The following is a 55718-nucleotide window of genomic DNA, read 5'->3' as shown; positions in this document are numbered from 1 at the left end:
CATCGTATACGCGTAGTCGACGCCCAACCCGTACGCGCCCGAATGCTCGCGGACGATATCCATCACGGCGTCGTAGGTCTCGCGCCGCGCCCAGTCGCGTTGCCATTCGAGCAGCACCTGCTGCCAGGTCACGGGCACGACGCCCGCCTGGATCATCCGCTGCATCGCATAGTCGTGCGCTTCCTTCGACGTGCCGCCCGACGCGTCCGCGACCATGTAGATCTCGTATTCGCCTTCGTCCATCGCGCACAACGCGAACGTGTCGTTGCAGACCTCCGTCCACAGACCGGACACGACCACTTTCTTGCGGCCGTTCTTGGCGAGCGCGTCGCGCACCTTCTGGTCGTCCCACGAGTTCATCGACGAACGCTCGAGCACGGGGTGATTCGGAAACACGTCGAGGAGCTCCGGAAACGCGTAGCCGGAGAAGCTCTCCGTTTCGACCGTGGTGAGGGTGGTGGGGATGTTGAATACCTTCGCGGCCTTCGCGAGCCCGACGACGTTGTTCTTCAGCGTCTGGCGGTCGATCGATTGCACGCCGAACGCCATCTGCGGCTGCTGATCGATGAAAATCATTTGACTGTTGTGGGGTGTCAGAACCTCGAGTTTCGGATTACCCATGACTGGATCTCACTATTCGACGAGAAAGCTGAATCGGAAGCTGCCGGCGCCCGGATCGGCGCGCCGCGCAGTGCTCGGCGGACAGGATTCTCGTGACACGTGCGTCCACCGTCACGACGAGTCTAGGCGATTCGATTAGGTATGCAGAAATGAATTGTTCTGAATTCAGCCATGCGGCGCGGCCAGTGTTCGCGTCGGCGTCAAAGCGGATTGCCGAGCCCGAAACCCGCAGCCAGCTGCGGACCTTTCTCGAGCAGCGACGTCACGTCCGCGCGGCGTTCCGCCGACCATCGTGCGAGCCGCTCGATGACGTCGGTTGCGTCCACGGGCAGCGATTCCGCGAGCGACACCGCGTCGCGCGCAGCCTTCGACGTGCCGGACGCCGTATGCGGCCGCACGGTGCAGGCGGCGTCGCCGACCAGCGCCACGCGGCCATCGACGAAGCCGGGGCTCAGCGCATCGAAGATCGCCTGAATGAACGGCGCGCGCGTCGCGAGAACGAGCTGGGAGAGCAAGGCCGGCAGCCGTTCGCGTGCAAGCGCCATCAGCGTCGCGACGGAGTCGTCCGGCAGCTGGCCGGGGTGAATCGACGCGTGATGGACGTGCCCCGCGCGATCGGTCAGACGGCGGCGCAACGCGGCAGGGTCCGTTTCGTTGCGATACCAGAGCCAGTTGAAGCGCCGCGCGCCCGGTTCGAGCGACCCGTCGAGCGCGGGAATCAGGAAGGCCATGAACAGTTCGCCCGGTGCCTTGTGCAGCGTCATGTTCTCGACCAGCGCTGCAATTGCCCCGGCATCGAAATCGGCTTCGTCGACGATGCCGCGCCACGCAATATAGCCGGCGAACGACGGCGCATAGCCGGGAAAGAGCCGTGTGCGCAGGCTCGAGCCACTGCCGTCCGCTGCAATCAGCACGTCGGCGCGAATCCGGCGATCGTCGAGTTGCACGTCGACGCCGTCGGCATCCTGTTCGAAGCCCGTCACCGCGTGCCCGTAATGGATCCGCCCCGGCGGCAGCGTGCCGCATAGCGAACGGTAGACCGCATCCCACGACGAGAACGGCAGCATCTCCGGTTCGTCACGCGTGACGGTGCCGTCACGGTCGATCCAGCGCCGCCGATGCGTCGGCACGCTGATCATGTCGCGGCAGTGATGCCCGTGCTGTTCGAGAAACGCCATCATGCGCCGCAGCACGGCGACGCCGCCGCCCTGGCCGCGCAGCGGGGTTGGCGAGCGTTCGTAGATTTCCACGTCGTGCCCGATGCAATCGAGCGTCAGCGCGGCCGCGAGGCCAGCGATCGAGCCGCCGGCAATGACTATCTTCATCGTCGCTTACTCCTGGGCGCGGCTGGCGTGACGCCGCGTGGCATGAATGACGGTCCCGGCGGCGGAGGCGCGGCCGGATCGCCGATCGAATCATGCCACTTTCGATCCGGCGCTGCTCGCACGGTGCATGGGGGGAGACGCGACTCGACAGTCGCGCCCGGCGATGACCGCGCCGGCCAGCGCGGTGAACGTGCCGAGCAGGCGCCGGCGGGCAGGCGACGCGCAACAGGTGCAATGCATGGTGGTGTCTCCGGTTTGTTGCAGAACGCTTGTGTCGGGCGGATCAGCCGCCGTGTTGAGTGATGCCCATCTCGCATTCGACGAGCTGCGCGTCGAACAGCGCGCGCTCGCGCGTCGCGCGGGCCGACCTGTCGGTGACGGAAACGACGACGATCCCGACGAACGCGACGGCCATCGAGAACAGCGCCGGATACTCGTACGGATAGAGCGCGTGCGGATGGCCGAGCACCTGCACCCAGACGGTCGGGCTCAACACGGTCAGCGTCACGGCGGTGACGAGCCCGAGCATGCCGCCGGCGACCGCGCCGCGCGTCGTCATCCCGCGCCAGTAGACCGACAGCAGCAGCACCGGGAAGTTGGAGCTGGCCGCGATCGAGAACGTGAGGCTGACGATGAACGCGATGTTCTGCTTCTCGAACGCGATGCCGAGCAGCACCGCCAGCACGCCGAGCACGAGCGTGGTCACGCGCGCGACGCGCATTTCCTCGCGATCGGACGCGTTGCCGCCGCGCACGACGTTCGCGTAGAGGTCGTGCGAGATCGCCGACGAGCCGGCCAGCGTCAGGCCGGCCACCACCGCGAGAATGGTCGAGAACGCGACCGCGCAGATGAAGCCGAGGAACACGTTGCCGCCGACCGCGTGCGCGAGGTGGATCGCGACCATGTTCACGCCGCCGATCACGGCGCCCGACGCGGTGTGATACTGCGGATCCGACGCGACCAGCGCGATGGTCCCGAAGCCGATGATGATGATCAGCACGTAGCCGATGCCGACGATCCCCGTCGCATAGAGGATGCTCTTGCGCGCGGCCTTCACGTCCCCGACCGTGAAGAATCGCATCAGGATGTGCGGCAGGCCGGCGGTGCCGAAGATCAGCGCGAGACCGAGCGAGACGGCCGACACCGGATCCGACACGAGTCCGCCCGGGCTCATGATCGCGATGTGCTTCGGATGCACGAGAATCGCCTGCGCGAACAGCGCATTCAGGCTGAAGCCGAAGCGGCTCAGCACCATCACCGCCATGAACGCCGCGCCGGCGAGCAGCAGCACGGCCTTGATGATCTGGATCCAGGTTGTCGCGAGCATGCCGCCGAAGAACACGTAGACGACCATCAGCACGCCGACGACCAGCACCGCGGCGGTGTAGTTCAGGCCGAACAGCAGCTCGACCAGCTTGCCCGCGCCGACCATCTGCGACACGAGGTACAGCAGCACGATGACGATCGAGCTCGACGCCGCGAACGCGCGGATCGGCTTCTGCTGAAGACGGTACGACACCACGTCCGCGAGCGTGTATTTGCCGAGGTTGCGCAGCGGCTCGGCGATCAGGAACAGGATGATCGGCCAGCTCGCGAGAAAGCCGATCGAATAGATCAGGCCGTCGTAACCGCTCGTGAACACGAGCGCCGAGATGCCGAGCAGCGACGCCGCCGACATGTAGTCGCCCGCAATCGCCCAGCCGTTCTGGAATGCGGTGATCTTGCCGCCGGCCGCATAGTGGTCGGCCACGCTGTGATTCTTGCGTGCCGCCCAGCGCGTGATGACGAGCGTCGACGCGACGAACAGCAGGAACATGCCGATCGCAACCGGGTTGTGTCCGTGTGCGACCGACGCGGGTTCGGCCGCGAAAGCAGGCCATGTGCCGAGTGCGGCGAGTGACGCGATGAGCAGGCGTTTCATTTCGCGTCTCCGTGGCGGATGGATGCGACGATCGTGTCGTGAACGGAATTGGCCCGGAACACGTACACGGCAACCAGCGCGAACGTCACGGCGAACATGCCGAAGCCGACCGGGATGCCCCACGTGGCCGGCTGGCCCTCGACGATCGGCTGCCCGAGCAGCCGGGGCGAGAAAGCGAGCGTGAGGATGAACGTGAAATAGATCGCCAGCATCGCGATCGTCAGCGACCACGCGAGCGTCCGGCGTCTTCTGACCAGATCGCGAAAGCGCGGGTTGCTCAGCAGCGGATGCGTCGCGGGGGCGAACGCGTCCATGTCGAGGGTGGCGCCTGCGGCGGCCGGGATGGGGTGGTCCACGATGTCTCCTTCGTGTCGAATGCGTTGCAGCGGGTGGGTGGCGGGAGCGGCAGGCACGCCGGCGTGCGCATGCCCCCGCCCGTGATCAGAACTGCGGCGGAACGGCGGTTTCCCGCATGACGGCTTCCGGCGTCCGGTAGCGCTCCGCCATCTCGCGTTCGGTTTCGTTCTGGAGCTGGGCCTGCATGTACGCGCCGAGATGGCGCGCATGCTGCACGATCGCGATGCCGAACTGCGTGCGCACGTCGCTGTATTCCGCCAGCGCATCGAGCGTGTCGCCGCGCGTGGCGAGCGCCGCGACGAGCGCCATCGCGTCGCCGGCCGCCTTGGTGACGCCCATCCCGCAATGCGGCCGCGCGACGAATGCGGCGTCGCCGAGCAGCGCGATCCGGCCGAATGCCATCTGCGGCACTTCGAGATCGAAGATCGGCTGGAACAGCGGCTGGGTGGCGCGCGATACGACCTCCGCGAACTGCGGTGCGAGCAGCGTGTGCGCGGCCTCCTCGACGTCGGCGAGCACTTCGCGGCGGATCAGCGTCGGCGGAATGCCGCCGGACCACAGCTTGCCGGTCTCGTCGGTCAGCAGGTTCGGCAGGTCCTTGTCTTCGCTGGTCGCCCGGTACCAGACGAAGTTGTAGCGCCGCTCGCCGGGCTTCGTGCTGTTGCCCTGGCCGGCGACCGGATAGCCGAGGATCTGTTCGCGGGGCGGCAGGCCGAACGCGAAATTCCCGAAGAGTGCTGCGCGGGTGGCGTCCGACAGTGCGAGTTCGTCGACGAGGCCGCGCCACGCGACGTAGCCGGCGTACTGGAGCCGGGCGTCCGGCAGGAAGCGTTCGCGCACGGCGGAGCGGAAGCCGTCCGCCGCGACGACGAGGTCCGCATGCACGACCGAGCCGTCGGACAGCGTGACGGTGGCGCGGTCCGGCCCGTCGGCCACGCCGGTCACGCTGGCGCCCGCGTGGTAGTGCTGGTCCGGCAATGCCGCGCGCAGCACGTGATACATCTTGCTCCACGCGGTGAGCGTCTGCGGCAGCCGGCGCTCGGACACGATCGACCCGTCCTGCGCAAGCGTGATGCGCGATTCCACCTTCACGCCGATCGATTCGTCGACGCGAACGCCGGCGGCGAGCATCGCGTCGAACAGTTCGGGATGGGTGACGATGCCGGCGCCGCGCCCGGACAGTTCTTCCGGCACGCGCTCGAACACGTCGACGTCCCAGCCGTTGCGCAGCAGGAGGTTCGCGGTGAAGAGTCCGCCCAGCGAGCCGCCGATGATGGCCGCCTTCCGGTTCGTCATGGTGCTGTTGTTCATGTCAGTCTCCTTGGGTTCCCGTGTGCTGTGCCGCCGGTTCCGGGATGCTCAGTTGAGCGACTTCGGCAGCGGGGTAGTTGAGTTCGATCGTGACGCCCGACGGATCCTCGATGAAGACCTGATGCAGGCCGAGGCTCGGCACCGTGCGGTCGCGCCACGCGATTCCCTCGGCGCGCAGCGTGTCCCACATCGCTTCGACGCCCGTGGCCAGAAACGCGATGTGGTCGACGGTGCCGGTGCCGGTCGCGGACACGTCCTTGTCGCCGAGATAGGCGACCAGGCCGCCCGGGCTGTCCGGATCGACGCCGATGATGTGGACCGTCCCGTAGTCGCCTTCGTCGCCGCCCTTGTAGAGCCAGGCGCCGGGAAAGTCGAACGGCGGGCGGTAGCCGCGCTTGAAGCCGAGCACGCGTTCATAGAAGCGGCACGATTTCTCGAGATCGAGCGTGCGGATCGAGTAGTGCGCAAGTTTGGTTACGGACATGGAGTACCTCGCTATTTATCGAGAGATAACTTATCGTGCGATAAACTATAGTCGAAAAAACCGGCGTGACAAAGCCGGGAAGCAGCGGTGTTAACCCTTGGTGGGGGAAGGGGCGGAATGAGGGGCCGCGCGGGGGCATTCGCTTACGGGTCGATCTCGCCGGCGATGGTTTCGTCCGCGTAGCACCATACCCAGCGCTCGCCCGGTTCGATCGAGCGGACCAGGTGATGGCCGGTCTCCTGGTAATGCCTGCTCGCATCACGGTTCGGAGACGAATCGCAGCAGCCGACTTGCCCGCACGTCAGGCACATGCGCAGATGGACCCAGCGCCCGCCGGACTTCACGCAGGCTTCGCAGTAGTCCTTGTCGGTGCGCAGGATGCGCGCGTCACCGAGATGGGTGCAGGTCGTGGCCATCGTCAACTCCGTGGTTGAGTCCGCGCATTGCGTGCGGGACTGCATTCCATTCTGTACGGTCGTTTCGTTGGCGAGGCTGAATTGTTATTAAGGGTATCAACACGATCGGTGCGATTGCATCGATCCGTCGTCCCGGCCGGCATCGTGACTCATGCGGCAGCTCCTGCATCGGCGACCGACGTGCGCCGATGCGCGATGCGCGAGACCGCCGCAGCATCCGCGACCGGGGCTTGCGCATGGCCGGTGCACACGCCGCCGCGAAACGCGTCGACGAGATGCCCGGTTAGCATCATGATGCGCGCGGGCAGGTTCCGGCTATACGGATTGGCGTCGAATCCAATCTATGTGACGCAATGGGCCGGGGCAACATAATAATATTTAGACAACCTGAAGGATTGCGCGAAAGAACGAATGAGCCGGCTGAATGAACGGCCGGCTCCGTCGTCGTCTTCGTTCAGGATCGTTCAGTGTCGGACGCCTCGGGTTATTGACCGGAAACCGGCAAATCTTGCGAATACGTTGCCGCGACTGCCGTCCGTCCTGCTTGCGCGACCGGCGCAGCGTTGCTGCCGATGCCGCTCGGATCCTGCGCGCTGACGCGCGCTTCGGCGGCGTCGAGTTCTGCCGGGTAAGGCTCCTCGGCGGACGGGCGATAGCCGGCCTGTTCGAGCCGGTACAGTTCAGCGCGCACCTGCGCACGTGTCACCGGAGCGTCGGTCTGCGCGAACGACGCAACGGAAACGGACAGCGCCGCAGCCGCGGCAACGAGATGGATCAGCGACTTCATGGCGGCCTCCTGCGAAGCGGGTTTCTGGATCGGCGCGGCATCGCGCCCGATGAAACGCATCTTAGGCAGGTTCGCACGCAAGAAAAATCACGTTCGGGCTCACAGACATTTGTCGTGACGAGCACAATCGCCACGGCGGGCGGTCCTGCAGGCGGATTCGCCGATCCGCCCGTGCGCCGGCAGCGCCGCCCGGCGCATGAAGCCGCGACGTTACGCCTTCAGGAACGCGAGCAGCTCCGTGTTGATCTGGTCCGCGTTGACGACGCACATCCCGTGCGAGCCGCCCGGGATCACCTTGAGCTGCGCATTCTTCACGATCTTCGCCGACAGGCGTCCGGAGTCGTCGATCGGCACGATCTGGTCGTCGTCGCCGTGCAGCACGAGCGTCGGCACGTCGATCTTCTTCAGGTCCTCGGTGTAGTCGACTTCCGAGAATTCCCTGACGCACAAATACTGGCCGTACACGCCGCCCATCATGCCCTGCGACCAGAATGCGTCGATCGTGCCTTGCGACACCTTCGCGTTCGGCCGGTTGAAGCCGAAGAACGGCGTCGCGAGGTCCTTGTAGAACTGCGAACGGTTCTCGGCGACGTTCTTGCGGATCCCGTCGAACACCTCCATCGGCAGGCCGCCCGGATTGGTGGCCGACTTAACCATCTGCGGCGGCACGGCGCCGATCAGCACTGCCTTCGCGACCCGCTTCGTGCCATGCCGGCCGATGTAGCGCGCGACTTCGCCGCCGCCCGTCGAATGGCCGACGAGCGTCGCCTCGCGCAGGTCGAGCGCGTCGATCAGCGTGGCCAGGTCGTCCGCGTAGGTATCCATGTCGTTGCCGTGCGACGGCTGGCCCGAGCGGCCGTGGCCGCGGCGGTCATGCGCGATCACGCGATAGCCGTGCTGCACGAGGAACAGCATCTGCGCGTCCCACGCGTCGGCGCACAGCGGCCAGCCGTGGGAGAAGACGACCGGACGGCCCGAGCCCCAGTCCTTGTAGTAGATCTGAGTACCGTCTTTCGTCGTGATCGTGTTCATCGCATTAGCTCCGTGATGGGCAGTAGAAGTACCGGCATGTTTTGGCGCGCCGGCCGCAGCGGCCGCCGCGGGCAGCGCGGCGGCGGCAACGGCGGTGGCGCCGGCGAGCAGCATGTCGCGGCGCCGGGTCGAGGGAACGGCGTCGGTGTGCGTAGGACGCATGGGGCTCCTTGAGCGTGCGGCTGGATGACGCCGCGTCGAACGGATTGGTATGTCTGGCCGGCGCGAGGCGGCGTTGCCCGGCGACCGGCAGGCGTGCGACGCCGCGCATCGAACACGCGCGACGGCAGCAAGCGCAGGTCGGAGCCTATATCCGGGCGGGGCCGGATGTACTGAAATTCCGCTTAAATATCTTGAATGCCGGGGGTGCATGCGGACCGCAAACCGCAAGAAAATTTAAGCGCGGAAAAAGGACACTTCAGCGCGCGTGCACTATCGTGATATTCGGGTCGCCCCCGGCACGAATCGTTGCCGGTTCCTGTCGCGGGGCGACGATCGCAGCGAGGCGGACGCAGATGCTGACGCCGACGCAGACGCCCCGGAGCTCGCGCCATTTGCCAGGAAACGCCCTCATGAACGCCTTCAATCGTTGGGAGCGCATGGTCACCGACCTCTGCCCGCCGCCGGATGCGGCGCGCCGGATGTCGCCGCACGGCCGCGACGCGAGCAGTTCCCGTGCCAGCCGCGCCGCCGCTCCGGCGCCGTCGAGCGGCCGCTCGCACAGTCGAACCTCGATCGTCGCCGTCGAGCGGCAGACCGATTCGTCGGTACTCGTGTCGTGGAGCGATCCGACGCGCTGCCGCTACGACGAGCAACGCTGGATCAGCGCGAAGTCCCGCCTGCGCGGCTGCTGTGCGCTGAGCGGGCAGGTGATTCATGCCGGCGACGCGATCTACAAGCCGCAATGGCGCGGCGGGAAGCGCCCGGCGAATTGCACGGAGATGATCCTTGCGACCGAACTGAACCGGCTCGTCGTCCGCCTGACCTCACCCTGATCCGGTTGCGCCTGTCGTGGCGCAACCCGCCGGACGCGGGTCGGAACCGCGCTTCTCCAATCGCCAGGAAAACCGTCATGCGCACGTCGACGAGCCGCGACGGCGTTGCGATCCACGACAGGGATCAGGGCGCCGGACGGCCGATCATCCTGGTGCGGGTATGCGGCGGCGCGTCGTGGCCGGCGCGCCGCCGCATACAGGTCAATGCAGGTCAGTGACCTTCGCTCGCGCCGAACATCGTCTTCGCGTAGATGATGCCGAGGCCGTATGCGCCGCCGTGCTGCGCAGCCGTCGTCGTGGTCTGCACGTAGGTCTCCGTGCGTGCCCAGTCGCGCTGCAGTTCGAGCAGGTACTGCAGCGACGTCATCGGGCGTGCGCCGGCCTGGATCATGCGCTGCAGCGCGCGCTCGTGCGCTTCGTCAGACACGTCGCCGCACGCGTCGGCGATCACGTAGACCTCGAAGCCCTGGTCAATGGCGGACAGCGCCGGGCCGACGATGCAGACCGACGTCCACAGGCCGGCCAGCACGATGCGGTCCTTGCCGATCGCGTTGACGCGCTCGGCGATGCGCGGATCTTCCCAGGTGTTCATCGACGTGCGGTCGATCAGTTTCTCTTCCGGAAAGACCGACGTGATTTCCTCGAACATCGGGCCCGAGAAGCTCTTCTCGGCGACGGTCGTGAGGATCGTCGGCACGTTGAATTCCTTCGCGGCCTTGGTGACGAGCGCGGCGTTGTTGCGCAGCGAGACGGCGTCGATCGACTTGGTCGCGAACGACATCTGCGACTGGAAGTCGATCATGATCAGCGTGTGATTGGTCGGGTCGAGCAGCGTCTTGCCGGGTTGGGCTTTAGCGGTGGGCATCGTGAATCTCCATTGCTGGTTGGGTGAAAAAAACGGTGTTCCCGGAACGGATGCGCATGCGGGCGCTTGTCCGAAGCGGGGTGTGTACGGGAATCGAAGCGCGGGATCGAAGCAGCGCATCAAAGCAGAATCGCGCGGTTCAATCCTTCCAGTTCGAGCCGAGCACCAGGCCGCAGAAATTCGTGCGGCGGTAATTCGGATCGCAGCGCTCGAGCACGTCCGCGCAGACGCTGCCGAACGCGGTTGCGGGACGGTTCGCCATCCCGTCGGCGAAGGCTTCGAGGATCAGCTCCTTGAAGCCCGCGCCGCGTGGCCATGCCTGCAGCACGGCGTCGCGCTCGGCGCGGCTCACTTCGTCGAAATGCAGCGCGAGCAGGTCGGTTTCGACGCCCGCACCCAGCAGAGCCGTCAGCGGCGTCATGTACGCGTGGATGCCGAACGTCGTGTGCAGCGCGATCGCGCGCCACGCGTCGGCCGCGGCTTCGGCCGGCACGCCGTGGCTTTCGAGGAACGCATGGGCGGCATTCGCGCCGTCCACCTCGAAGCGCTTGCGCGAATGCCGGTAACGCTCGGTCAGGCCCATGTCATGAAACAGCGCAGCGACAAACAGCAGCTCCGGGTCGACCGCGAGCCCGCGCCGCCGGCCGATGATCGACGCGAACAGGAACACGCGCATCGCGTGCCGGAACAGGATCTCGGGTTCGCTGGCGAGCACCGTCGCGGCGGCGGCCTGTGCGATCGGGCTGTCGGGAATCCGGATGCCGGCAATGCGCTCGTCCATGGTCGTCTTCCTCACGCCGCGCGGACGATGGCCACGCAGGCGCGCGTGGCGTGCTGCGTCGCGATGGTCGGGCAGTGGAGGGGCGTGCCGGCGGTCGACGCGTCGTTCGTATGGGCAGTCATGGACGATTCTCGCGAAAGCGCACCGGCGGTCCGGCGCGAACGGAAGGCGCAAAGGGCGCGGAAAGCATCAGGGCGCCGTCAGTGGGATGCATCGTCGCGCAGCGCTCCGCTGAATGTCCTGAGACGAATCTGAAACGTTCTGAAAGGGGATGAGCGGACGCTTCGATCCCGCCGATCGACCAGACAGAATCGGCCGGCCCGGCATGATTTCCGGCCGCGATGTCCGGAATTCGAATGCCGCGAATGCCGGTTATCCGAATCATTCATGTGAATTAAACAGGTGATGAAATAAATGCCGATGACAGAATGACTGCCGGCACAAAATCCGCTTTATGGATGAACAATCATTTTGTATTTCGCGACGTGTAACAACACGCGCCAATCCATTGCTGCGCCAAGCACACGGACTGAATGCAGACGGTGCCGCATCGATTAAGATTGCATTGCTTCAAAAAATTCGGTCATTCAGTTCGGATTATTCAAATCATCGAATGACGCAAATGACGTAGCATGAGGACCCAAATCGGTGTCATGTCATTACGGACACCGTTGACCGCCTTCGGTAAAACACTTCACATGATCCGGATTGGAACGCTTCACGTCTTCCTCGACAAACGTGAAATTCGCTCGAACGGCAAGCCGGTGCGCATCGGCAGCCGCGCATTCGAGATTCTCGAGCTGCTGATCCGGGCGGGCGGCGCGCTGGTGTCGAAAGACGAAATCATGCAGCGCGTCTGGCCGCAGACGATCGTCGAGGAAAACAACCTGCAGGTGCACATCGCCGCGCTGCGCAAGGCGCTCGCCGGCGACCGGGATCTGATCGTGACCGTGCCGGGCCGCGGCTATCGGCTGGTCGGCAGTCACGACGACGATGCGCCGCCGTTGCCCGCCGAGACATCCCAGACGCCCCGGAAACCCGCGCCGCGATGCCTGCAGGACGAACGGCCGGTGGCATGGCGATTCTCTGCCGCGTCGAACGCCCTCGTCGGCCGCGAGCATACGGTTGCCGACGTGCTCGCCGCCCTCGACGGCGCGCGTGTCGTGACGCTCGTCGGCGCGGGCGGCATCGGCAAGACCCGCGTGGCGATCGAAGCGGCGATGCAAGCGGCGGCCCGCTTCCCGGACGGTATCGCGTTCGTGTCGCTGGCTGCGGTATCGTGCCCTCAGTTTGTGCCCGACGCACTGGCAAGCGCGTTCGGCATCGCGCAGGCGGCCGGCGCACCGACACTCGAAGGCGTCATCGCGGGCGTCGCGGGCCGCCGGATGCTGCTCGTGCTCGACAACTGCGAACACCTGATCGATGCGGCCGCGCAGATCGCCGGCGCGCTCACCGATGCGCACGCGGGCCTGTGCGTGCTGGCGACCAGCCGCGAGGCGCTGCGCATCCACGGCGAGCGGCTGCGCCCGATTCCGCCGCTCGACGTGCCGGGCGAGGACGGCGACTGCGGCGAGATCATGGACTCGAGCGCGGTGCAGCTGTTCGTCGCCCGCGCCCGCGCCGCCGATCCGCGCTTTCCGCTGGATGCGCGCAGCCTGACGCTGACGGCGGCGGTCTGCCGTCACCTCGACGGGTTGCCGCTTGCGATCGAGCTGGCCGCGGCCCGTGCTGCGGTGCTCGGCGTCGAAGTGCTCGCCGCGCATCTCGACGACCATTTCCGCTTGCTGACAGGCGGCTTTCGCACCGCGCTGCCGCGCCACCAGACGCTGCAGGCGATGTACGACTGGAGCTATCGGCTGCTTTGCGACGCCGAGCGCCTGCTGCTGCGCTCGCTCGGCGTGTTCCGGGACGGCTTCTCGCTCGACGCGGTGCGCTACGTCGTCGAAGGGCGGGGGCTGTCCGGCACGGATCTGCTCGACGCGATCGGCGGCCTCGTGTCGAAATCGCTGGTGATCCTCGAGAACGTGCGCGGGGCGCCGCGCTACCGGCTGCTCGCGACCACGCGCGCGTACGCGCTGCAGCAGCTCGAGAACAACGGCGAATGCACGGCCGCGGCACTGGCCCATGCGAACTACTTTCACGCGTTGTTCGGGAAGGCGCCGCCAGGCAGTGACGACGCGCGATGCGCCACACGGCTGGAGGTGGTGCGGCGCGAGCTTGGCAACCTGCGTGCGGCGCTCGACTGGGCGTTCTCGTCCGGCGGCGACGGGCGGGTCGGCATCGCACTCGCAGCCGTCGCGGTGCCGTGCCTGTTCGACCTGTCGCTCGTAGGCGAATGCCGCGAGCGCGCGCGCACCGCGCTGGACGCGATGCAGGATCCGGAGAACGCGCCGGTGTCCGCGGACACGCGGGTGCGGCTGCTCGCCGCTTATGCGGCTGCGCTCGCCCACTCGGCGGGCCCGATGCAGGCAATGCACGACGCATGGGCGGAAGTGCATGCGCTCGGCTTCGAAGCAGGGGAAGGCGAGGTCCCGCCGCGCGGGCAGTAGTGCGTTGCAGAACGCGGGCCGGCGTGCCGTCGCACGCGACGGCACGTACCGCATTTGCCGGATGAGCCGCGCCCCGTCGCCGCTCCGTCTGCCGCTCCGATTGCCGCTCCGATTGCCGGGCCGCGGATCGCCACCGCGAATTTCAGAACATTTCAGCTTGAAGACAGGACATTGGGCGCCCGCGTGCGTACAGTCGCTTCATGGACGATCGCATGAGGTCCGGCCGATCGCGATGCCGACGCCGGGCGCCATTGGCTGCCGGCCGTCGTCCGCCGGAACCGCCAGGTGAAACCCGATGCGGCTATGTCTGCAGCGCAATCACAGTGGTGCGGCACGCGAACCGCACGGGCCGCGGCGCTTGCATTGGGACGCCGCCGCCGATCGCAACCCGTGCCCGAATTCCGATCCGACATGCTGAATCTCTCTCACGCGGTCGCCTATGGTGCGCCCATCGTTATCGCCGATATCGCCGTGTGGCGTGTGCTGGGCCGTGGCCATTCCGTCGCGAGGAAAATCTGGCGGTGCGCGGCATTCGCGGCGCTGACCTATGTGCTGTTCGCGTACGGCGTCAACCCGCTCATGGTGCCCGCGGTGCCCGGCTGGCTCGATCGCCTCGCGATCCAGGCGATCTGCGTCGCGTGGTGGCTGCAGTGCGCAATCGTCTTCATCCTGGTGCTCGATCACTTGCTGTTGCCGCGATCATGGCGCGCGCAGCGGCTCTTCCATGACATCGCGGCGGGCGCCGTCTTCGGCGCGGCCACGATCGCCGCGCTGGGCTACGTGCTCGGCCTGCCGCTGAGCGGCCTCGTCGCGACGTCCGGCGCCATGGCGGTGATTCTCGGCCTCGCGATCCAGAACACGCTGAACGACGTGTTTTCCGGGCTGGTGCTGAACACCACGCAGCCGTTCCGCCTGAACGATACGGTCGCCATCGGCGAGCTCGAAGGCCGGATCGTCGAGAGCAACTGGCGCGCGACGAAACTGATCAACGGCCTCGGCAACCTGGTTGTCGTGCCGAACAGCGTCGCGGCCAAGGCGACGATCGTCAACCTGAGCGAGCCCGCGAGTACGCACGGCGTGACGCTCACGCTCGAGATCGATCCCGAAGTGAGGCCGGCCGTCGTGCTCGAAGCCCTCGAGCGCGCCGCCGCGAGCTTGCAGGACGTGCTGGCCAGCCCCGCGCCGATCGCCACCGTCAAGGCGTTCCGCACCAATTCGGTCGAATACGGGCTCGTCTGCTACGTCGATTCGCTGCAAAAGATGTCCAGCGTGCGCAACCGGCTCTACGACCTCGTGCACCGGCATCTGTCGGCCGCGGGCGTGCTGCTGCGGCCGCTGACGTTTCCGCCTGCCGGGAGCCCGTCGATGTCGCATCGGCTGCGCCTGCTGCGCGCGGTCGAGTTGTTCAGGCATCTCGACGAAGCTGATCTGACCACGCTCGCCGACGCATTGACGCCGCGCCGGTTCCACAAGGGGGACGTCATCTACGCGTCGGATTCCGATACCCGCATGCTGACGATTCTCGAATCCGGCGTGGCCTCGGTGGTCGTGCCGGGCGCGTCCGGCAACGTCGAGGTCAGGCGCATGGCGCCCGGCGATGCGATCGGCCAGTCCGTGGTGCTGGCCGGCACGAAGCTGCACGCGACGGTCTACGCGGTCACGCCGGTGATGGTCTACCAGTTGCGCAGCGACGACCTGTCGCCGCTGATCGGCAAAAAGCCCGAACTTGGCAGGCTGATGTGCCAGTCGCTCACCGAGCATATTGCGACGGAGGAAAAGGTGATGATGCCTCCCGCCGAACAGGAAAACCCGTCGTTCAGTCTGCTCGGATGGCTCGAAAAGGAGATGAAGCGCATTCATCACGCGATCGGCTGATGGGGCGGTGGATTTCACGGCAAGCAACGCCGTAGCGAGACTTGGCGTGCCGGGTATGCCCGTTGCAGCGAAAGGCGTCGCGCCCGCGGGGCAGTGACGCGCGGGGCCCGCCGGCGTCGCGAAGTGAAATCGTTTCCGTGCGCGGCAACACCTGCTGGCCGCCGAGCGGCGCATGCAGATCCACCTGCCTGCACGGTGCGCCAATGCAAGCCCGATCGCATGGACATGTGCAGTGCGAAGCAAATGGAACGCGTCGAATCCGGCAATCGGTGCATGTAAAAAAGCCCCGGCCACGGAAAACCGTGGCCGGAGTGAGAATGCATCCGATCTCTGGCACGAGGAGGGATGTGCGCCAAGTGTAGGTTGCCTCGATTGAATCGCAAATAGAGTCAATCGAGAATATTGCCGCTCATTGAATGCTTGTAGGTGATGGTGAAGGGCGATCGCATCGCGAGACCCGGGTGTACATCAGCGCGTCCGCATCGTTGAACCGGACCGGCGTCGGGTGGCCGTAGCCTGCCTTTTCGGCTAGCCGGCGCGATGCGGCATTGTCGGGCGAGATCAGGCAGACGCTGCGCTCGAACCGGCGCTGCGCGTCGAGCCATGCAAGCGCGTGCGACAGCGCTTCGGTGGCGTATCCCTTTCCGTGCGCCCACGACGCCAGCGCCCATCCCGCTTCGGGCACGCCGCGGATCGACGGCTCCAGCGCCCGATGGAAATCCGCGAAGCCGAGATCGCCGACGTAACGCCCGCTGGCCTTCTCACGAATCGCCCAATACCCGTAGCCGATCAGCGGCCACAGCCCGCGATACGCGAGCATGCGCATCCACGATTCCCGTGGCGTCGACGGTGCGCCGGTTCCGATGCGCGCGACGACCGCGGGGTCGGCCCACATCGCGGCGAGCGCGTCGAAGTCGGCGGGCGCATGGCCTTCCAGCACGAGGCGTGGCGTGTCGAGAGCGGGGGCGGTGCAAACGGGAGGCGGGAGATTCGGCGTCATCGGGGCGTCCAGGGTGGCGGGGGAATGCGGCGGCACGGCGGAAGGCCGCGGGCAAGTGACGCTACGATACAGGAAGAGACCGAGGACAATTTCATGCAACAGACCCGCCGCGCTGCGTCGCGGCCCTATTCGAGGAGAAGCGCGTCATGCTGCAGGCGTTCGCGGTATTGCTGACCTTCCAGTGTCTGGGGGAAGGCGTGTCGTACCTGTTCGGGCTGCCGGTGCCGGGCCCCGTGATCGGCATGCTGCTGCTGTTCGGCTTCGTGATGCTGCGGCCGCAGGTCGCCGATGCGATCGAGCCGACCGCGCTCGAGCTGCTGCGCCACCTGTCGCTGCTGTTCGTGCCGGCGGGCGTCGGCATCATGGTGTCGGCAGAGAAGGTCCGCGGCGATGCGCTTGCGGTCGTCGTGGCGCTGGCCGTCAGCACGACGCTCGCGATCGCCGTCACCGCGCTCGTCACACGCGCGCTGCTCAGGCGCCAGCGCCGCGCGCAAGCGCCCGGGGAGGGCACGCGATGACCGCTTTCCCGAAGCTCGGCGCGATCTGGGTCTACCTCGCCGCGAGCCCGCTGCTGGGCCTGACCATCACGCTGCTCGCGTACCTGTTCGCACAGGCCGTGTATGCGAAGGCACGCTTCAATCCGCTTGCGAACCCCGTGCTGATTTCGGTCGCGGTGATCGTCTCGCTGCTGACGCTCACGCGCACACCGTATCCAACCTATTTCGAGGGCGCGCAATTCGTCCATTTCCTGCTTGGGCCGGCGACGGTCGCGCTCGCGCTGCCGCTTTACCGCCAGTGGTCCAAGCTGCGGCGCACCGCGCTGCCGCTGCTCGTCGGCCTGCTCGCGGGGTCGCTGACGGCGATCGTGTCCGCGGTCGGCGTCGCCGCGCTGTTCGGGGCGTCGCACCAGACGGTCGCGTCGCTTGCACCGAAATCCGCGACGACGCCGATCGCGATGGCGGTGGCGGCGGAGATCGGCGGGATTCCGTCGCTGACGGCCGTGCTCGTGATCTCGACGGGGATTTTCGGCGCGGTGTTCGCGCGCGGAATCCTGAACGCGCTGCGTATCGCCGAACCCGAGGTGCGCGGCTTCGCGCTCGGCGTCGCGTCGCACGGCATCGGCACCGCGCGCGCGTTCCAGGTCAGCGAGGAGATGGGCGCGTTCGCCGGGCTCGGGATGGGGCTGAACGGCGTGCTGACCGCATTCGTCGTACCGATCCTGCTGCCGATCGCGTCGCGCTGGCTGTGACGCACGCGTTCGCGTCGGCTACCTATCGCGGAAGTTATCCGTAAGATCAGGCCTGGCGTCAGGACATTTGGATTGTGTTCGGCTAACGTTGCGTGGACGCCGTGGGCGCACGCTGCCACCGGCAGCCCGCCCGCCGGCGCACGATTCACAATCAACAATCGACAAGGAGATCCTGCAATGAAGAAGCTTCGTATGGTGACGTTGGCAGTAGCAGCGTCGGTGGGTCTGGCGCTGGCGCACGCGCCGGCCGTGTTCGCGCAGGATACGGCGTCGGGCGCGGCACCCGGCGCGACGTCGGCTTCGACCGCTGCGCCGACCCAGAAGCAGCTCGACAAGGCGAAGCGCAAGGCCGAGCGCAAGGCGAAGCGCGCCAAGCATGCCGAGGACCTGCGCAAGATCGAGCACAGCGGCTATTCGCTGACGGGCGACAAGTCGGCCACTGGCAAGACGCCTGCCGGCGCGGCGTCGGCGCCCGGCCAGTAACGGTCCTTAACGGTCCTTAACGGTCCTTATCGGGTCCTTATCGGGTCCTTATCGGGGGCCGTAGCGGGCCCGGGCCCGCGCGCGGCGGCGCGTTCAGTGCCGCCGCGCTTTGTCTGCTTACGACGCGAGCTTCTTCGCGAGTTCCGCGACGTGCTTGCCCTGGTAGCGCGCGATGTCGAGCTCGTTCGCGCTCGGCTGGCGGCTGCCGTCCGCGCCGGCGAGCGTCGTCGCGCCATACGGCGTGCCGCCGGTGATTTCGTTCATGTTGACGAGGCCGCTGCACGCATACGGCACGCCGACGATCACCATCCCTTGATGGAGCAGCGTCGTATGGAACGACGTGATCGTCGTTTCCTGCCCGCCGTGCTGCGTGCCGGTCGACGCGAACACGCTGCCGATCTTGCCGACGAGCGCGCCTTTCATCCACAGCCCGCCCGTCTGGTCGAGGAACGTGCGCATCTGGCCGGCCATGTTGCCAAAACGGGTCGGCGTGCCGAAGATGATCGCATCGTAGTCGGCGAGTTCGTCCGGCGTAGCGACCGGTGCTGCCTGGTCCAGCTTGATGCCGATCGACTGCGCCGCGTCGGCGGGGATCGTTTCGGGCACGCGCTTGAGCGTCACTTCGACGCCCGGAACCGATTGCGCGCCTTCGACGACATGTTTGGCCATCGTCTCGATGTGCCCGTACGACGAGTAGTAAAGAACCAGAACCTTGGCCATGTTGCGATTTCTCCGTTGAAAAAGGGCCCCGCATCGCTGCGGGGCCCGGTCATATCCGAGTCGGGCGTTATGCCCACTCGGCCGTTACTTCGATCGGACGCAGGTCGAACACCAGTACTTCGGCATCCTTGCCATCTGCGAGCGTCAGTGCCTGCTCGCCGCGCACACGTGCGCCGTCGCCTTCACCGAGCGTCGTGCCGTTGACCGTCACGCTGCCGCGTGCGACGTGCACGTACGCATAGCGGTCCGGCGCCAGTTCGAGCGTCGCGCTTTCGTTGCCGTCGAACAGGCCCGCGTAGATCCGCGTGTCCTGACGGATCTTCAGCGAGCCGTCGGCGCCGTCCGGCGACACGACGAGCATCAGCTTGCCGCGCTTGTCCGCTGCCGGGATGTTGGCTTGCTGATAGCGCGGCTCGGCGCCTTTCTCCGACGGCCCGACCCAGATCTGCAGGAAGTGCACGGATGCGTCATGCGAGTGGTTGAACTCGCTGTGCCGCACGCCGGTGCCCGCGCTCATCAACTGCACGTCGCCAGGCACGATCACCGACCCCGTGCCCATCGAGTCCTTGTGTTCGAGCGCGCCTTCGAGCACGTACGACAGGATCTCCATGTCGCGGTGCGGGTGCGTGCCGAAGCCGCGGCCCGGCATCACGCGGTCGTCGTTGATCACGAGCAGGTCCGAGAAGCCGACCTGCTTCGGGTCGTAGTAGTTCGCGAACGAGAACGTATGACGGGAACTGAGCCAGCCGTGCTCGGCACGGCCGCGTTGGTTTGCTGCACGGATCTCAATCATTTTGGTATGTCCTTGAAGTGGCCGAACCGCGGAAGTGGGCTCGGCCGATCGTTGAGATGAAGCTTAGGTCAATCGATTTGACAAATAAACCGTTCTGCGGATAATCACTGTCACATTCGGGTGGACAATATGGAACTTGGCGATCTCAGGATCTTTGTCGCGACGGTCGATGCGGGCAGCTTCACGGCGGCCGCCGACCAGTTGATGCTGTCGAAGCAATTCGTCAGCCGGCGGACGATGGCGCTCGAGGCGGCGCTGGGCGTGCGCCTGCTGCTGCGCAACACCCGCAACCTGGCCGTGACCGAATCGGGGCAGGAGTTCTATGGGCGTGCGCAGCGGATCCTCGCCGAGGTGGCCGATGCCGAGCAGGCGATGTCGGTGCGCAGCACCGAGCTGCACGGGTCGCTGAAGATCAGCGCGCCGCTGTCGTTCGGGATCACGCATCTGTCGCCGCTGATCGCCGAGTTTCTTGCCGCGCATCCGGCCGTGCGGCTCAATCTCGACCTGACGGACCGGCGCGTCGACCTGATCGGCGAGGGCTTCGACTTCGCGCTGCGGTTCGGCCCGCTCGAGGATTCGACGCTGGTCGCCCGTCCGCTTGGGGCATGGCGGATGATGGCGTGCTGCAGTCCCGCCTATTTGCGCGTGCACGGCACGCCGGCGTCGCCGGCGGACCTCGCCGGACACACGTGCCTGTTGTACGGCCACGAGCGGCGGGTGGGCTGGGAGTTCCGGATCGACGGCGCGCCGCGCACCTTCGACGTGCAGGGGCCGCTCGTCGCGAACAACGGCGAGGTCGTGCGCGACGCCGCGATCGCCGGGCTCGGTATCGCGCGGCTGCCGCACTTCATCGTCGGCGCGGCGCTCGATAGCGGCGCGCTCGTGCCCGTGCTCGACGCGTACGAGCCGGCGCCGCTGGCGCTGAATGCGGTGTTTCCGCAGCACCGGGAAGGGTTCGTGACGCTGCGTACGTTCATCGGGTTCCTGTCGGAGCGGCTGGGGCAGGGGGCGTCGAATGCGCAGGGTGCATCGAACGCGCGGGCCTAGCTGCTCGTGGGCGTGGCGGCAGGCAACGTAGACAGGCAAGGCGGCGTGCGGCGAATGACCGGCTATTCACCGCAAAATATGCGGTGAATAGCCGCCGGTGCGGCGAATGCGTGGCCTGATCTCCGCATCATGTGCGGCGATTGGACATACAGCCGGGAAGCCCAGCGGTTGGCCCGCGTGGCACGGTCGAGCCGATCAGATGCTGATCAGTCTCCCTTGAACGTCGAGGGTGACGCTTCGGCGCCGCCCGGTTTCGACGCTGGCTCCGAGGGCGCCGCCGCCACACCGCTGGCTGCGTCTGTTGTGCGTCCGACACCTGGCACGCCCGACGCACCGGAAGTCGACTTCATGTACTCCGGCGCACCAGTCGCCTTCTTTCGTACGCCCGGCGCCGGCGCGGTCGGCCGCTTTTCCATGTCGGCCAGCATCTGTTGGCACGGCAATGGCCGGTTGCGGCTCGGTTGAAGCAGCGCAAGCAGCGATGCGACCGGATTGAGCAACCCCAGGCCGACCGCTGCCCCGCCGCGCGCAATCAGCGCGCCCGGCTGAACGCCGACATGCGGCTGCTTGAAGGTCCCGCGCACATACAACGGCGAACGCAGCGAAACCACGCGGAAGCCTTTGGTATGCGGGTGTATCCGCAGATCCATCGACTCGTCGCGCATATCGATGCTGCCGTCCATGTCGATCACGGCGTCGTCGGTATCGATGGCGAATACGCGCGATTCGAACACGCCATTGGTCGCAACCAGATCGGCCGCCGCGCAATTGATCTTCACGTCCCGGTTGCCGAACAGCTTCTCGTACACCACATTCGCGACATTCAGTCCCGCCGCCTCCATCAGCAGCCGGCTGACTGCGCCGTCAGTGACCAGCGTCTTCACCTCGCCGTTCGAGCTCGCCGCAAGTGCCGACGGCGAATTGCCTGTCGCCGACAGCGCCACGTCGCCGTTGATCTCGCCCAGGCTCGTCTGCATCACCGCGAAGGTCGGAAAGAGCTGTTTGAGCCGCAGGTGCCGCACTTGCATCGAAACGCGCGCCTTCAGCGGCATGGCATTGCCGTCCAGATGCATCGTCGAGGCCAGCGTGCCGCCGGCGACGCCAAACTTCAGCGGATCCAGTGCCAGCACGCCATCGCGCAGGACGACATGCGTGTCCAGCGCCGTGACGGGCAGGTTGGCGTTCTTGATGATGCGCCGGCCGGTGAACGCGACGTCCGCGTCGATCGCTTTCCACCGCTCGGTGCGGAACGCCTCGACCGGCAACGCCTTGTTGGCGGGCTGGTTCGCGGCCACACCGCGGCGTGCCTTGTTCGCGTTCGAGTCCGCGCCGATGATCGGCGCGAGATCGGTGAACTGAAGCAGATTCGACGCGACCTTCCCGGACAACACCGGTCTCGGTTTGCGCGCCTCGTAGGTCAACGAGCCGTTCAGGTCGCTGTCGCCCACGCGACCGGTGAAATTCTCGTACTTGAAGACGTTGCCCGCGTCACGAAACTGGCCGACCAGCTGGCCCTCGGTCGCAAACGGGCGCGTTTCCGGCAACGTGACGCCGCTGATCTCGTAGAGATGCGCCATGCTGACTCCCGCCAGCCACAGGCGCAAGTCGAGCGCCGCCAGGTGCGCCGGATCGGTCAGCGTGCCGACCAGCGCGATACGCGTGTCGCCGATGCGCATATTCGCCTGTACCGGGAATGGCCGCCGCGCGTCCTGCAACGCAAGCACACCGCCAACCTTCCCGTTGCCGCTCACCGCCATCTTTCTGTACGTGCCATTGACGGTCCAGCCAATCGCATAAGTCGCGATCGAGCGTCGAGCCGATGACGAGCCCGCACGGCTCGCGCCGGATGCCGCGGCAGCGCCGGAGGTTTCGGCAGCCGCCGAGGTCGCGGCTGCAGCAGCCGGGGGTGACGGCGTGACCGACGATGCGCCGGCAGTAGCGGCAGCGCCTGATGCGTTCGACGCGCCAGGCGCGCGCTTGGCCCGCACTTGCGCGTTGAGCTTCGTCGCGTTCGCGCTACCGACCACGCCTGCCGATTCCTTGCGCGACATGTTCTCCTGCTGCCTGAGCACGTCGCCGAACGGAATCGGCTGGCCGAGCGTATCGATCGCCACCTTCAGGTCGGCACGCTTGAACTCGTCGTAATAGGCGACACTTCCCTTCATGAAGGCAATGTCATGCAGGTCGAGCGTCCACGTGCGCGGTTGGCCGGACGATTTCAGCTTGAACGTCCAGTTGTCGCGCCCGTCCTTCAGGCGTTCGAGGTCGACCGACGGATTGGCGAATTCGATCGACGGAATGACGATGTGCCTGTCGATCAGCGGTAGGGCGGCCACGTCGAAGCTGATGGCGTCGAGCGTCGCGAAGTCCTTCGTGCGGGTCCAGTCGGGATTCGCGATCACGATGTTGCGCGCGGTAAACCTCGGCCAGGGCACCCATGCACGCCAACCGTGCTCGAACGGTGGCTGGTGCCAGTCCACGCGCAGATCGCCATTGATCGAAAACTGCCGCCCGATCGCTTCGGATACCTTGTCATCGATCCACGGGCGGGCGTGGTTCCAGTCGAACGTCTCGACAAAGACCGCCAGCGCGCCGGCCACCACCGCGACGGTCACGGCAAGCGATGCCACGGTCTTGCCGAACGTGCGTGCGATGTGCATTGTCCACTCCGGGTTGTCCACGATGGAGACGTGTTCAGCAAGCCGTATTCCCGCACCTGCTTCGAGCCGCACGCGGCACGCGAATTGCGCGCGCCTGTTGCCTCCCCGGGCCGGGCTGGCATGCAGCAGTTCGCGGTGGAGCCGATCAAGGAGAGATGCGATGCGAAGACGATATCCCGCGCGGCAAATGGACCGCCGCGGCCCGCCGAACTGGCAGGAGCGCAACGAACGCGCGTTCTGGGGCGCCGACGAGCGCGATGCGCCGAACTACGACGAATCGCTGTTGCCGGACGACGAATACGAGTCCGAATATTGCTTCGAATCCGAAGGGTCGGGCCCGGAGGACTGGGGCAGCGAATGGGGCGACTGGGCGGATCGCGCATCGCTTGCCTTTGGCCGGCGCGGTGATGACGACGGTCGCCGCCACATGACCTGGTCGGAGCACGGCGGCCAGCGCGCCTACGGCGTGCCGCGCAGTTACGGCAATCCCGGCCGCCATGCGGAACAGGGCGGTTACCGGGGAGAAACCCCGGCGTTGCGCAGACATCATCGTATGGACCGCCATGTCGGGTATGACGACACCCGCTACGGCGGCGGCCAATACGGCGGCGCGGCGAGATGGTTCGACGACGCGCGGATTGACGGCGGTGCGCCGGGGCTGCCGCATTTCGGCGGCCCTGGTACCGAACGCCGCGCCCCGCGCCGGCGTCAGGGGCCGAAAGGCTATACGCGCTCGGACGAGCGTATTCGCGAGGACGTTTGCGAACGGCTCGCCGACGCCCTCGACATCGACGTGAGCGACGTCAGCGTCCAGGTGCAGGATGGTCGGGTCGAGCTTGAAGGCAGCGTGCCCGTGCGCTGGATGAAGCACGGCATCGAGGATATCGCCGACAGTTGCATGGGCGTGCGCGACGTCGACAATCGGGTGAAAGTGCATCGCGACGAGATCGACACCCCGGCCCCGGCGCAAGTGTTGCGTCCGGACCAACGGACCGTCACGGCGACACCGCATCCCGTCCGGCAGGAACCCGACGGCGGCGCGTCCGGACGCAAGCCGCGCCGCTGACATTCCGCCCGATCACGCGCGATTGCGGCCGATTGCGGCTGATTGCGGCCGTCGCTCGCGCTGCCGCGCCTGTCCGCCGCACCGATGCGACACCTGACGCGCGCGTGCATCGAGCACCGACCGGTCGAAATTACAGCGCGGTTATAAAAACGCCGCGCGCGCCCGGTGATCGCGACGCAACGTCCATGCCGACGCGGGGCCGGGCGCGGCGATGGACTGGCATGGAAATCGCTGAATCTGGTGCGGCGACGCTTGCCTCGACAAACGCCGCCTGTCGCGATTCTTCAACAGAGGTGCATCTCCACCCGCATTGCGCTTTCGGCGCGTGCGCGGGGCGCTGCATCTCAGGGTGCGGTTCTTATGACATACGATCCCCCGTTGCCGGACTCCATCGGCCGGCCCCGCATCGCCGTGTTCCGGGCGCTGCAGCTCGGCGACATGCTCTGCGCGGTACCGGCGCTGCGCGCGTTGCGGCGCGGTGAACCGAACGCGCGCATCACGCTGATCGGCTTGCCGTGGGCGCGCGAATTCGCGTCACGATTCGGCGAATATATCGACGATTACATCCGGTTCCCCGGTGGGCCGGGCCTCATCGAGCAGGCCGAGCCTGACGCCGCGGACGCAGACGTGTTTCGCTCGACCTGTTGCGCGCGCGGGTTCGATCTCGCGCTGCAGCTACACGGCAGCGGCGAGCACGCGAATGCCGTCGTCGCATCGCTCGGCGCGGCGCGTACCGCGGGTTTCGTGCCGGCCAGCGGCCACGCCGCGGCGCTCGACCACGCAATTCCATGGCCTGCCGACGAGCCGGAGATCACGCGGTATCTGCAACTGATGCGCAGTCTCGGCTACGACGACTGGGGCGACTATCTGGAATTTCCGCTCGGCGGCCTCGACTATGCGATCTGGCAGGTGCTCGGCGAGAAGTACGGGCTGACGCCCGGCCGCTATGTCGTCGTCCATCCGGGTGCGCGGATGCCGTCGCGGCGCTGGCCGGTCGAGCGTTTTGCCGGGGTCGCGCGCTGGCTCGCAGAGCATGGCCTGCAGATCGTGCTGACCGGCACGCGCGGCGAAGCGGATCTCGCGGACGCGTTCGTCGCGGGCCTCGGGCAGCCCTGCATCAATCTGTGCGGCGGCACGCCGCTTGGCGCGCTCGCGGCGCTGATCGGCCGCTCGCGGCTGCTCGTCAGCAACGACACGGGCGTGTCCTGCATCGCGGCGGCGCTCGGCACGCCGAGCATCGTCATTGCCTGCGGCAGCGACGCGGTCCGCTGGGCGCCGTTCGATCGCGAGCGGCATCGCGTGCTCGCGGTCTATCCCGCCTGCCGGCCGTGCACGTTCGATACGTGTCCGTATGAGCACGTGTGCGCGACGGCGATCGGCGTCGACGAGGTGATCGGCCACGCGTACCAGTTGCTCTGCAAGGAGGGGCGCCATGCGCGGTAAGCGGCCGCGTGTGTGCGACACGGCGCTCGACGGCGCGCTCAGCGCTTGGTCTTGGACCCGTCGCGTTCGTGTTCGGGAATCAACGCAAGCCGGTTGTACAGGGTCTTGAGGCTGATTCCAAGTGCCTTTGCCGTGCGCGGCTTGTCGCCGTTGAAATGCTTCAGCGATGCAACGATGAAGCGCTGCTGCGAATGCAGGAGCGTCGTGCCGAATTGCAGTGTCATCGCATTCTTGCGAACCTCGTCGCCCGGAAGCAGCCGGCGCGGCAGAGACAACTCGATCTGCTCGTCAGCGAGGATGAACGCGCGTTCGAGCACGTTGCGCAGTTCGCGCACGTTGCCGGGCCACGAGTACGCGGATAGGGCCTTCAAGGCCTGGCTCGACAGCCGCTTGCGCGTGCAATGCCGCGTGTTCAACCGTTCGATGAGTGCTTGCGCGATGTCGTTGATGTCCTCGTCGCGCTGCCGAAGCGCCGGGACATGGAGCGCGATCGCGGCGATCCGGTAGAACAGGTCCTCGCGCAGGCGGCCTTCCTGAACGGCGGCCACCGGATCATGACGGGTGGCCGCGACGATGCGGACGTCGAGCGGAACGGGCTCGTTGCCGCCCACCCGCGTGATCGTGTTCGATTCGAGCGTGCGCAACAGCTTCACCTGCAATTCGGCCGGCATTTCGGCAATTTCGTCGAGAAACAGCGTGCCGCCGCGCGCCGCTTCAAAAAAGCCGATGTGCTGGGAGATGGCGCCGGTGAAACTGCCTTTTTCGTGCCCGAACAATTGCGACTCCGCAATATCGGGCGGGATGGCGCCGCAATTGACCGGCACGAACGGACCACGCCGCCGCGTGCTCATGTTGTGCACGAGCCGGGCCACGATGTCCTTGCCGGCGCCAGTCTCGCCGACCACGAGAATGCTGGCATGCGTCGTCGCAACCTTCGCGATCTTGCGCAACAGGGTCTGGATCGAGTGCGACGAGCCGAGCAGTCGCTCGCCATGATAGTCGGGTTTCGGCATGGCGAAATATCTGATGAAAAATCAACCGATTCTCCGTTGAAAAGCATACTGATTCGCGCGCTGAAAGGCATTGAATCTAGCAATGCGTGACGGGTGCGCGGATAGATTTGATCGATGGCGGCGAAAGCGTGGCGCGTCGCGCAAGCGCGGGCGCGGCATGCGAATTGCGGCACCGTGACCAGATCGGCGCAATGCCGGCAACACAAAAGGAGGTCACGATGAATGCGAGACAGTTGCAAGCCTGGACGGAATGGCTGAAGCATCATCCATCGAAACGGCTCGGCGCGGCGGTCGCGCTCACGGCGGCCGCATTCTGCGCCGCCGCAGCGCCGCACGTGGCGGTGGCCGCCGACAACGACAACGACGTGAAGTCCACGCTAGCGACGGCCGGCGCCAGGATCCACGACGCGGAGATCACGACCAAGGCGAAGGCTGCGCTCGTCGGCAAGGACAACCTGTCGTCCGGCGACATCCACGTGAAGACGCGGCACGGCAACGTCGTGCTGACGGGCAGCGTGCCGGACATGCAGCAGCGCACGCTCGCGGTCAATACCGTGAAGCAGATCGAAGGCGTGCAGGACGTGCACGACCAGTTGACGATCCGGCCGAAATGACGGCTGGGCCCGGCAAGGCGCCCATTCATGAACGGCACGCTCGAACCGGTCGGCGAACAGGCGATCGTGATCCCGTTGCAGCCGTGACGGCATGTCACCGTCAACCGGCGCGGCCCGACGATCCGGCGACCCGAAATGCGGTCATGTCAAGGAGGCATCGAATGAAGCCCAGCATCCGGACCCTCGCGGTGCTGGCGGCCGGCGCGCTTGGCGCGTATGCCAGCACCGCGCAAATGCAGGGCGCGCCGCCCGCGTCCGATTCGCATGTGCCTGGCGGCATCATCGACACGTCGCCGGGGCCGGGTGATGCGCGCATCGCCCGGCCGCCGCAACCTGCCGATGCCGAATTTGTCGACAGGGCCGGCCTTGCCGGCAAGAGCGAAATGCAGGCGAGCCGGCTCGCACTCGAAAAATCGCCGTCGCCGGACGTACGCGCCTTCGCGAAGCGGATGGTCGACGATCACGGCAGGACGAACGACCAGTTGCAGCAGCTCGCCGCGCGCAAGGGCGTGCCGACGCAGGCGGGGCGAATCGTCGATCCCGACGTCGAAGCGCTGCGCGACAGGAGCGGGCGGGATTTCGACGATGCGTACGTGGCCGTGGTCGGGCCCGATGTGCATCGCAACGCCATCCGGCTGTTCGAGGACGAAGCGCGGGATGGCCGCGACCCCGACCTGCGCGCGTTCGCGGAGGCGACGCTGCCGGTGCTCAGGCACCATCTGACGATGGCGCAGGCGCTCGCACGCAAAGTGGGCGCGCCATAGCGTGTGCGTCGTTGAACCTGAGGGCCGCGCGCGGCTTCGAGTGCGTTGCGGGTGATCCGGGCGCGGTTCTGGATGGCGAGATGGCAGTCCTCGTGGCCCGCGCGCACGTAGTCCGTGTCGGGCGTCATGTCGCGCGGGGCCAGGTGTCGAACGGACGTGACGAAGCGCGGCGCGCCGTCACGTCCGCTGCGGCTGCGAGATGCCTTCGAGCGTATTCGCGACCTCGTCGCGCGATGCACCATCGGCGCGCGTCGCGATGTCGCCGAGCGACAGCATGCCGACGAGCCGCCTGTAGCGATCGATGACCGGCAGGCGGTGCAGTTGCGCGGCGGCCATGTAGTGCTGGATGTCGTCCAGCGCATCGTCTTCGCAACAGAATTCGATCGGCCCAGACGAAACTTCCTGGACACGCGTCTCGGGCGGCTTGCCCGCGCAGACCGCGCGCACCACGATATCGCGGTCCGTCACCACGCCGACGAGCTGGCCGTCGTCACAGACCGGCAGCACGCCAACGTCGTAGCGCTTCATCAGTTGCGCGGCATGGCGAATCGAGTCTGTCAGCGCGACGTGCACGACGTCCTTCGACATGATTTCCTTGACGAGATGCATGGCGCGCTCCTTACGTGTAAGTGCGCTCGAACAAGCAAGCGGCATGCCTCGGCGTGTGCCGCGGCATCGGCACGCCGTTTGCGGTGATCGAGCAGTGGGACATCGAACGGCAGCGGGTCGCGCTGAAGCGCATCGCGGCCGAGTTCGCCGAGGTGATGGCGCGACGCAGCCCGACCGCGTATGCGGGCGAGCTGCGTGTCAACCGGTTCTGAGTGCGCGCGCCGGCGGCGGCGCACACGTTACAGCGGCGTTGTAAAAAAGCGCACGCGCGGCACGCGACGTCCGTGCCGCCCGCGTGCGCATTCGTGGCGGCGAACCGGCACGCAAATCGCTTGATCCCGTTCAGCAACGCTTGTCTCGACATGCGTGGCCTGTTTCGATCTTCGGGGCGGCGAAAATGAACCGGACCCTCGATCCAGCCGGAACTTCGCCCGCCGGATAGATTGAATCGATGACCGCGGATTGTGCGATATGCCTTCTATACTCGTAAGTAATCATCAAGTCCCGATCGTGCGGCACGCCAGAAGGCCGCGGCCTTCCTGCACGCGTTCGCCACCGCGCACACGCCGACATCGGCCTGGCGCCGGTCTTGGCAGTGCGTTCCGCAGCTGCCCCCAGGAGTCCGGATGCCCTATGTCCTGATTGTCGAAGATGACGCCGATACGCGCGCGATGCTCGCCGCGCTCGCGAAGTCGCAGCAACTGACATGCGACACGGCGGCCACGCTCGAGCAGGCCCGCACGATGGTTGCCACACACACGCCGGATCTCGTGCTGTGCGACCTCGTGCTCCCTGACGGTAACGGCATGGCGCTGTTCGATGCGCTGCCGAAACATGCGCACTGCGAAATGGTGCTGACGACGGGCCATGCGAGCCTCGAAACCGCCATCGATGCGCTGCGCCGAGGCGCGACCGACTATCTGGTGAAACCGGTCAACATGCAGCGGCTCACCAGCATTTTCGCGCGCGTTCCGCGCACGGGCGCGCTGCACGAGGAAATCGCCGAACTGCGTTCGGAGCTCAAGCGCCTCGGGCGCTTCGGTCACATGCTCGGCCGTTCGCCGCCCATGCAGGCGATGTACGACGCGATCGGCCGCGTCGCGCGCACCGAGGCGTCGGTGCTGCTGACGGGCGAATCGGGCACCGGCAAGGAATTGGCGGCCCGGACGCTTCACGATCTCAGCTTGCGGCGCAATGGGCCGTTTCTCGCCGTGAATTGCGGCGCCATCGCGGCCAACCTCGTGGAGAGCGAGATGTTCGGCCACGACCGCGGCAGCTTCACGGGGGCCGATCGCCAGCACAAGGGTTTCTTCGAGCGCGCCGACGGCGGCACGCTGCTGCTCGACGAAATCACCGAAATGCCGGTCGAGTCGCAGGTGAAACTGCTGCGCGTGCTGGAGACCGGACAGCTGACGCGGCTCGGCTCGACGCGCGAGATCGATGTCGACGTGCGGATCATCGCGGCGACGAACCGCGATCCGGAAGCCGCGATCGCAGACGGCAAGCTGCGCCCCGATCTCTATCACCGGATCAATGTGTTCCCGATCGCACTGCCGCCGCTGCGGGAGCGAGGCGATGACATTCCGATGCTTGCCGATGCATTCCTGCAGGGCTTCAACGAGGAAAGCGGACGCAATCAGCGCTTCGCGCTGGCCGCGCGCGAGATGCTGAAATCGTATGCGTGGCCCGGCAACGTGCGCGAGCTGCGTAATTTCGTCCAGCGCGCCAGCATTTTCTGCGATGCCGACGTGATCGAAACGCTGCCGCCGCCCATCATGGAAGAGCTCTCGGCGATGGTCGACCAGCACGACGATCGGGTGACCGTGCCGTTCGGCACGTCGCTGCAGGAAGTCGACCGCCGGCTGATCGAGGGGACGATCGCGCAGTGCGGCGGCGTCAAGGCCCAGGCTGCCGAACTGCTGGACGTCAGCCTGAAGACCATCTACAACCGACTCGCGCAGCTCGAGGACGCGTCGGCCGAATCCGCGGACAAAAAGCCGTTGGACAAGCCGGATTCGTGATGGGTCGGCGCGCGCATGCCGCGATGTCGTCGCCGGCCCTATTGTCGACAACGATGAGGGCTGGGCGGCGACTGGAGGCAACGCGATGATCCGGTTTTCACGAATGCACACCCGACATTGCGTGGTCGCGATCCTGCTGGTGGCCGCCGTGACCGTGCTCCAGGCGGTCGCGATCCGGCTTGGCGGGGTGAACCTGCCGCTGCTGCTGTACTACCCGATGCTCGTGGTCATCGTGTGGACGACCTCGATCCGGTTCGGGCTGGCCGCCACCGCCGTGAGCGGCGCGCTGATCTGGACGCTGTTCCTGTCCGATCCGTCCGCCTACACGTTGCCGCTGCCCGAGCGGCTCCTGCAACTCGGCGCGTTCGTGCTGTTCGGGGCGCTGGCGTGCGGGCTTGCGTCGGCGCTGCGCCGCGCGCAGTTTCTCCATCATGCCCAGCTGCGCCGCGAAACGGCCGCGCGCCGGCGTGTCGAGGCCGTGCTGCAATCGCTCACGCTGGGCGTGCTGGCGACCGACCGGCAAGGCCGGCTCACCTACCTGAACGAACGCGCTGCGGCGCTGGTCGGCTGTGTGCGGGACGACGTGCAGGGCCGGCGCGTGAGCGACGTGCTGCGGGTGTACGACAACGACGGGCGGCGCGTGCCGCTCACGCCGCTCGAGCGCGCGCTCGAAGGCGGCGATGGCGCGGTGTCGGCGCAGCACTGGCTGCATACCGGCGGCCGTGAGGCGCCGCTGCCGATCGTCGGCACCGCGTCGCCGATTCGCGACACGAAAGGCAACCTCGATGGCGCCGTCATGGTGTTGCGCGACGCGCGTGCGGAACGGGCAAACGACAAAGCGAACCGCATGCTGCGCGCGGTCGTCGACGCGTCGCCGGACGCGATCGTCGGCGTCGCGGCCGACCGCCGGATCGTCAGCTGGAATCCCGCCGCGCGGCGCATGTTCGGTCACGACGCGAGCGACGTGCTGGGGCGCGACGTCGCGATGCTGATCGCGGCACGCTGGTGGCGGCGGCCCGCGGTCGCGGAAACGTTCAGCAACATGCGCAATGCGATCGGTCCCGTCGACCTGCTGTGCATCGCGCGCGATGGCGAACGGTTCCGGGCGACCGTCGAGGCGGAACCGGTGCGGGACTTTACGCGCGAGCAGGTTGCGCTGTCGATGACGCTGCGGCCTTCAGGCGATCAGCGCCAGCGCGATCGCCGCGCGCAGCGCACATTGCGCGGCGCGCGCAACGCGCGCAGGCAGGCCGACACGTCGAACCGGATCAAGGACGAGCTGATCGCGACCATGTCGCACGAGCTGCGCACGCCGCTCAACGTGATCTACGGCTGGATCGAGGTATTGCGTCATGCCGGCGATGCGAACCTGCAGCAACAGGCGATCGACGCGATCGACCGCAGCGCGCGGTCGCTGTCGCGGATGGTCGGCGACATCCTCGACGCGTCGTCGCTCGCGACCGGCAGGCTGCGTCTCGACGCGATGCCGGTCGATCTCGTGCGTATCGTCGCCGACGTCGCAAGCACGTTCCGCTCCGCGGCAGAAGCGGACGGCATCGTGCTCGAGACGGACTGCCCGCTGGATGTCTGTGTCGTGACGGGCGACGGCGAGCGTCTGCGGCAGATGCTGTCGAATCTCGTGTCGAACGCGCTGAAGTTCACGCCGCATGGCGGGCGCATCAAGGTCGGCCTCGCGTGGACCAACGCAAGCGCAGTGCTGACCGTCGCGGATACGGGGCAGGGCATTGCCGAGGAGTTCATGCCGCACGTGTTCGAGGCGTTCCGGCGCGCGGACAGTTCGCCGGCGTCGTCGCGCCGCGGTCTCGGTCTCGGGCTGTCGATCGTCCGTCACATCGTGGAGCTGCATGGCGGCACGGTATCCGTGACGAGCGACGGACGCGACCGCGGTACGACGTTCACCGTGACGCTGCCGGGCGGCTGGCGGCCGATCGGCCCGATGGCGTGGGCGGCCGCCGGATCGGCGGACATCGGCAATGTGCCGGCGATGCTCGACGGACAGCGTGTGCTGGTGGTGGACGACGACGCCGCGACGCGCTCGAGCCTGTCCGCCGCGCTGGCGACGCTCGGCGCCGAGGTCGACGTCGCGTCGTCAGGCCGCGAGGCGCTCGCGCGGGTCGCGCGCCAGTGCCCGACCGTCGTGCTGTCCGATCTCGCGATGCCCGACGGCGACGGCTTCTGGCTGCTCGACGCGTTGCGGCGCGATGCGCAGCACAACGTTCAGGACTTGCGCGTCCTGGCCGTGACGGCCCATGCGGGGCTCGCCGACGAGCGCCGCGCGCTGGCGGCGGGCTTCGACGGCTATCTGTGCAAGCCGGTCGACCTGCAGCAGCTCGCGCAGGCGATCGCGCGCGAGAAGGACGGCGCCGGCTGAACGGCGCGGGCCGGCGCGTGGCCGGCGGACCTGAGCGCCCTTGCCGGCCCTGCGACGTCGAACGGGAACGAGGGGGATATGCGTGGTCCCCGCATCGGTGGCACGCGGATCGCTCGCGCCGATGCAGCCGTTGCGTGTCAGCGCCGGCCGTGGTCGCGCCCGGGATAGTTCGGCGGCAGCTCGTCTTTCGGCATGTCGGGGCCGAACTCGTCATCGATACTCCAGTAAGGCACGCTGCTGTAATAGTCGTGGATCGGCCCGGCCCATTGCGGATCGGCCAGCGCCGGCCAGTGATCCTTGTCGAATCCCGGCGCGTTGCGAACCTGTTCGGTCGTCACCGACAACAGGAAGCACTTGTGCTCGGTATCGAGCGTGAGCGCGTTCCATGGAACCGCGAGCAGCTTGTCGCCAATCCCGAGCAGGCCGCCGCTCGACAGCACCGCATAGGCGATACGACCGGAGCCGACGTCGAGCATGATCTCCTTGAGCTTGCCGACGTCGTCGCCGTCGGCGGTGAGCACCTTGTCGCCTTCGAGCGTGCTGGCAGCCATGACGTCGGGGCCGGGGCCGCGCGCTGTTTCGCGTCCCTTGCGGATGATGCGGGTTGTGCGTTGGTCGGGTGCGTTCATGATGGTCCTCCTGGCTGGCGCGAACGTCGCCCGTATCGGGCAGTGTGTCGCGCGGGTGGATGTCCGGACCGGCGTGACGCGCGGCGCGTCGTCACGTCCGCTTGGGCTTCGATACGCGTAGGCGCGCGTCGGATCGAGCAAGCGGCGTGCCCTGGCGCAATGCGCATTCGCGCACCGCGCGGGCTCGCAACGGCTCGCGCGGTGCATCGTGTCGGCGTGATGCTTCGGCGGCGACGACGCATGCGTGGCGAGCCGGCCGCAGGACGATTTCGCGCTTGCCGCCCACGCGTCCGACGATGCTGGCCGCGAATGGTGGATCGTGCTGGCCGCGTGCGACGCGTGAGCGCTTCACGCCGGTTGAAAGTTTTGCAGCGGTCGAAGCAGGTATTTCAATGATCGGCGGCTTGAGGTTGCAGGCGTGCGGCCTCGCGTCGTGCAGCGCAGGCGGCACGCCGCTTGCGGATCGAAGGGCATCGGCGGGACAGGGAGACGTGCAATGAGCATTCGCGTCGTGCCCGGCATCAAACGCGATATTGCCGAGACGATCGGCCGTTACTTCGACGCGCGCGGCATGGCGTTCCATATCGAGGAGCGTCCGGCCAACGTGCTGCATGTCGGCTTCCGGGCCCACGGGCATTCGGCCGCTGTGACGATTACGTTCGACGAGGACGCGTTCGCGGCATTCGAGCAGTGGAATATCGAACAGAAGCGCCTCGCGCTGAAATGGATCGCGGTCGAGTTCGCCGCCATGATCGCGCGACGCAGCCCGACCGCCTACGCCGGGGATTTTCACGTCAACCGGTTCTGAGCGCGACACGCGCATTGCCGGCTGCATTTTATGGAGGACTTCGATGAAACCGAACCTGATACGCGGCGCCGCCGCATGGGCGATCGCCGCCGCGTGCGGTGTCGCAGCGTGCTCGCAGACGAGCCCCTATGGCCCGCGTCCCGACGTTGCTTCGCAGCAAAGCGGCGCGATGCAGTCTCAATCGACGCAAGACGCAAACGGTCGTTACGACACGCGTCCCGCAACCGGCAGTGCTGCTCCGGCGCCATCGAAGGACGAGCACAGTACCCAGGGCGTGCAACCGCCCCCGTTGTATTGACGACGGCCGCAACCAGCGGCCTCGCGCGTCGCGCGGATGTGCCACGCGGGGGAATGGGCCGCGCCAACCCGCGCATCATCCGTGCCCGCACGTGACTCCGGATGGAGGAGCGGTCCTGACCGCCTGTTCGAGGCATGACGAACAAACTTGCCGAACGCTTGTAAAAAAGCAGGGAAACCGGTCGTGACGTGAGGGTTCGAACCCGAGCCGGCATCAGCGCACAGGCGCGCTGACGATCTTGGCGTGGATGTTGCGTGTCATTGGCGTACCGATGCGATGAAAAGCAGGAGGCCGACGATGTCCGTCACGCTTGCGCTCCAGATGCGGCAGCACCTGGCACTCACGCCGAGGCTCCAGCAGTCGCTGAGCCTGTTGCAGATGTCTTCGCTCGAGTTCCAGCAGGAGTTGCGGCAGGCGCTCGACCGAAATCCGTTTCTCGAGGACGTCCGGATCGACGACGATGACGGCGCGGCAGACGCGTCACCCGCCGCCGAACCAACCGCGCCCGAAACCGCCGCGCTCGACGGTGCGCAGCCGCCGTCCGACGAGATCGCCTATACGGCCGAGCCCGTGGCGCGCGGGCCCGGCCGCGCGGGCGACGAAGTATCCGATGCGGCGGCCGGCGAATGGAGCGCGGCCGAGCCATCGTTGCACGCGCAACTGCATGACGCACTGCGGCTCTATCCGCTGAACCGGCACGATCGCGCGGCGGCGCGTCTGATCATCGACGCGCTCGACGACGACGGCTACCTGCGGCAGGCGCTGCCGGATCTCGTGCTCGCGGCCGACCCGGCGCAACTGCTGAGCGAACGGGATCTCGCCGTCGCGCTGCGGCTCGTGCAGGCGCTCGATCGGCCCGGCATTGCGGCGCGCAGCCCGTCCGAATGCCTGCTGCTGCAGCTCGACGCGCTGCCGGCCGACACGCCGGCACTCGTGCACGCAAAGGCCATCGCCCGCGATCATCTGCCATGCCTCGCCCGTCGCGAGACGGCCGAACTGCAACGGCGGCTCGGCTGTGACGCGCAGACGCTGCATGCCGCGTGCGCGCTCGTGAGGGGGCTCGATCCGCGTCCCGGCAATCACTACGGCAGCACGCGCGGCGACTACGTCGTGCCAGACGTGATCGTGCGCGAGGTGCGCGGCGAATGGATCGTGACGACCAACCCTGCGGTGATGCCGCGCACACGGCTGCACCAGCGGTATGCGGAGCTGTTCGCGCGCACGTGCGGCGAGCGCGATTCGCCGCTCGGCCAGCAACTGCAGGAGGCGCGCTGGCTGATCCGCAATGCGCAGAAGCGCTTCGAGACGATCCGGCGCGTCGGCGCCTGCATCGTTGCGCGCCAGCGGGATTTCTTCCGCTATGGCGAGATCGCGATGAAGCCGCTGCTGCTGCGCGACATCGCGGAGGAACTCGAGCTGCACGAGTCGACGGTGTCGCGCGCGACCGGCAACAAGTACATGGCGACGCCGTACGGCACGTTCGAGTTCAAGCATTTCTTCCCGCGGCGGCTCGAGGCGGCCGGCAACGGCGACTGCTCCGCCGCCGCGGCGAAGGTGCTGATCCGCGACATGATCGCCGCGGAGCGGCACGCCGAGCCGCTGTCGGACGTCGCGCTCATGCAGCGCCTCGCCGGCCGCGGGATCCTGATCGCGCGGCGCACCGTGACCAAGTACCGGCAGGCGATGAAGATTCCGCCCGCCGACCTGCGGCGGCGCGATCCGGCATGAAGGCCGCAGCCGTTTCGACGATCTTCGTCCACGAGGAGGGCACATGCTTCGATACGCCATCATCTTCTTCATCATCGCGATCGTCGCGGCGGTCTTCGGATTCGGCGGGATCGCGGCGGGCGCGGCCGAGATTGCGAAGATCCTGTTCTACGTCTTCATCGTGATCTTCCTCGTTTCGCTCGTCCTCGGCGCGGCCCGACGATGACGATCCGCCGCGCCCCAGCCGGACGTGAACCCGGCGAAATGACCTCGTCTTTGCTCGCGCGGCGTCTGGCCGAACTCGAGCGCGCGCTCGCGAACGGCTTTCCGTCGCAGTCGACCGTTGTCGTGCACGCGGACGACGCGTCGGGCCGCCTGACGATCCAGGTGTCGTGGGTTCGCCTGCCGGTCGGCGACAGCGGCCGCGAGTGGCGTTGCGCGGTCGACCTCGTGCTGGAACCGGGCGTGCTCGCGCACTTCGCGGCCCTCGACATCTCGGGCCGCCTGCGCGTGAAGGCGCACCTGTGCGACGTCGCGCGGCGCGCGGTGGACGAGCGCAAGCCGCGCGTCGAGGACGAGGCGATCGACTGCAGCGCGAGCGTCGGCGTGACGGTGCAGACGATCGACGACGCGGCGCGCGGCCCGTGACGGATCAGTGCCGCCGCGGCCGCCGGTGATACCGGCTCATCAACGGCGTTGCGGACACCCCGTGCGCGATCACCGATGCGGCGACAACCGCCAGCACCGGCGCAGCAAGCGGTCGCACCGTGTCGGCGGGCCCGTGCTCGAGCGCGAACGCGAGGTAGTAGAACGAGCCGATGCCGCGGATGCCGAACCACGCCATCAGCCGCCGCTGCACGCGCGTCGCGCGCGAGCCTGCCAGCGACAGCACGACGGCAGCCGGCCGCACCACGAGGAACAGCATGGCGGTCAACCCAGCCGTGCGCCACGTGATCAGCGGGCCTGGAAGCGTTGCGAGCACGCCGCCCACCATCGTCATCACGACCGCCTCCGCGATGCGCTCGAGTTCGATCGTGAAGCCCAGCACCGATTCGGCCATGTACGCGTGCGCCTTTTCCGGATGCTTCTCGGTGGCGACGACGTCCGCCGAATCGATCTTGCCGATCACTTCGCGCGGCGCGCGATCGCCGCTGGCCTGGTGTTCGACGCGCCGCATCGCGACGCCAGCGGCGAACGTGGCGATGAAACCGAACGCATGCGCGAGCTGCGCGGCACCGAACGACAGCACGATCAGCGCGAGCGCGAAAAATCCCTCGAGGCCCAGCGCCTGCGCATGTTGCGTGCGCAGCCAGCCGATCGTCTTCGTTGTCGTCCAGCCGAGCGCGCCGCCGATCACGGCCGCGCCGGCGATGCCCCACAGCGCGGCCAGCGCGAACCCGGCGGACAGCGGCGGCATCCGGTGCGTCGCGTCCGGATTGCCGCACAGCGCGAGTCCCGCGAGCGCGAACGGCAGCGCGATGCCGTCGTTCAGGCCACCTTCGCCCGACAGCGCGAAGCGCACGAGATCGCGGTCGCCCGGGTCGCGCACCTGCACGTCGTGCGCGAGCACCGGGTCGGTGGGCGCGAGGATCGCCGCAAGCAGCACCGCGGGCCCCCAGTCGAGCCCCAGCGCGAGCACCGCGCAGCCGGCGACGAGCGGCACGGTGACGATCATCGCCAGGAACCCGAGCCGGCACGGGACGAGCCAGAGCGGGTCGAACAGCGGCACGCGCAGCCGCAGCCCGATCGCGAACAGCGACACGAGCAGCGCGACCTCGACAACGCTGCGCAGCAACGGCGCGTCGCGTTCGAGGTCGAGGTGCAGCAGGCCCGCGCCGGCCGGGCCCAGCAGCACCCCGAGCAGCAGATAGATCATCGCCGTGCTGCACGGCAGATGGCGCAGCGCCGAGGTGGCAATGCCCATGCCCATCAACACCGCGCCGACGATCAGGTACCAGAGGGTTTCGTGCATGTGCGGTCTTCAGCGCGGACGGCCGCGGGCCGCGTCAAGGGCCGCGGCCGAATGCCTCGCGCAGCTTCCGTTTCGCGCGCTCGAGCGTCGCCCGTCGCGATTTCGGCAGATTGCGGCCGGCGCGGTTCACGTAGAAGTTCAGCATCGACATGGCTGACTGGAACGGCGTCGCCTTGCGGCGCCGGCTGCGCTCGGCCGAGCGTTTCAGCGACGCCGCGATCGCGTCCGGATCGTCGCTCTTGAAGATGCCCGGCTCGATGTCGAGCGCATCGCTGGTGCGCGTGACCTCGCCGGACCAGCGCTTGCGCTCTCGTGGATCGGCACTGCGGCTTCGGCCGGGCCGTCGCGCGAGGCGTTTTCCACGGCCTCGCGCTGCTGAAGGTTGACTCATCGATCGTCCTCCATCGAAGCAGGTGAAACAGACTGGCACGGCGTGCCGCAATTCGCGTGCCGCACGGCGTGCGGTGAACCCGGAGCAGGGGAGCGGGCACGCTGATTGCGAAAAACTTACCGGGTGCATGTTTTGACGGAGGGCAGCCATACGCGATGTATTCGCAACCGACCCGGGCAACGATCGAGCCTCACGCGCGCCGACGCAGGCACCTGCACGACGCCGCCGCCGACAGAGGGGGTGGCCCGGCCAATTCACCGGAGAACATCATGCATTCGTATGCCGATAGGGAACTGGACACAACCATCCGCTTCGACCCGGAGACGGGCACGATCACTTTTCATGCGGCATGGGCCGCCGCGGCCAGCGCCGCGCCCGGCGGTGCCCCGGGTCCGGCGATCGACCTCGTATTCGATTGCTGGGCGATGGAACGCTATGCGAATCTCGATGCCGCCGCACGTGGGCGCGTCCACGTACTGCTGCAAGACGCCGTGCAGCAAACGGTCGAGTGCCTGCCCGGGCAAGCGGACGAGTGCCAGCTGACCGTTCTGATAACGGATGAGCTGATTGACGTGGCGACCCGCCTGCATTGACGATCAATCGGCGGCCGCGACGAGTTCGGCATGCAGGCGTGCGCGCAGCACGCCCATCGTTGCTGCCTGCAGCCAGCCGCCGTGGGCGGGCGGCGCGACGACGGTCACATCCGGCGCGCATGCGTCGGCGAGGCGCGACGACAGCGTCTCGCGCACGACGGCCGCCGTAAAGTACTGGTTCTCGATGTACAGGTGTTGCCGGGCCGCGCGGATGCGCGCCGTCGAGCTGGAACACGATCCCGCGATGGGCTTGCCAGCCCGTGCGATACACGGGCGGCCAGTCGCGCTCGAGCGCGTAGATCATCGCGAAGTCCCACGCGAGCACGTAGATGCGCAGGCGCGGACGCGCCTCAGGCGTCATCACGCGTCTTCGCCGCCGGCGTCGGGGCGTTGCAGCAGCGCCTGGCAGCGCGCATGCAGCGCCTTCAGTTGGGGCGTGTCCATGTCGGTCCGGATGCGGCCGCCGAGCGCCAGGTCGGTCCGCTCCGTCGCCATGTCGAAGATGCTGCGCGAGACCGTTACGGATGCCGCACCGATGCGGAGCCGTTCGAGCCAGTCGAACTCGATCCGGTGGCACGACAGCCAGGTGTGCATGCGTGCGACAAGCACGTCGGGCGGAAGCCATCGGCCGGTCTGTATGCGGGCGGCGATCTGGCTTGTCACGAGATAGGAGAGCAGGTCGAATCGGGTCATGCGCGCCTCCTTGGCCAAGGGTCGTCGGGGCGGAATGTGCGTCTGCCGGCGAGGTTCTGCCGATCGCCGGGCGGTCGGTGGCTGACCATCGCCGTTACCCCGCCGCGTGAATTGGCCCGCATAGGGCGTTCCTGCCCCATGCCGCCGCGGCGATCGACCGTGCCGCCGGCGCAGCCGCGTGCACGTTACAGCGTAATTGTAAAAAGTCGCACGCGAGCGAGGCGTGCGGCGGCCATCTGACGCGGCATGACGATTGCTCCGAAGCGGGTGGGTGCCGCGTCGCGTGCAGTGCCAGGGAGGGCTCGCGGCACCTCATCGGACATCCCGACAAAAGGAGCGTGACCATGAAAAGCGCCGCGAATCAGACCGCGGCGACGCGGGTGAACCCGATGCGGATCGAGGATTACGCGCTCATCGGCGACGGCCGCAGCGCGGCGCTCGTCGGGTGCGACGGCAGCATCGACTGGCTCTGCTGGCCGGACTTCGATTCCGACCCGTGCTTCGCGGCGCTCGTCGGCACGCCGGACAACGGCCGCTTCCGGCTGGCGCCGCGCGAGCAGGTCGTGCAAGTGACGCGTCACTATCTGCCGGGCACCGCGATCCTCGAAACGACGTTCGACACGGCATCGGGGCGCATCGTGCTGTGCGACTGGATGCACTGGGCGGCGCCCGCCCCGTGCATTGTCCGCAGCGTGCGCGGCGAGCGCGGCACGGTCACGCTCGACGTCGATATCGCGGTGCGCTTCGATTGCGGCCGCGCGTTGCCGTGGTGCAGCCGGCTCGGCCGGCGCTGGCGGATGCTGACCGGCGGTCATGCGGTCTGGCTCGACTCGATGGCCGACCTGTCGGCCAGGTGCGATCGTCTCGTGGGCACGCAACGGATCGCGGCGGGCGATCGCGTCGATTTCTGCGTCAGCTATGCTCGCTCGTACGAGCCGCCGCCGCCCGTGCCGGATCCTTACGCATCGCTGCATTCGACCCACGCGTTCTGGAGCGGCTGGCGTGCGCGCAACACCGCGCGCGGGCCGTATCGCGACCCGATCGAGCGTGCGCTCGTCACCGTGAAGCTGCTGTCGAGCGTGCGTACCGGCGGCATTGTCGCGGCGCCGACGAGTTCGCTGCCCGAGCAAGTCGGCGGCGGACGCAATTGGGACTACCGGTACTGCTGGCTGCGCGACGCAAGCTTCACGCTGCGCGCGCTCGTGCGCTGCGGCTATCGCGACGAGGCCGCGCGCTGGCGCGACTGGCTCGTCCGCGCGATCGCCGACCACCCTTCGCAGCTCCAGGTGCTGTATGCGGCTGACGGCGGCCGGCGTGCGGACGAATGGATCGCCAGCCACCTGGCGGGCTACGCGGGGACGCGGCCGGTACGGTTCGGCAACGCGGCCGCGCAGCAACAGCAGCTCGACGTGTATGGCGAGGTGCTGGGCGCGCTCTATCAGGCGCGCCTGCACGGCCTGCCGCAGGACCAGGACGCGTGGACCCTCGAACTGCGGCTGCTCGAGCACCTGAGCACGATCTGGCGCGAGCCGGACGAAGGGATCTGGGAAGTGCGCAGCGGCCGCAGCCAGTTCACGTCTTCAAAAGTGATGGTGTGGGCGGCCGTCGAGAGCGCCTTCCGGTCCGCGCGCGCGTTCGGCCATCGCGCACCGCTCGACGCGTGGCGGCGCTGGGCGGACGAGATCCGGGCCGACGTGCTCGCGCACGGCTACGATGCGCAGCTCGGCCGGTTCGTCGAACGCTACGGCGGCGGCGGCCTCGATGCGAGCCTGCTGCTGATTCCGCTGACCGGTTTTCTCGACGCGTCGGATCCGCGTGTCGCGGCCACAGTCGCCGCGCTCGAGGCGGAACTGCTCGACGACGGGCTGCTGCGGCGCTACCGGCCCTCGCGCTTCGTCGACGGCTGCGAGGGCGACGAAGGCACATTCGTCGCGGCCAGCTTCTGGCTCGCGAAGGTGCGCTGGATGCAGGGCCGCAGGCGCGACGCGCGCATGCTGTTCGAGCGGCTGCTTGCGTTGCGCAACGACGTCGGGCTGCTCGCCGAGGAATACGACACCCGCGCGGCGCGGATGTGCGGCAATTTCCCGTTCATGCTCGCGCAGGTCGCGCTCGTCAACACGGCGCTCGCGCTGTCGGGCACCGGGCGCGACGATCTCGGCGTCGGCTGATTCAAGGAGCAATGCCATGAACAAGGACCAGGTAAAAGGCCGCATCAAGGAAGCAAAGGGCAAACTGACGGAGGCGGTCGGCAAGGTCACGGGAAACCGGACGAGCCGATTGAAGGGCCGGGCCGAGCAGGTCGTCGGCAAGACACAGGCGTCATTCGGCGATGCGAAGGAGCGGTTCAGGAAGCGGCCGTAGCGCCTGCCGCCTGCCCGGAGAAGCCGCGCCGACGCCCTTGATGCCGGTGCGCCGGCAGTTCGCACCGCCGGCGCCAAGGTTGTCATGGCGCGGCGCCCGAGCCGCATTTTCGCCGAGTCGCCACGCGTGACGACAGGCTCGCCGACGGCCGGAGCCTAGAACGGCAGGTTGAGCGACAGGAAGCCCGTTTCCGAGCGCTCCCGCGTGCCGTCGTACGCATGGCTGGCGACTTCGATGCCGTAGCTCAGCGTGATGTCGTGCTTGAATGTCCACGCGTGTTCGAGCCGGGCGCTCCACAGCGCACTCGTGCCGAAGCCACGCTCGTTGTACGCGCCGCCCGACGCGGAGAGGTTCTGCCGCAGCGCCATGTCGCCCTTCTTCCACATCATCCATTGATGCATGACGGTTGCCGCAACCGCGTAGTCGCGCCCCGGGCTGAAGTACGGGGTGTCCTGCTTCGAGTTGCTGTCGGTGCCGAGATTCAGCGACACGTTGACGAGCTGGTTCGCGGACGTGAACACGCGCTGCGTGCCGGTCGCCGCGATTTCCTGGTGGAAGTTCGTGTCGCTGTAGCGGCTCGCGCCGTAGCTCAAGCTGACCTCGCGCCGATCGTTCTGGCGCCACTTCACCTCGACATTCGCGGATTTGCCCCAGATGTGTGCGACATAGGCCTTCCACGGCAGCGTGTTGTCGTTGCTGTCGAGCGCGCCGGCCACCGTCCAGTAGTCGTCGAGGTTGTAGGTGACGGAACCGCGGCCGCCGGTGCGGCCGTCCGAGCCGAACGAGCGTGTGGCCTCGGCCTGCACGGTCAATGGCCCGTGCCGGTAATCGCCGCCGACGCCCGTGCGCGTGCGGCTGAGGTTGCCGGTATCGGTTTGCCCATACCCGTAAAAGGTATGGGAGAACACGCGCCAGTTGTCGCCGAACGGCTGCGAGTACAGATAGGTGTCCGACGTGAACTGGTTGTCGGCCAGCACGCTGTTGCCGTGCTCGTAGCTCAGCTCCGTGGTCAGCACCGGGCTGCGGTACGCGTTGTAGTCGCGCTTGAACTGGCGCACCGCGCCATTGTCCGGGAACGTGTTCCCGAGGGTCTGGTCGACCTTCTTCGCGGTTTCGTAATCGTCCGCCACGAGTGCCGCGCGGCCGAGCCCGGCAAGGACCTCGACGCTGTCCGGGTGGTCGGTCAGCGACGCGTTGTACATCGCCATCGCCTGACGCGGGTGCGACTGGCCCGACACGGCGTCGGCATGCGCGGCGCGGACCTCGGAGTTGAACGGGATTTCGTTCTCGAGCTTCTCCAGCTCGGCGATCCCTTCGTCGACCCTGCCCGTATAGATCAGGTACTGCGCGTGCAGCCGGTAGTAGCGCAGGTAGTCGTCGCCGCCCTGATCCCATGGATGCACCTGCTCGGCCGACGGCAGCGACTTGCGCATGTCGTCGAGCACGTTGCTCGCGTCCTGCGCGCGGCCCTGGTCGACATACGACCAGAACAAGCCCTCGCGCAATTCGATCGGGCGCGTGCGCGCGCCATACTGGAAGCCGCGCGTCGCGCGGTCGGTCGGCGTCGCGCTCGCCTGGGCCAGCGCGCGCTGATAGGCCGCCGAGGCCTTGCCCGGCTCGTTCAGATACAGGTACGCATCGCCGGCGCCGGCCAGCGCATCGATCGAGACTTCCGCATCGGGGGGGATCGTTTCGAACGTCGCCACCGCCTTGCGCATGTCGCCCCGGGCGGCATAGGCGACCGTCCGGTCGCCCGCGAGCGCCGTGCGGACCGGCGAGTATTCGGGCGTGGCCGGCATTCTCGCGTCGAGATCGTCCGCGGCGTGCAGTGCCGTGTCGATCCCGTCGAAGCGATCGGGGCTCGTCATAGCTCGGGCCTTGTCGCGTCCGCCGCGCACCTGCTGGCGGATCGAGAGTTCCTCCAGCTGCGCGAGATCGAACGCGGAAAAGATGTCGGGCCGGGCCTTCGCTTCGTCGAGCGCCTTGACGGCGCCGCCGCCCGTGGCGAGATCGAATACTTCGGCACGGACCGCTGCGGCATCGGCCGGCTGCGCGCCCGATGGCTTGGGGGCTGCAGCGGTCTCGGCGACCTTGCCGGACCCGCTGGGCCCGGCGTCCCCCTCCGCGGCCATGCACGTTGCGGATGCAACAAGCAGCAACATGAGTGGCGCCTGAACGAGCATCCGCCGGTTGTGCGGCATGCGAATGATTCTGCGCTTGCAAACGTTGTTCACTTGGTACGCTCCCTTCGAAGGATTTATTTCAATCGTGTTGTGAGTCGCACGCACGATCTGGCGTCCAGCTTCCGTGGATGACCGGATTCGCGCGTGCAGCTCAAGGGGGCGCGCGGACGGCCCGACCGAGCCGCGCTTGCGATTCGTCGTTCGTCGGATCGACTGATGTCTCGACGAGACCGGGTCGCTGATGGGTGAACATGTGCGCTCTCTGGAGGCGGCCGGGTAGAAGACCTACCACCGCAGTTGAGCATTCAGCGTCCCCGTTTCGAGGATCGCGTACTTCATGTCTCCCTGGTACGTTCCCTCGATCCGGTAGCTCGCGTCGGGAACGCTGAACAGGCAGCGCGATCCTGAGGCCATGAACTCGACGAGGACGCGGCCATGCCGCCTCAATCGCACCTGGACGCCGACGAGCGGATTGCCGGTCTGGGCGGATACAAACGACACGCCCAGGTTGTACGGACGCCCGTCGGATGGGAGCGGTGCCGTCCGGTCAATGGCTGTATCGCCGCAGATATAAGAGATCGAATATCGCTGGCCCGGCTCGGTCGGCGCCGTTTGAGCAATCGCGGTTGCAGTTGCGCTCGCACACAACACCGAGGCAACGACGGTTGCAACCGGTAGCGCCGGCATTCGCGGCGAAGGTGACATGGCGGCCTCCGGTTGCAGGTAACGAAAGCATACTTTCCGGGTCGGAAAACGCAATGCGTATTCTCCATTGCGAACCACGTCATTCGTGTGGCGATTGCGAATGAAAAATCAGGCGAATTGTCGTGCTACGTTTCGAAAATAGTGCTGTTTCAAACCGGAAACGTTCTGCGTGATGGGGCTGGCATGCGTACGAGCGTGCCGCTGGAACAGGAGCCGGTTTTGCGGATGCTCACCGGGTTCGATCAGCGGTCGTGTTCAACCGAGACCATCGGCAAGTCGAACACGCGCGCTCGATCGATTCCGGCGCTGACGAGCGCGCGTGAAGTCCGGCAGATGACAGTGAATGCGTGGTCGATCCACGCGTGGTTGGCCAGGGAAACCGTTCGCTTGCGTGAACGACATGCGATGCCATGCGGCGGCACCGCAACGCAGATTATCGCTTTGCCGCCTGCTGCTGCTGCTCGATCGCGCGCCTGGTGCTCTTCGACACCGCGGCCGCGGCCACATCGAAGTTGCTTTGCGCGACTTCGACCGCCTGCTGCCCGGTTTTCCCGAGCGTCTGATAGAACATGTTGGCGGCATCGATCGCCGAGTTCAATGCAGCCACGGCCGCCTCGGAGCCGGCCGGCGCATTTTTCGTCGCGTCTTCGACGAAGGTCTGGACCCGACGCACATACGTGTCGCTTCCCGCCTGTGCGGCTTTGAGGAGGGCCGCCTGAGCGGATGACACGATTCCCCAGAACTCGCTGCTGTAGGACTGAACCTTCTCGGCCATCGGCGCCATGGTCGCACCCTGGATCGCCACCCAGTCTTGCGGCTTGACGATCGTGTTCTGCCCGATCTCCAGCGCGTCCTTCAGCGCCGACCGCACGAAGCGCGCGTTGAGTTCAGCCAGTTTCCCGACGCCATCGACCATCGTGCCGACCAGATCGAAAGCAACGTCGAGATTGGCGCGCTGTGCGCCTGAAACCAGCTCATGGGTTTGCATGTTCAACACTCTCCTGGATTGAATGAATTGCAGTGAATCTGCACCTGTCAGGCGCGTCGTCGTGGGGGCATGTCGCGGCTTTCGCCCGTCGCGAATGGCCGCCACGACCCGGTCGGTCGACAGGGGCCGGTCAATGTCTCCGTGTCATGGCCCGAAGCAGCGATTCGCCGTCATTCGTCACATAGGGACGGCGCGCGCCGGACGCGAGTCGCTCGAGTACGACGAGTTGCTGCTCGAGCAGCGTATCGAGTTCCTCGCGGTCCATGTCGATCTGGTCTGGCGACGACTTGACCAGCATGAGCGCCGCCAATTCGTGAGGGCTCAGCATTTCTGTCTCCTGGAATGTGTAATAGGCGGGTTTTACCGCTTCATCGCGTGTCGGTCGTGATGACCGAAAGCCGGGATCACGTGTCGCGCTTGCGCGCGATCATGGGTGCGTGGAACACGTGATGTGATCCGTGACATCTGCGACCAGCTTCAACTTCGGACCGGGACGCGCGAGTGCGGACGGGGCGGCCCCGTCATGCGTACCGTCCTGCCCCAATGCATGCTCGGCTCCGGGATTCGAGATCACCGCCAGACGAAACGGCGTGACGCGCATTTCCAGAGGGGCTTCGCCGAGCATGGCGGAGAGATCGGCGGTGGACACCGGACCGGCTGCGACAACGTCGACCGTCATCGACTCCATGCCGGTCTTCCGATCGATTTCCATCCTCCAACGACACACTTTCATTCCGCTTTTTGCAAGGCATTGCCAGACCGCGATGACCTTCAGCTTGCCGAAGTCAGCACGGATCGAGAGCCTTTGAACGACCATCGCGATTACCGGTGAAGGGGGATTGTTCGAGCCTGGAGGAGGCATACGAAGCATATGCCAGGGGGCGGCGGGTAGTACACGATGGGAGTATGTCCGTATATCGTTGATTTCGGACACGCGCGCCGGCGGTAGGCAGGAGCGGTATTTCGCTCACCGATGCGATTGAGCGTGAGAACGCGGCGCCTTCGGCTCATCGATGGCGAACGGGTCGAGACGCCGCGACAAATCGGGCCAGCCTGCTGTCACGATCGGGTGTCGGCGAGATGGCGCGCCGCGCGGCACGAAAATTGCGCATTCAGCGTGTCATCTCCAAGGGCCCGCCCCTGCGAAATCGTCAGCACGAGGGACGCCCGGATCCGATGACAATGTTTCCACCGGCAAGCTCATCGCCGCTGGCGTTGCACTATCCCGCGCATCGCAGATTCCGGTTTCTGCAACGCGCTGCGCGGCAGTGCGGCACCCGTGAAAAGTATGAAGATCCGGTGGCCCGCGCAGCGCAACGCGCGTTGCCGCTTGACGCCAGTCCGGGGCAGGACCGGATCGATCGGTCGAAGGACGGGGCCGGCGGCGCAGCCCGGTTGCCTACACTTAAGTATCCAGCCCAGCGGAGTCAAATTGACACAACGAGACTTCATCGCAATCGGCACGTCATCGGGCGGTGTAGATACGCTTCGTGCCCTCGTGTCCCGGCTTCCTCAGGATCTGCCGGCGACGGTCGCGATCGTGCTGCACGTCGGCGCACACGGCAGCGTGCTGCCATCGCTCTTGAGCGATTCCGGCCCGCTGCGTGCCGTGCATGCCGAAGATGGCGAAACGTACCTGCCCGGGAGGATTTACGTGGCGCCCCCGGATCAGCATCTGATTGTCGAAGGCGGCCACTTTCGCCTGCTGCATGGCGCGAAGGAGAACTTTGCGCGACCCGCGATCGATCCGTTGTTTCGCAGTGTCGCCGCCGAGATGGGGCCGCGCGTGATCGGCGTCATCCTGACGGGCCTGCTGGACGACGGCGCAGCCGGCCTCGAGGCCATCCGGTCGTGTGGCGGAACGACGATCGTCCAGGACCCGGCCGAAGCATTCGCATGCGACATGCCGTTGCACGCGTGTCCGTATGCCGACTACGTGCTGCCGATCGCCGGTCTGGCGCACCGGCTGATTGAATTGACGGGCGACGGGCTGCATGCATCGATGCCCGACGAGAGCACGCGGCGGCGTGCCGTCGAGCGCATCACCAGCGAGCAGCGTGCATGGACGGCCGACAATGAGCCGCCCGGCGAGCTGAGCCGCATTGCGCCCCCCTCCACGCTGACCTGTCCGGAGTGCAACGGCACGCTGTGGCGTCTGACGAATACCGGTCTGTTGCGTTACCGATGCCATACAGGCCACGCCTACTCGGCGGCCTCTCTGGCGCAGGGCCGACGTGAGGACGTCGAGCGCTCGCTGCGCGACGCACTGCGCGCATTGCGTGAGAGCGAGATGATGAGCCGTGCGCTCAGCGAGCACTTTTTCCGCTGCGGCGACTCGGCCGCGCAGGAGCGGGAGGAGGCAGCGGCCCATCGCGCCGGCATGGCGGCAAAAATCTTGCAGTCGATGCTTGTCGAAGGATAATAGAGGTTTACCCCGCGCATCTTGGTGCAAGCAGGCCAGGAGCCTGCCCGACCTTGGCCGCGAATACCCCAATATTATTCCAACAGGACAAGCAGCCATGCCGAAAAGACGTGGTCACACTCTCCCGAGCCAGGCCAATTATCCGATCGTCGGAATCGGCGCATCGGCGGGCGGGTTGAGTGCGCTCCTGGCATTTTTCGAAGCGCTGCCAGCGCACACGTCGATGGCGTTTGTGGTGGTCGTGCACCTGGCGCCCGATCACGAAAGCAACATGGCCTCCCTGCTGCAGAAGGCAACCAGCATGCCCGTGCTGGAGGTCACGAGCGCCACGGCCATCCAGCCCGACCACGTTTACCTGATCGCCCCCTCGCTCGAACTGACGATGGTCGACGACTATCTGCGCGTCGCGCCCAATCAACCTGAGGAAGGAGGGGGGCGCAGAGCCGCCATCGATCTGTTTTTCCGGACGCTGGCGGAAACCCACCGCGAACGCGCAATCGGCATCGTGCTGTCCGGCGCCGGCTCGGACGGTTCCGTCGGGCTGTCGAGAGTCAAGGAGATGGGCGGCATCACGTTTGCCCAGGATCCGGCGGAAGCGGAATACGACAGCATGCCGCGCAGCGCCATTGCGACCGGCATGGTCGACTTCGTGGCCACTGCGGCGGAGATGCCGCAACGGCTGATGGACCTGTGGCTGACTGCAAGGGAAATTCATCTGCCCGCCGTCGAAAGCGAGGAGCGCCAGGAAGAACTGGTCAACGAGGCGGCCGAGCGCGCGGTGCGCGAGATCATGATCATCCTGCGCACCCGCACTGCGCACGATTTTCGTCATTACAAGCGGGCGACCGTGCTGCGCCGGATCGAGCGCCGCATGCAGGTCAATGGCATCACCGATCTGCAGGCGTACCGCGACCACCTCCATCTGCACACGGAGGAAACCCAGGCGCTGCTGCAGGACATGCTGATCAGCGTCACGAACTTCTTCCGCGACAAGGAGGCGTTCGACGTGCTGGAGCGGGAAGTCCTGCCCCGGCTGTTCGAGGGGCGAGACGAGCAGGATCGCATTCGCGTATGGTCGGTCGGATGCGCGACCGGCGAGGAAGCCTATTCGCTGGCGATGCTGCTGCAGGAGCGGTCGCTGAAGTCGGCCGACGGCATTTCGTTCCAGGTCTTCGCGACCGATATCGACGAGCGGGCGATCTCGTTCGCGCGTGCCGGCCTCTATCCCGATTCCATTCTCGCCGATGTGACGCCGGGCCGCGTACGCCAGTTCTTTTCGAAAGACACCGCGCACTATCGGGTCAAGAAGGAATTGCGCGAGCACATGCTGTTTGCGCATCACAACGTGTTGAGCGACCCGCCGTTCTCCCGGCTCGATCTGATCTGCTGCCGCAATCTGCTGATTTATCTGGATCGGGAGGCCCAGATCGAAATTCTGAAGATGTTCCACTTCGCGCTGCGACCGGGCGGCGTGCTGTTTCTCGGCAGTTCCGAATCGGCCGATAGCGTCAGTTCGATGTTCACCGTCGTCGACAAGCGCAACCGCATCTATCGCGCGAACATGGCGGTGCGCGGCGACACCCCCGTTCCGGTGGCGATTTCCGGAACGCTGAGCACGCGGCCGATCGTGTCGACGGTGCAGCCGCCGGGGCGCCGCCGCTTCTCGTTCGGCGACCTGCATCAGCGCCTCGTCGAGCAACATGCGCCGCCGAGCGTGCTCGTCAGCCGCGATTCCGAAATCGTCCACCTGTCCGATCGCGCGGGGCGCTTCCTGGAGTATTCGGGTGGCGAGCCGTCTCACAACATCATCGCGGTCGTGCGGCCCGAGCTGCGGCTCGAACTGCGTACTGCGATCTACCAGGCGTTGCACACGAATCGCAGTGTGGAAGCGCGACGCGTGAGGATAGAGCGCGACGGGCGTTCGTATTTCGTCAATATGACGGCGCGTCCCGTGCACGATCCCGAGGCCAATGCGGATTTCGTTCTGGTGTTGTTCGATGAAGTCGAAGACAGCATGAGCGGATCGGAAACATCGACGGCCGACGCGCAGAAAGACCCGATCATCAGCCAGCTCGAGCGCGAGTTGCAGCGTACGAAGGAACAGCTTCAGTCGACCATCGAGCAGTCGGAAACGTCGACGGAAGAGCTGAAGGCCTCCAACGAAGAGCTTCAGGCCATCAACGAAGAACTGCGTTCGGCGACAGAGGAACTCGAAACCAGCAAGGAAGAACTGCAGTCGATCAACGAAGAGCTGACCACCGTCAATGCCGAGCTGAAATCGAAGGTGGAGGAGACAGACAAGATCAACGACGACTTGCAGAACCTGATCGCCGCGAACGACATCGGCACGATCTTCGTCGATCGCAATATCTGCATCAAGCGTTACACGCCGCGTGCGACCGATGTTTTCAGCATCATTCCTTCCGACATCGGCCGGTCGTTGCTCGATATCACGCATCGGCTCGAATATGCGAAGCTCGCCGACGATGCGGCCGAGGCGTTCGATTCGCTGCGCCTGATCGAACGGGAACTGAAGAGCAACGACGGACGCTGGTATCTCGCGCGCTTCGTTCCGTACCGCACGACGGAAGATCGCATCGACGGCGCGGTGCTGTCGTTCGTCGATATCACGGACCGTCGTCAGGCCGAAGACCGGCTGCGCGAAGGCGAACGGCGCATGCGGATCGTTGCCGGCACCAAGGACTACGCGATCATCACGTTCGACGACGACGGCCTGGTCACGAGCTGGAATGCCGGCGCCGAACGGATCTTCGGGTACACGGAAGCGGAAATGATCGGGCAGTCCGCCGATCTTCTTTCGACCGAGGAAGACCGGGTCGCCAACGTCGCCGTGCGCGAATTCACGGAGGCCCGGCTGAACGGGCGCACCGAGGAGGAACGCTGGCATCAGCGCAAGGACGGCACGCGCTTCTTTGCGAGCGGCGTGCTGTCGCGTCTGGATGAACCGGGCGTGCACGGGTTTGCGAAAATCGCTCGCGACCTGGGAGAATTCGCCCAGTCCGCCACGGCCGCCCGCGACGCGAAGCCCGAACCCCTTCGAGAAGCCGGCGAGCGGGATGCCCAGCGGCGCCGCGACGAATTCCTCGCCGTGGTATCCCACGAGCTCAAGCATCCGCTCAATCTGATTTCGGCGAGCGCGGAGCTGATTGCGCGCGCGCCGGAAACCCGGCAAAACCTGAACCTGTTGCGCGCAACCGATACGATCCGGCGCACCGTGCTGGGGCAAGCCCAGATCATCGACGATTTGCTCGACATCTCGCGCGTACGGACCGGCAAGCTGTCGGTGGTGCGGACGCCCGTCGACATGCGCGAGGTCGTGCGGCGCGTCACCGACGCCGTTCAGGCCGAAGCGAGCCAGCGTGGCCTCGCGCTCAATGTCGCCGTGACCGACTTGCCCGTCATCATTCACGCCGACATCACGCGAATCGAACAGACCGTCTGGAACCTGATCAGCAACGCGCTGAAATTCACCCATCACGGCTCGGTGGATGTTTCGTTGCAGGTCAACGAACATGCCGAGGCCGTGCTGCGTGTGGCCGATACCGGCAGCGGCATCGAGCCGTCGCTGTTGCCGCACGTCTTCGACATGTTCCAGCAAAGCAGGGACCCGAAGGCACGCCGTGCCGGCCTCGGCATTGGCCTTGCGCTGGTCAGGGATCTCGTGAACCTGCATGGCGGCGCCGTGCGCGCGGAATCGGAAGGCGTCGGCCGCGGTGCGACGTTCACGATCACGCTCCCGACTCAGCGCGCGGTCGCCAATACGCGTGCTGCCGGCGCAATCGCGGCCGAATCGTTGCACGGCTTGCGCATCCTGATGGTCGACGACGATGCGGCAACCGTCGAAACCTTCAAGCTCCTGCTCGAAAGCGATGGCGCCGTCGTTCAGACGGCGACCAGCGGCGAAGAAGCCTTGTCCATGCTCGACGGCAACGTACCGGACCTCGTCCTGTCCGATATCGGCATGCCCGGCATGGATGGATTCGCGTTCATCGAAAAACTGCGCGAAGCGCCAGCGCTCAGAGCGGTGACCTGTATTGCGCTCAGCGGCTTTGGCCAGGAAGCCGACGTCAAGCAGGCCACGAATGCCGGCTTCGACGCGCATCTGGTCAAGCCGGTGACGCTCGAAGATTTGCTGTCGCTTTTTGCACGGTTGCGTCGTTGATGCTCGCGCTACCGGCGTTGCCGATGATGCGCAGTCCCGCCGCGGAACGGAAGCAACTGGCGAGACTTCCGCGCACCGTCCATACTGTATGAATGGAAGGCATGCCGCGACAAGAGCCGCGGCATGCTTCGCGCAGATTCAATCATCGGTCGCTGACGCGCGTTTGCCGGACGCCTGCTCCTGGTTTCCTCGGCCCGCGACGGGAAACGGGAGCCTTGCTTGACATGACGAATGGCATCGACAATCGCGACAACCATGCAAAGGCCCAGTTCGACGAAGCTGCCCGACGTCTCGAAGCCGCCGAGGTACGCGTACGGGCGCTTTCCATCAATCCGCTCGCAGACGAGGCAGCCCTGCAAACAGCACTGGAAGCGTATGAAATGGCCCGGCTGCTCTGGCTGAGCAGCGAAGCCGTCTTGCGCAGTGCGGTGGTGACGAACGGCCAGCCGCAGCATATCGGCAAGTGCGTCGTGATTCTCCACGGCAACGAGCACGTTGGTGAATCGATTGCGCTCTTGTTGCGCCTGCGAGGATTCGGAACGACCGCGATCCCGAGCAACCGCCTCGAACGCGCGATCAGACACGGGCCCGCTGCAGCGGTCATCTTCGATATCGAGCGAGATCCGCGCGATGCATGCGTGCTCGCTGCCAATTCTTTCGATACATACCCCGACGCACGTATCATCGGAATCGTTCCGCCGACGCTCGAAAATTATGACTGGAGGGGGTTCGACACCATCCTTGTCAAGCCGACCTCGATCGACATGATCGTGTGGGCGATCGTATCCGATGCCGGGTCATAGCCACCGCGTGGAAGACATGTCGGCCGGCAGCCCGTCCATTTTTCGGAAATAGTCGTGCATCGAACTTACTTCTACCTCAACAAACCAGCCGACCACCAGGATCAGGAGGAGGCGCTGATCGCGCTCGACAAAGCTGGCCATACCGTCGTGCTGAGCCGCGTCGTGTTCGACCAGGTGCACCCGTACGTCGCGGCGGCGGATCGGCCGGAACTGAAGGGCCTGTTGCGGCGCGCTGCGCCCGGCGATTCCCTGGTGGTGCTCGAACTGTCCGCGCTCGGGTGCAGCGCGCGAGATGTCCTGGCGACGCTGATGGAATGCCGCAACAAGAATATTTCCGTCCTGTGCGTCGAACTCGGCAACGTGGATCTCGCGGGCCGTCCCGAACGGCAGGCAGTCAGAATGTTGAGGGCGATCGTGCAGATGGAAATCGCGACGAGAAGCCAACGCAGCCAAAGGAGCCTGAAGTTCGCGCAGGAACGCGGACAGCATACGGGCAGGCCAGCCTCGCTTTCGCGCCACGATCAGGAACGCGTAAAACGTTCGCTCGACAACGGCCTTTCGGTCAGCGAAGTCGCACGTCAATTCGGCACGTCGCGTCAGACCGTCATGCGGATACGGGCGTCCTCCGCGGCTGCTGAAACGGAAGACTGACCGTCACGCAAGCGCGCTGCCGCAGCGTGGCGCGACTCGGTTTTGCATTGGACCCTATCCGGCCGGCACCAGCAGCGCGACCGGCAGCGTGCGCAATACGTCGCGCAACCAGAGCATGTCGTCGGTTGGCACGTGAACGGATGAAGTCAGCGCATCGCGCCAAGCGGCTGGTTTGCGTGGCATGGCAGGCAGCGCGACGGCGCTCGACTCCGATGCCGCGGCGGGCGCCAGCAGAATGGCCGTGTCGCGCCAATAGTGCGGCGGAATGCAAGGCACCGCGCGTCCCGCGAGCCAACGTGCGGCCAGCCGGCTTGCCACGGCGACGACCGCCCCGCTTGCGCGCTCGCCCGCGCAACGTGCAAAGGCGATCGCATGGTCGGTCGCGACGCCGGTGACCGGCAGCGGCACGTACGCGCCACCTTCGAAACATCGCGCGTGAGTGCGTCGCATCGCGAGCGTGTCGCGGATCAGGCCCAGCTTGATTCGGCCGTCATGCCAATGTGCGAGCCGCTCGTCGACGTCGGCAAGCCGCGGCGAATCGCTCATCCGCTCGAGCGCAGCCTGCCGTGCCGCGAAGTCGACCGCCCGACGGTTGTCCGGATCGACGAGGCTTTCATCCCAGAATTCGCACCCCTGATAAAGATCGGGCACGCCCGGCGAGGTCATGCGCAGGAAGGTCTGCACCAGGCCGTTGAGCGCGCCTGCTGCCGCGATGCCGCGCACGAAGTCGTCGAGCCCCGCGACGAACGCAGGCGTGTGCAGGATCGCTTCGAGAAAACGGCGGCAGCCCGTTTCATAGGCGTCATCGGGCGCGAGCCACGACGTGCGCAGCTTGGCTTCCCGAATCGCCTTCAGTTGCCACGCGGCGATGCGTTCGCCAAATGCGTCGATCCCGGCAGGCGCCGCGGCGCTGCGAGCAGGCTCGGCGAGCCATGCCGCGGGCCACGCGCCGATCAGCGTCTGATAGAGCATCAGTTCGTCAGCCGGCGACGGCGCGACGCCACGCTCCAGCGTCGCCCGATACGGCGCGTGATCGTCGCGCCATCGCGACATGACCGCCGCGAAGCGCTCGGGCACTTCGCTCAGCACGGCCAGACGCGCGCGCACGTCCTCGCCGCGCTTGTGATCGTGAGTGGCC

General features: G+C 66.6%; 54 protein-coding genes and 1 pseudogene (2 of these 55 cut by a window edge). 26 read left to right on the top strand and 29 right to left on the bottom strand.

Going from position 1 to position 55718, the window contains the following annotated elements; all coding sequences use genetic code 11:
• From ACV22Z_RS18515 to ACV22Z_RS18475, 9 genes are all read right to left on the bottom strand, one after another.
• On the bottom strand, window positions 1–621 hold the 5' portion of the coding sequence (locus tag ACV22Z_RS18515) for a hydrolase (protein WP_448077735.1). Its footprint begins 78 nt before the window's first position; the window shows 621 of its 699 coding nt (coding positions 1–621); the start codon lies at window positions 619–621; its stop codon lies off the left edge, out of view.
• A 200-nt stretch (window positions 622–821) separates the two neighbouring features.
• Complete coding sequence (locus tag ACV22Z_RS18510; protein ID WP_448077734.1) at window positions 822–1946, bottom strand: FAD binding domain-containing protein; 1125 nt, start codon at window positions 1944–1946, stop codon at window positions 822–824.
• Window positions 1947–2229: 283 nt separating this feature from the next.
• Window positions 2230–3867: a cation acetate symporter gene (locus tag ACV22Z_RS18505; RefSeq protein WP_448077733.1), complete on the bottom strand. Its 1638-nt coding sequence runs from the start codon at window positions 3865–3867 to the stop codon at window positions 2230–2232.
• Entirely contained in the window at window positions 3864–4223 is a 360-nt protein-coding gene (locus tag ACV22Z_RS18500; RefSeq protein WP_448077732.1) for a DUF485 domain-containing protein, read from the bottom strand. The genes ACV22Z_RS18505 and ACV22Z_RS18500 overlap by 4 nt, the downstream gene beginning before the upstream one ends.
• Before the next feature lie 85 nt (window positions 4224–4308).
• Window positions 4309–5535, bottom strand: coding sequence for an FAD binding domain-containing protein (locus tag ACV22Z_RS18495; protein WP_448077731.1), 1227 nt, complete (start codon window positions 5533–5535; stop codon window positions 4309–4311).
• 1 nt (window position 5536) lies between these two features.
• Window positions 5537–6019, bottom strand: a complete 483-nt coding sequence (locus ACV22Z_RS18490) for a VOC family protein (protein ID WP_448077730.1) — start codon at window positions 6017–6019, stop codon at window positions 5537–5539.
• A gap of 143 nt (window positions 6020–6162) precedes the next feature.
• The gene (locus tag ACV22Z_RS18485) at window positions 6163–6435 is read right to left on the bottom strand and encodes a UBP-type zinc finger domain-containing protein (RefSeq protein ID WP_448077729.1); all 273 of its coding nucleotides are present in this window, start codon (window positions 6433–6435) and stop codon (window positions 6163–6165) included.
• A gap of 484 nt (window positions 6436–6919) precedes the next feature.
• Entirely contained in the window at window positions 6920–7222 is a 303-nt protein-coding gene (locus ACV22Z_RS18480; RefSeq protein WP_448077728.1) for a DUF4148 domain-containing protein, read from the bottom strand.
• 210 nt (window positions 7223–7432) lie between these two features.
• Complete coding sequence (locus ACV22Z_RS18475; RefSeq protein WP_448077727.1) at window positions 7433–8254, bottom strand: alpha/beta fold hydrolase; 822 nt, start codon at window positions 8252–8254, stop codon at window positions 7433–7435.
• A 572-nt stretch (window positions 8255–8826) separates the two neighbouring features.
• Between ACV22Z_RS18475 and ACV22Z_RS18470 the strand changes: the two genes are divergently transcribed.
• Complete coding sequence (locus tag ACV22Z_RS18470; RefSeq protein ID WP_448077937.1) at window positions 8827–9249, top strand: DUF3331 domain-containing protein; 423 nt, start codon at window positions 8827–8829, stop codon at window positions 9247–9249.
• Between the two features lie 77 nt (window positions 9250–9326).
• On the top strand, window positions 9327–9467 hold the full coding sequence (locus ACV22Z_RS18465; RefSeq protein ID WP_448077726.1) for a hypothetical protein: 141 nt from the start codon (window positions 9327–9329) through the stop codon (window positions 9465–9467).
• Here the strand turns inward: ACV22Z_RS18465 and ACV22Z_RS18460 are convergent.
• Entirely contained in the window at window positions 9461–10114 is a 654-nt protein-coding gene (locus tag ACV22Z_RS18460; RefSeq protein ID WP_448077725.1) for a hydrolase, read from the bottom strand. The two genes, ACV22Z_RS18465 and ACV22Z_RS18460, sit on opposite strands and share 7 nt — an antisense overlap.
• Before the next feature lie 139 nt (window positions 10115–10253).
• Window positions 10254–10895, bottom strand: a complete 642-nt coding sequence (locus ACV22Z_RS18455) for an HD domain-containing protein (protein WP_448077724.1) — start codon at window positions 10893–10895, stop codon at window positions 10254–10256.
• A 698-nt stretch (window positions 10896–11593) separates the two neighbouring features.
• Here ACV22Z_RS18455 and ACV22Z_RS18450 point away from each other — a divergent pair.
• Together ACV22Z_RS18450 and ACV22Z_RS18445 are read left to right on the top strand one after the other, a co-directional pair.
• Entirely contained in the window at window positions 11594–13444 is a 1851-nt protein-coding gene (locus ACV22Z_RS18450) for a winged helix-turn-helix domain-containing protein (protein ID WP_448077723.1), read from the top strand.
• A gap of 411 nt (window positions 13445–13855) precedes the next feature.
• Window positions 13856–15319 (top strand): mechanosensitive ion channel domain-containing protein, encoded by a 1464-nt coding sequence (locus ACV22Z_RS18445; RefSeq protein WP_448077722.1) that lies wholly within the window; start codon window positions 13856–13858, stop codon window positions 15317–15319.
• A gap of 409 nt (window positions 15320–15728) precedes the next feature.
• On the opposite strand, the gene ACV22Z_RS18440 is transcribed toward ACV22Z_RS18445, so the two are convergent.
• Complete coding sequence (locus ACV22Z_RS18440; protein WP_448077721.1) at window positions 15729–16319, bottom strand: GNAT family N-acetyltransferase; 591 nt, start codon at window positions 16317–16319, stop codon at window positions 15729–15731.
• A 146-nt stretch (window positions 16320–16465) separates the two neighbouring features.
• On the opposite strand from ACV22Z_RS18440, the gene ACV22Z_RS18435 reads away from it, so the two are divergent.
• The 3 genes from ACV22Z_RS18435 (at window position 16466) to ACV22Z_RS18425 (ending at window position 18051) form a co-directional block, all read left to right on the top strand.
• Window positions 16466–16837: a CidA/LrgA family protein gene (locus tag ACV22Z_RS18435; RefSeq protein WP_448077720.1), complete on the top strand. Its 372-nt coding sequence runs from the start codon at window positions 16466–16468 to the stop codon at window positions 16835–16837.
• Entirely contained in the window at window positions 16834–17568 is a 735-nt protein-coding gene (locus ACV22Z_RS18430; RefSeq protein WP_448077719.1) for an LrgB family protein, read from the top strand. Before ACV22Z_RS18435 ends, ACV22Z_RS18430 begins: the two co-directional genes overlap by 4 nt.
• Window positions 17569–17745: 177 nt before the next feature.
• Window positions 17746–18051, top strand: a complete 306-nt coding sequence (locus tag ACV22Z_RS18425; RefSeq protein WP_448077718.1) for a hypothetical protein — start codon at window positions 17746–17748, stop codon at window positions 18049–18051.
• A gap of 117 nt (window positions 18052–18168) precedes the next feature.
• Here the strand turns inward: ACV22Z_RS18425 and wrbA are convergent, their stop codons facing one another.
• Window positions 18169–18771 carry an NAD(P)H:quinone oxidoreductase gene (gene wrbA, locus ACV22Z_RS18420; protein ID WP_448077717.1) on the bottom strand — a complete coding sequence of 201 codons (603 nt, stop codon included), beginning with the start codon at window positions 18769–18771 and terminating at the stop codon, window positions 18169–18171.
• Between the two features lie 67 nt (window positions 18772–18838).
• Window positions 18839–19564: a pirin family protein gene (locus ACV22Z_RS18415; RefSeq protein WP_448077716.1), complete on the bottom strand. Its 726-nt coding sequence runs from the start codon at window positions 19562–19564 to the stop codon at window positions 18839–18841.
• A gap of 129 nt (window positions 19565–19693) precedes the next feature.
• Between ACV22Z_RS18415 and ACV22Z_RS18410 the strand changes: the two genes are divergently transcribed.
• Complete coding sequence (locus ACV22Z_RS18410) at window positions 19694–20611, top strand: LysR substrate-binding domain-containing protein (protein WP_448077715.1); 918 nt, start codon at window positions 19694–19696, stop codon at window positions 20609–20611.
• A 206-nt stretch (window positions 20612–20817) separates the two neighbouring features.
• On the opposite strand, the gene ACV22Z_RS18405 is transcribed toward ACV22Z_RS18410, so the two are convergent.
• The gene (locus ACV22Z_RS18405; RefSeq protein WP_448077936.1) at window positions 20818–23271 is read right to left on the bottom strand and encodes an AsmA family protein; all 2454 of its coding nucleotides are present in this window, start codon (window positions 23269–23271) and stop codon (window positions 20818–20820) included.
• Window positions 23272–23458: 187 nt separating this feature from the next.
• Here ACV22Z_RS18405 and ACV22Z_RS18400 point away from each other — a divergent pair, with 187 nt between their 5' ends.
• Together ACV22Z_RS18400 and ACV22Z_RS18395 are read left to right on the top strand one after the other, a co-directional pair.
• Window positions 23459–24337 (top strand): BON domain-containing protein, encoded by an 879-nt coding sequence (locus ACV22Z_RS18400; protein ID WP_448077714.1) that lies wholly within the window; start codon window positions 23459–23461, stop codon window positions 24335–24337.
• A gap of 360 nt (window positions 24338–24697) precedes the next feature.
• Window positions 24698–25780, top strand: coding sequence for a glycosyltransferase family 9 protein (locus tag ACV22Z_RS18395; protein WP_448077713.1), 1083 nt, complete (start codon window positions 24698–24700; stop codon window positions 25778–25780).
• A 38-nt stretch (window positions 25781–25818) separates the two neighbouring features.
• Here the strand turns inward: ACV22Z_RS18395 and ACV22Z_RS18390 are convergent, their stop codons facing one another.
• A complete protein-coding gene (locus tag ACV22Z_RS18390) occupies window positions 25819–26793 on the bottom strand; it encodes a sigma-54 interaction domain-containing protein (protein WP_448077712.1) in 975 nt (324 codons plus the stop codon).
• Window positions 26794–27011: 218 nt separating this feature from the next.
• Between ACV22Z_RS18390 and ACV22Z_RS18385 the strand changes: the two genes are divergently transcribed.
• Both ACV22Z_RS18385 and ACV22Z_RS18380 read left to right on the top strand, forming a co-directional pair.
• On the top strand, window positions 27012–27407 hold the full coding sequence (locus ACV22Z_RS18385) for a BON domain-containing protein (RefSeq protein WP_448077711.1): 396 nt from the start codon (window positions 27012–27014) through the stop codon (window positions 27405–27407).
• Between the two features lie 161 nt (window positions 27408–27568).
• The gene (locus ACV22Z_RS18380; protein WP_448077710.1) at window positions 27569–28171 is read left to right on the top strand and encodes a DUF4142 domain-containing protein; all 603 of its coding nucleotides are present in this window, start codon (window positions 27569–27571) and stop codon (window positions 28169–28171) included.
• A gap of 177 nt (window positions 28172–28348) precedes the next feature.
• On the opposite strand, the gene ACV22Z_RS18375 is transcribed toward ACV22Z_RS18380, so the two are convergent.
• The gene (locus ACV22Z_RS18375) at window positions 28349–28780 is read right to left on the bottom strand and encodes a CBS domain-containing protein (protein ID WP_448077709.1); all 432 of its coding nucleotides are present in this window, start codon (window positions 28778–28780) and stop codon (window positions 28349–28351) included.
• A 20-nt stretch (window positions 28781–28800) separates the two neighbouring features.
• Between ACV22Z_RS18375 and ACV22Z_RS18370 the strand changes: the two genes are divergently transcribed.
• The 3 genes from ACV22Z_RS18370 to ACV22Z_RS18360 all read left to right on the top strand — a co-directional run bounded on the left by ACV22Z_RS18370 (window position 28801) and on the right by ACV22Z_RS18360 (window position 33193).
• Window positions 28801–28992 carry a hypothetical protein gene (locus tag ACV22Z_RS18370; protein WP_448077708.1) on the top strand — a complete coding sequence of 64 codons (192 nt, stop codon included), beginning with the start codon at window positions 28801–28803 and terminating at the stop codon, window positions 28990–28992.
• A 414-nt stretch (window positions 28993–29406) separates the two neighbouring features.
• The gene (locus ACV22Z_RS18365; protein WP_448077707.1) at window positions 29407–30801 is read left to right on the top strand and encodes a sigma-54-dependent transcriptional regulator; all 1395 of its coding nucleotides are present in this window, start codon (window positions 29407–29409) and stop codon (window positions 30799–30801) included.
• Between the two features lie 85 nt (window positions 30802–30886).
• Complete coding sequence (locus ACV22Z_RS18360) at window positions 30887–33193, top strand: PAS domain-containing hybrid sensor histidine kinase/response regulator (RefSeq protein WP_448077706.1); 2307 nt, start codon at window positions 30887–30889, stop codon at window positions 33191–33193.
• 137 nt (window positions 33194–33330) lie between these two features.
• Here the strand turns inward: ACV22Z_RS18360 and ACV22Z_RS18355 are convergent, their stop codons facing one another.
• Window positions 33331–33822: a PRC-barrel domain-containing protein gene (locus ACV22Z_RS18355; RefSeq protein ID WP_448077705.1), complete on the bottom strand. Its 492-nt coding sequence runs from the start codon at window positions 33820–33822 to the stop codon at window positions 33331–33333.
• 91 nt (window positions 33823–33913) lie between these two features.
• Window positions 33914–34273, bottom strand: a complete 360-nt coding sequence (locus ACV22Z_RS18350) for a hypothetical protein (protein WP_448077704.1) — start codon at window positions 34271–34273, stop codon at window positions 33914–33916.
• 45 nt (window positions 34274–34318) lie between these two features.
• On the opposite strand from ACV22Z_RS18350, the gene ACV22Z_RS18345 reads away from it, so the two are divergent.
• The 4 genes from ACV22Z_RS18345 to ACV22Z_RS18330 all read left to right on the top strand — a co-directional run bounded on the left by ACV22Z_RS18345 (window position 34319) and on the right by ACV22Z_RS18330 (window position 37283).
• Window positions 34319–34630, top strand: coding sequence for a hypothetical protein (locus ACV22Z_RS18345; RefSeq protein WP_448077703.1), 312 nt, complete (start codon window positions 34319–34321; stop codon window positions 34628–34630).
• Window positions 34631–35225: 595 nt separating this feature from the next.
• Window positions 35226–36656 (top strand): RNA polymerase factor sigma-54, encoded by a 1431-nt coding sequence (rpoN, locus tag ACV22Z_RS18340; protein WP_448077702.1) that lies wholly within the window; start codon window positions 35226–35228, stop codon window positions 36654–36656.
• Between the two features lie 43 nt (window positions 36657–36699).
• Window positions 36700–36861 (top strand): DUF1328 family protein, encoded by a 162-nt coding sequence (locus ACV22Z_RS18335; protein WP_448077701.1) that lies wholly within the window; start codon window positions 36700–36702, stop codon window positions 36859–36861.
• A gap of 38 nt (window positions 36862–36899) precedes the next feature.
• Window positions 36900–37283: a DUF3022 domain-containing protein gene (locus ACV22Z_RS18330; protein WP_448077700.1), complete on the top strand. Its 384-nt coding sequence runs from the start codon at window positions 36900–36902 to the stop codon at window positions 37281–37283.
• Window positions 37284–37287: 4 nt separating this feature from the next.
• Here the strand turns inward: ACV22Z_RS18330 and ACV22Z_RS18325 are convergent, their stop codons facing one another.
• On the bottom strand, window positions 37288–38607 hold the full coding sequence (locus ACV22Z_RS18325) for a cation:proton antiporter (protein WP_448077699.1): 1320 nt from the start codon (window positions 38605–38607) through the stop codon (window positions 37288–37290).
• A gap of 34 nt (window positions 38608–38641) precedes the next feature.
• Window positions 38642–38998 (bottom strand): DUF3175 domain-containing protein, encoded by a 357-nt coding sequence (locus ACV22Z_RS18320; protein WP_448077698.1) that lies wholly within the window; start codon window positions 38996–38998, stop codon window positions 38642–38644.
• A 269-nt stretch (window positions 38999–39267) separates the two neighbouring features.
• On the opposite strand from ACV22Z_RS18320, the gene ACV22Z_RS18315 reads away from it, so the two are divergent.
• Window positions 39268–39591 (top strand): DUF3022 domain-containing protein, encoded by a 324-nt coding sequence (locus tag ACV22Z_RS18315; RefSeq protein ID WP_448077697.1) that lies wholly within the window; start codon window positions 39268–39270, stop codon window positions 39589–39591.
• Between the two features lie 12 nt (window positions 39592–39603).
• On the opposite strand, the pseudogene ACV22Z_RS18310 reads toward ACV22Z_RS18315, so the two are convergent.
• Both ACV22Z_RS18310 and ACV22Z_RS18305 read right to left on the bottom strand, forming a co-directional pair.
• Window positions 39604–39940 (bottom strand): annotated as a pseudogene (locus tag ACV22Z_RS18310) (hypothetical protein); the annotation flags it as partial.
• An 11-nt stretch (window positions 39941–39951) separates the two neighbouring features.
• Window positions 39952–40284, bottom strand: a complete 333-nt coding sequence (locus ACV22Z_RS18305) for a hypothetical protein (RefSeq protein ID WP_448077696.1) — start codon at window positions 40282–40284, stop codon at window positions 39952–39954.
• Between the two features lie 389 nt (window positions 40285–40673).
• Between ACV22Z_RS18305 and ACV22Z_RS18300 the strand changes: the two genes are divergently transcribed.
• Together ACV22Z_RS18300 and ACV22Z_RS18295 are read left to right on the top strand one after the other, a co-directional pair.
• Entirely contained in the window at window positions 40674–42452 is a 1779-nt protein-coding gene (locus tag ACV22Z_RS18300) for a glycoside hydrolase family 15 protein (protein ID WP_448077935.1), read from the top strand.
• A gap of 16 nt (window positions 42453–42468) precedes the next feature.
• Window positions 42469–42645 (top strand): CsbD family protein, encoded by a 177-nt coding sequence (locus ACV22Z_RS18295; protein ID WP_448077695.1) that lies wholly within the window; start codon window positions 42469–42471, stop codon window positions 42643–42645.
• A 155-nt stretch (window positions 42646–42800) separates the two neighbouring features.
• Here ACV22Z_RS18295 and pgaA read toward each other — a convergent pair whose 3' ends face one another.
• The 5 genes from pgaA to ACV22Z_RS18270 all read right to left on the bottom strand — a co-directional run bounded on the left by pgaA (window position 42801) and on the right by ACV22Z_RS18270 (window position 47338).
• Window positions 42801–44807: a poly-beta-1,6 N-acetyl-D-glucosamine export porin PgaA gene (gene pgaA / locus ACV22Z_RS18290; RefSeq protein ID WP_448077694.1), complete on the bottom strand. Its 2007-nt coding sequence runs from the start codon at window positions 44805–44807 to the stop codon at window positions 42801–42803.
• A 306-nt stretch (window positions 44808–45113) separates the two neighbouring features.
• Window positions 45114–45533, bottom strand: a complete 420-nt coding sequence (locus ACV22Z_RS18285; RefSeq protein ID WP_448077693.1) for a hypothetical protein — start codon at window positions 45531–45533, stop codon at window positions 45114–45116.
• A 433-nt stretch (window positions 45534–45966) separates the two neighbouring features.
• A complete protein-coding gene (locus ACV22Z_RS18280; protein WP_448077692.1) occupies window positions 45967–46521 on the bottom strand; it encodes a phasin family protein in 555 nt (184 codons plus the stop codon).
• 130 nt (window positions 46522–46651) lie between these two features.
• Entirely contained in the window at window positions 46652–46849 is a 198-nt protein-coding gene (locus tag ACV22Z_RS18275; RefSeq protein WP_448077691.1) for a hypothetical protein, read from the bottom strand.
• A gap of 99 nt (window positions 46850–46948) precedes the next feature.
• Window positions 46949–47338, bottom strand: a complete 390-nt coding sequence (locus tag ACV22Z_RS18270) for a hypothetical protein (protein ID WP_448077690.1) — start codon at window positions 47336–47338, stop codon at window positions 46949–46951.
• A 615-nt stretch (window positions 47339–47953) separates the two neighbouring features.
• Between ACV22Z_RS18270 and ACV22Z_RS18265 the strand changes: the two genes are divergently transcribed.
• From ACV22Z_RS18265 to ACV22Z_RS18250, 4 genes are all read left to right on the top strand, one after another.
• Window positions 47954–48943, top strand: a complete 990-nt coding sequence (locus ACV22Z_RS18265; protein WP_448077689.1) for a chemotaxis protein CheB — start codon at window positions 47954–47956, stop codon at window positions 48941–48943.
• Between the two features lie 97 nt (window positions 48944–49040).
• On the top strand, window positions 49041–53126 hold the full coding sequence (locus ACV22Z_RS18260) for a CheR family methyltransferase (RefSeq protein WP_448077934.1): 4086 nt from the start codon (window positions 49041–49043) through the stop codon (window positions 53124–53126).
• Between the two features lie 224 nt (window positions 53127–53350).
• Window positions 53351–53929: a hypothetical protein gene (locus ACV22Z_RS18255; RefSeq protein WP_448077688.1), complete on the top strand. Its 579-nt coding sequence runs from the start codon at window positions 53351–53353 to the stop codon at window positions 53927–53929.
• A gap of 54 nt (window positions 53930–53983) precedes the next feature.
• Window positions 53984–54580, top strand: a complete 597-nt coding sequence (locus tag ACV22Z_RS18250; RefSeq protein ID WP_448077687.1) for a recombinase family protein — start codon at window positions 53984–53986, stop codon at window positions 54578–54580.
• A gap of 54 nt (window positions 54581–54634) precedes the next feature.
• Here ACV22Z_RS18250 and treY read toward each other — a convergent pair whose 3' ends face one another.
• A protein-coding gene (gene treY / locus ACV22Z_RS18245; protein ID WP_448077686.1) for a malto-oligosyltrehalose synthase crosses the window boundary here: on the bottom strand, window positions 54635–55718 show its final stretch. 1562 nt of this gene lie beyond the right edge of the window; 1084 of the gene's 2646 nt are visible here — the last part of the coding sequence; its start codon lies off the right edge, out of view — the gene reads right to left on this strand; its stop codon occupies window positions 54635–54637.

The organism is Burkholderia sp. PU8-34 (genome assembly GCF_053427725.1).
This window is presented reverse-complemented; position numbering and strand designations above follow the sequence as displayed.

Bases quoted from the DNA above. Each gene is read 5' to 3' on its own strand.
- ACV22Z_RS18510 (WP_448077734.1), bottom strand. From the start codon at position 1,946: ATGAAGATAGTCATTGCCGGCGGCTCGATCGCTGGCCTCGCGGCCGCG.
- ACV22Z_RS18505 (WP_448077733.1), bottom strand. From the start codon at position 3,867: ATGAAACGCCTGCTCATCGCGTCACTCGCCGCACTCGGCACATGGCCT.
- ACV22Z_RS18495 (WP_448077731.1), bottom strand. From the start codon at position 5,535: ATGAACAACAGCACCATGACGAACCGGAAGGCGGCCATCATCGGCGGC.
- ACV22Z_RS18490 (WP_448077730.1), bottom strand. From the start codon at position 6,019: ATGTCCGTAACCAAACTTGCGCACTACTCGATCCGCACGCTCGATCTC.
- ACV22Z_RS18485 (WP_448077729.1), bottom strand. From the start codon at position 6,435: ATGGCCACGACCTGCACCCATCTCGGTGACGCGCGCATCCTGCGCACC.
- ACV22Z_RS18480 (WP_448077728.1), bottom strand. From the start codon at position 7,222: ATGAAGTCGCTGATCCATCTCGTTGCCGCGGCTGCGGCGCTGTCCGTT.
- ACV22Z_RS18475 (WP_448077727.1), bottom strand. From the start codon at position 8,254: ATGAACACGATCACGACGAAAGACGGTACTCAGATCTACTACAAGGAC.
- ACV22Z_RS18470 (WP_448077937.1), top strand. From the start codon at position 8,827: ATGAACGCCTTCAATCGTTGGGAGCGCATGGTCACCGACCTCTGCCCG.
- ACV22Z_RS18465 (WP_448077726.1), top strand. From the start codon at position 9,327: ATGCGCACGTCGACGAGCCGCGACGGCGTTGCGATCCACGACAGGGAT.
- ACV22Z_RS18460 (WP_448077725.1), bottom strand. From the start codon at position 10,114: ATGCCCACCGCTAAAGCCCAACCCGGCAAGACGCTGCTCGACCCGACC.
- ACV22Z_RS18455 (WP_448077724.1), bottom strand. From the start codon at position 10,895: ATGGACGAGCGCATTGCCGGCATCCGGATTCCCGACAGCCCGATCGCA.
- ACV22Z_RS18450 (WP_448077723.1), top strand. From the start codon at position 11,594: ATGATCCGGATTGGAACGCTTCACGTCTTCCTCGACAAACGTGAAATT.
- ACV22Z_RS18445 (WP_448077722.1), top strand. From the start codon at position 13,856: ATGCTGAATCTCTCTCACGCGGTCGCCTATGGTGCGCCCATCGTTATC.
- ACV22Z_RS18440 (WP_448077721.1), bottom strand. From the start codon at position 16,319: ATGACGCCGAATCTCCCGCCTCCCGTTTGCACCGCCCCCGCTCTCGAC.
- ACV22Z_RS18435 (WP_448077720.1), top strand. From the start codon at position 16,466: ATGCTGCAGGCGTTCGCGGTATTGCTGACCTTCCAGTGTCTGGGGGAA.
- ACV22Z_RS18430 (WP_448077719.1), top strand. From the start codon at position 16,834: ATGACCGCTTTCCCGAAGCTCGGCGCGATCTGGGTCTACCTCGCCGCG.
- ACV22Z_RS18425 (WP_448077718.1), top strand. From the start codon at position 17,746: ATGAAGAAGCTTCGTATGGTGACGTTGGCAGTAGCAGCGTCGGTGGGT.
- wrbA (WP_448077717.1), bottom strand. From the start codon at position 18,771: ATGGCCAAGGTTCTGGTTCTTTACTACTCGTCGTACGGGCACATCGAG.
- ACV22Z_RS18415 (WP_448077716.1), bottom strand. From the start codon at position 19,564: ATGATTGAGATCCGTGCAGCAAACCAACGCGGCCGTGCCGAGCACGGC.
- ACV22Z_RS18410 (WP_448077715.1), top strand. From the start codon at position 19,694: ATGGAACTTGGCGATCTCAGGATCTTTGTCGCGACGGTCGATGCGGGC.
- ACV22Z_RS18405 (WP_448077936.1), bottom strand. From the start codon at position 23,271: ATGCACATCGCACGCACGTTCGGCAAGACCGTGGCATCGCTTGCCGTG.
- ACV22Z_RS18400 (WP_448077714.1), top strand. From the start codon at position 23,459: ATGGACCGCCGCGGCCCGCCGAACTGGCAGGAGCGCAACGAACGCGCG.
- ACV22Z_RS18395 (WP_448077713.1), top strand. From the start codon at position 24,698: ATGACATACGATCCCCCGTTGCCGGACTCCATCGGCCGGCCCCGCATC.
- ACV22Z_RS18390 (WP_448077712.1), bottom strand. From the start codon at position 26,793: ATGCCGAAACCCGACTATCATGGCGAGCGACTGCTCGGCTCGTCGCAC.
- ACV22Z_RS18385 (WP_448077711.1), top strand. From the start codon at position 27,012: ATGAATGCGAGACAGTTGCAAGCCTGGACGGAATGGCTGAAGCATCAT.
- ACV22Z_RS18380 (WP_448077710.1), top strand. From the start codon at position 27,569: ATGAAGCCCAGCATCCGGACCCTCGCGGTGCTGGCGGCCGGCGCGCTT.
- ACV22Z_RS18375 (WP_448077709.1), bottom strand. From the start codon at position 28,780: ATGCATCTCGTCAAGGAAATCATGTCGAAGGACGTCGTGCACGTCGCG.
- ACV22Z_RS18365 (WP_448077707.1), top strand. From the start codon at position 29,407: ATGCCCTATGTCCTGATTGTCGAAGATGACGCCGATACGCGCGCGATG.
- ACV22Z_RS18360 (WP_448077706.1), top strand. From the start codon at position 30,887: ATGATCCGGTTTTCACGAATGCACACCCGACATTGCGTGGTCGCGATC.
- ACV22Z_RS18355 (WP_448077705.1), bottom strand. From the start codon at position 33,822: ATGAACGCACCCGACCAACGCACAACCCGCATCATCCGCAAGGGACGC.
- ACV22Z_RS18345 (WP_448077703.1), top strand. From the start codon at position 34,319: ATGAGCATTCGCGTCGTGCCCGGCATCAAACGCGATATTGCCGAGACG.
- rpoN (WP_448077702.1), top strand. From the start codon at position 35,226: ATGTCCGTCACGCTTGCGCTCCAGATGCGGCAGCACCTGGCACTCACG.
- ACV22Z_RS18335 (WP_448077701.1), top strand. From the start codon at position 36,700: ATGCTTCGATACGCCATCATCTTCTTCATCATCGCGATCGTCGCGGCG.
- ACV22Z_RS18330 (WP_448077700.1), top strand. From the start codon at position 36,900: ATGACCTCGTCTTTGCTCGCGCGGCGTCTGGCCGAACTCGAGCGCGCG.
- ACV22Z_RS18325 (WP_448077699.1), bottom strand. From the start codon at position 38,607: ATGCACGAAACCCTCTGGTACCTGATCGTCGGCGCGGTGTTGATGGGC.
- ACV22Z_RS18320 (WP_448077698.1), bottom strand. From the start codon at position 38,998: ATGAGTCAACCTTCAGCAGCGCGAGGCCGTGGAAAACGCCTCGCGCGA.
- ACV22Z_RS18315 (WP_448077697.1), top strand. From the start codon at position 39,268: ATGCATTCGTATGCCGATAGGGAACTGGACACAACCATCCGCTTCGAC.
- ACV22Z_RS18305 (WP_448077696.1), bottom strand. From the start codon at position 40,284: ATGACCCGATTCGACCTGCTCTCCTATCTCGTGACAAGCCAGATCGCC.
- ACV22Z_RS18300 (WP_448077935.1), top strand. From the start codon at position 40,674: ATGCGGATCGAGGATTACGCGCTCATCGGCGACGGCCGCAGCGCGGCG.
- ACV22Z_RS18295 (WP_448077695.1), top strand. From the start codon at position 42,469: ATGAACAAGGACCAGGTAAAAGGCCGCATCAAGGAAGCAAAGGGCAAA.
- pgaA (WP_448077694.1), bottom strand. From the start codon at position 44,807: ATGTTGCTGCTTGTTGCATCCGCAACGTGCATGGCCGCGGAGGGGGAC.
- ACV22Z_RS18285 (WP_448077693.1), bottom strand. From the start codon at position 45,533: ATGTCACCTTCGCCGCGAATGCCGGCGCTACCGGTTGCAACCGTCGTT.
- ACV22Z_RS18280 (WP_448077692.1), bottom strand. From the start codon at position 46,521: ATGCAAACCCATGAGCTGGTTTCAGGCGCACAGCGCGCCAATCTCGAC.
- ACV22Z_RS18275 (WP_448077691.1), bottom strand. From the start codon at position 46,849: ATGCTGAGCCCTCACGAATTGGCGGCGCTCATGCTGGTCAAGTCGTCG.
- ACV22Z_RS18270 (WP_448077690.1), bottom strand. From the start codon at position 47,338: ATGGTCGTTCAAAGGCTCTCGATCCGTGCTGACTTCGGCAAGCTGAAG.
- ACV22Z_RS18260 (WP_448077934.1), top strand. From the start codon at position 49,041: ATGCCGAAAAGACGTGGTCACACTCTCCCGAGCCAGGCCAATTATCCG.
- ACV22Z_RS18255 (WP_448077688.1), top strand. From the start codon at position 53,351: ATGACGAATGGCATCGACAATCGCGACAACCATGCAAAGGCCCAGTTC.